This window comes from Streptomyces sp. NPDC005820 (genome assembly GCF_040630255.1).
In the GTDB taxonomy this organism is placed as follows: Bacteria; Actinomycetota; Actinomycetes; order Streptomycetales; family Streptomycetaceae; genus Streptomyces.
This window is the reverse complement of record NZ_JBEXXE010000019.1, coordinates 54291-107946: the sequence shown is the minus strand read 5'-3', so window position 1 is coordinate 107946 and position 53656 is coordinate 54291. Positions and strand designations below refer to the sequence as shown.

Below are 53656 nucleotides of genomic sequence, written 5' to 3'. Positions count from 1 at the left end.
CGAGGTCTGCGGGATCACGCGCAGGTTCGGCAAGAGAGGCTGCGTGACCTGAATGCCGTGCGCGCCGGTCACGCCGAGGAACGGCAGCTGCGGCAGCAGCCGGGCAACGCCCCGCCACGTGTAGACGCCCTTGTCGGAACTGAGGTTGACCAGGGTCACCCGGTCGCCCGTGGCCGGCGCGCGATGCTCTTCGGGGACCACAGGCGGGTGCACGATCAGGGATGGCGTCCGGTCGACCTCCAGATAGCGGGTCGCGAGCGACGCGCGCACCCACTCGGTGTTGTAGACGATGAGGTCAGGCCCGGACTGCATCGATCGGGCCGCGTAGTCGTAGTCGGAGTGCATCAGCAGCACCGACCGCGCCCCGATCTCCTTCGCCAGGCCGACAGCGCGGTCCGCATAGTTGTGGTGCGTCACCATCACCTGCGGGCGCATCGACCTGAACAGCAACTCGGCCGCGAGTGGCCCGAGGTGGATGTAGGGGACGCCGTCCACCTCCCATGACGGCGGCGCCTCCGGCATCGAGGAGCACACCACCAGCACGCCCACGCCCGTGTTACGGAGGGCGCGCATCATCGTCTGGAGCATCGTCTCGGAACCCGCGCGCCGATACGGCACCCCGAAGTGGATCCACGCCACTACCTTGGTCCGCTCCCCTGCGAGCGGGTCGCTCGGCACCGTGACACGGGCCTCCGCCTGCCGGTGGGCAGGAAGCCGCCGGATGCACGCCTCCTCGAACTCGCCGAAGTCCGCGTCGGTGTCCGGCAACACGAGCTGCGGCGTACGCCGCAGGTTGGGCATGAGGCGCTCAGCCTGTCGGTCGCCGGCCACTGTTACGAGGACATCGGGCTGGGACGCCTGCTTGGCCCGCCACCAGTAGCCGAGAGGCCACACCTGCACGCCGTCCACCTCGCGTGGACTCTCCCGCCGACGGACGGTCGTGACGACGTGTACCTCATGCCCGGCCGCCGCCATGGCGCGAAGGTACGCAGGGGGCTCGTGCGTCGGCAGGAACGACAGGATGCGCATGGGGGCCTTTCGGGGGTCAGGGGGTGGCCGTAGGGGCGCTGCCACGGGTACCGGACGTCAGGCCCCCGAGGCGTGAGGGTCGGGCGATGCGGGACCAGCACGGCGTGGCGCGTCGCCAGCCCGGCCCTTTACGAGAGCTTCCTCCACACGAGCAGGTTCGGAGACGAGCCGCCGTTGTTCTGGATGTGGTGCTGAACGTTCGCGGTCGTCGAGGCCGCACCGTTGCCCGTGCCGCGTATGCCGCGGATCCGGAACGTCGTCGGGCCGGCCACGGTGACGAGGCCACGGCAGGTGACGTTCTCCCAGACGGAGGCGAGACCGACGAGGCCGACGTTTCCGCCCGGGTCGTCGTGGACCCACCAGCGGCTGGAGTTGGTCACGATCGCGTTCGCGTCGACGTTGAACCACTGAGCCCAGAATCGACGCGATGTGGCGGCCGGTGAAGTTCCACGTAGCGATGAACAGCAGGTCGGCCGTCAGCTCGTACGTGCCGGCCTCGGGCACGGTGATGTCGCTGTTCGGCAGAGCGAGGGGCGTGCTCTGTGCGGCGGTGGTCAGGTCGAGGCTGCCAGCGGAGCGCTGCCCCGAGGGGAGGCGCGGGGTGTACGACGCATCGGTTCCGTTCACGAGGCTCCGTCTCCCTGCGGTGCGACCCAGTGGGCGGTGATGGAGGTGCGGCCGTCCCCGTTGCTGGCGATGCTGGCGGTGGCGCCTGCCGCCGTGCCGAGGCGGTAGGCGCCGAGTTGGACGGTGTCCCCTGCGTTGAAGGAGTGCATGAACTGCCGGGAGCCGGTTGCCTGCATCTGGCCGCCTTGGTCACCGGCGCTCTGGGTGTAGTAGACCGCCAGGACTTCCGTGCCTGGCACCAGGGTGCCGTTCTTGTAGATGCCCGCGATGACGCCTGAATCGATGTTGGCCGCGCCGGGCGCCGGGAGGACCGCGACGCCCCGCACCTGGAAGTTGACCTCCCACGTGCCCGCGCGTGGGATGGTCAGCTTCGGTACCTCGGTGACGACCTCCCACGCCCGGCTCGCGCCCGTGAGGTTGTGGCCGAAGGAGAGCGTGCCGGTGTCCACCCATGCCGAGTCGACGCCGATCCGCCATATCTGCGGACAGTCGCCGTCAGCGGGGGGTGTGACGGTCAGACCGGGGTCCACCTGGATCAGCGTCTCGGGTACGAGGAGCCCGGCCGCTGTCGCATGGAGGGCGTTGCAGGGGGCGGGATCGACCGGCGCGAAGCCAGTGGTGAGGCCAGCAGTGCTCATAGGGGTTCTCCGTCTCGTCGTGTTCGCGCGTGGCTGCGGGGATGGCTCAAGGTGCTCGGGCTCAGTCGGCGATCTTCTTGAACCGGAAGTTCTGCGCCCACATGGCTTCGCCGGCCAGGGTTCCGCTGTCGACGTGCTTCAGGCCCTCGACGCGAATCGTTGTCGGGCCTGCCACCTGGTAGAGCGCCGACGCTGAGGCGGTGGCTTGGATGGTGTGCGTGACTCCTACGGCGGGCGTAGCGGAGAAGAAGACCACGGTCCGCGCGGTGAGCAGGACCATGGCGCCGGCAGTGACGTCGAAGAGCCGGGTTTGCATGTACGCGTTGTTGACGGTCCCGACCGTGATCAGACCTGCTTGGACGTCAGCGATCACTTCGTAGACGCCCGCCTCCGGAAGCGTCAACTGCGCCCCGGTCACGGCAGTCCATACGTCGAAGGCGGCCGTGTGAAGGCCCACGGATCCCGATATCTGCCCGAAGACGGGCGTGAGCCGGGCTCCGACCGTCCACGTCTCTGGGCACGCCCCATCGGCGGGCGGGGTGATGTCGATGTCGACTGACCGCCCCTGGCCGACGTTCCCGCCCGGAGCGATGGCCTCGACTTCGGTGTGCGGCACGAGCAGGCCGGCCGCGGTCGTCCTGATGGCGTTGCAGGTGGCGGGATCGACCGGGGCAATGCCCGTGACCTGGCCGGCAGTGCTCATCGGTTCTCCGTCTCGTCGTGTGCGGTGTGGTGTGGGGGGCGAGGACGGGTATCAATCGCTGTCCATATGCACGGTCTCGGTCCAGTTCACGAGGAAGTCCGAGGTCGCGGCGACGCCGTTGAAGATGAGCGAGCCGTCGAGCTGGGCGTGGCTGTCGTTGGCGACGCCCCAGGTGAGGACTGTCCCGGTCGGGACCTGGAAGTCGTCCACCCATGCCGTCGGCCCCGAGGTGGCCGTCGCGCCGGACCCGGCGGTCCGAACGCGCACGGGGCCGGTGAGCACGCGCAGCGTGAGCGTCTGCACGTTGTTCTCGTCGTCGAAGTCCGGGGAGGCCACTGCGCCGGTGTAGCGATGGAGACGCGGGCGGAGCCGCTGGGTGGGCACTGGCCGGGCGACGGGAGTGATCTCCGCAGTGCACGGGATGAGACGGTTCTGATCGGGTGCCGGGACGACCGCCCCTGACTCATCGGTCCACCGTTCCGACGTAGACCCGTCGCAGTTGACGCTCACGATGCGCCGGAAATACGTGTCCGGCACGACGCTCTGCACTGGGGCGAAAGTCAGTGTCTCCCCGGTGTCGATGTCCGTCGCGGTGAGCGTGCCGTACTCGATGCCCGTTGGCGGCAGGGCCCGGGATCGCACGAAGTAGGCGCAGGTGTCGCTCGCGACGACGGACCAGTTCCCCGCGAAGGGGTCCCACGTGTTCAGGGTCGTCGCGAAGTCGTTCAGGAATGGCACGGCGCAGTTGTCCCAGCCGTCGGTGAGAGGCTCGGGGAGCACGTTGCGCCCGTTGATCAGCCAGGACGTGATGCGCACGTTCGGCCTGCCACAGATCCCGGCGACGGTGCCGTTGATCGAGGAGGTGCCGCAAGGGGTTGCCGCCGAGTTGTCGTAGGACGCGTATCGGTACCCGGGGATCTTGAAGCACTCGACTGCGATATCGCTTGGGCAGTCGAACGTGACCGTACCGGCGGTTCCACCCATCTGGGGCTCCGTCTCATGGGGTTCGGCGGGGATGTGGGGCGGGGGCTCCCGGCTGTGCTGCTCGTCAGGCGACGCGCCGGTATCGCAGGGTGGTGCGGGCGTTGTCGTCGGAACTCAGACCGGCGTAATCCGTGGTGCCGGACGAGTTGATGTCGTGCCGAGCGGCTTCCAGGCGGATCGTCCGCGGGGAGGTGATCGCGTACTCGATGCTGATCGCGCCAGAACTGTTCCAGCCCAGGCCCGTTGCCGCCGTACCGGGATACTCGGCTATCTGCACGACGATGGCTCCGCTGTCGGGGACGACGGCCCCCGCTGAGACGTCGAACAGGCGGGCGCCGACGAAGGCGTTCTCCCCCTGCGTCATCCACCCGATGGTTCCGCGCACCACGGCGTCGAGGTGGTAGGTACCGGCGGCCGGAAGCACCAGCGAAAGCCCGGTGTCCACGAATACCCCTGAAGCGGCGGGCATGAGGTTCACAGGAGCCGGGAGGACGGCAAACCCGCTGCCTCGGATCTCGATACTGCCAGCGGTTCCGTTCATCGGTTCTCCGTCTTACGTCGCAGGTGAGGCACGCGTCGGCCTCCCGCGGGGACCACAGGAGCGGTCGCCCGCGGGAGGCTGCGGCTGCTTACGGGTTCGTGGTCCAGAGGACCTGCCACGTCGCCCCAGGCGCGGCGCCGTCGATGGTGAGCGTGCCGGTGAGCCCGGAGTCGACCGCGTCGCCGTCAACGCCCCACGTGAGCGTGGCGCCGGCCGGGACGGTGAGGGTGCCCTCGGCGGTCGTCACGGTGACCGAGCCGGAGTAGACGAGCAGGGTCACGGACTGGGTGCCCGCGTTGGCGGCCAGGTCCCAGTCGGTGTTCTGTGTGCCGTGCGGGGTCACGGTCTTCTGCGGGGTGGTGACGGGGCACTGGCCGACGGTGCCGGCCGGGGTGTAGGCGGTCGTGCCGTCCAGGGCGGTGTCCGTGACGGTGACTGTGCCGTCCTCGGCGATCGCCAGGCGGCGCAGGAACGGGGTCGCCGTGCCGTCCGCCGCGACGTCGCACAGCTCGATGACCTCGTAGTCGGTGACCGACTCGGGGCACACGCCGACCGTGCCGGTCGGGGTGTAGGCGGTCGTGCCGTCCAGGGCGGTGTCCGTGACGGTCGTGTTGCCCGAGCCGTCGACGGAGACGCGCCGCAGGAACGGCGTGACCGTCCCGTCGGCCGCGACGTCACAGAAGACCTCGTACTCGCGATCCGGGGCACTGGTCGAGATCGATCCACCGGTTCCAGACATGGGGGCTCCTCACAGGGTTGGTGAAGCAGGGCGGTTGGGAGGGGTGGTCAGGGGCGTTCGGTCCACGACACGGCGACGACGTCCCCGGCAGTGGTCGTCACGGACAGCGGGCCGGTGAGCTCGTCCGACCCGGCCGCGACGTCGGGCAGCGCGGACCAGGTGACGGACTCGCCGCCGTAGAGGCGGGAGGTCCCCGAGGCGGTCGTCACCGAGGGGCCCGCAGTGCCGGTGGAGATGACGGTCACGGTGACCGACTCGACGGTGCCGGTCGCGGCCCCGAACACGTCGAACGTGCCCGCGGTGCTGAGGACCTGCCGGTGCGTCGAAGCCGTCTGCATCGTGACCGGCTGAGTGCTCGTGCTGCCCGAGCAGACACCGACGGTGCCCGCCGGGGTGTAGGCCGTACGGCCGTCGAGCGCCAGGTCCACCGTGCTGGACAGGGTGCCGTCCTGCGCGTGCGTGAAGCGGCGGAGGAAGGCGGTGGCGGTGCCGTCGGCGGCGACGTCGCACAGGGTCACGTACTCGACGTCCGTGATCGGGTCGGTGTTGCCGGTTCCGGTGCCGCTGCTGGTGAGGATCGGCCCGCAGCATCCGCTCATAGCTGGACTCCCAGGGTGTAGGTGACGGAGAGGGTTCCGGTGTCCGCGCGGATGGTGAGCGGCCCGGTGAGCGAGGCGTCGGAGTCCCGGATGACGCTCCAGGTGGCGACCTCGCCGTCGTGCAAGGTGCTGACGCCATCTGCGGTGGTGATCGTGCCGGTGCCGCCGAACGCGGTAGCGGTGACGGCTTGCAGCGTCGGGAAGCGGTCGGCAGACCAGGTGTCGCCCGGGTTGAGCTGGGCGCGGCGGGCCTGCACACCGAACGCGGGGTCAGCGCCCTCGTCGTCTCCGGCGTCGCAGTCGACGGGCGAGACCGGCGTGTACGGAGCGCCGAGGTCGTCGGTGTAGGTGCCGATGGTGGTGACCGTGCCGGTGCAGTCGACGGCGAGGAGCTCCACGTACCCGACGTCGGGGGTGCCGTCGCCGTTGGTGTCGTCGCACCGGCACTCCTGGAGCACCGACTGCACCGGGCAGTCGGGGGTGGGCCCGCACACGCCGACGGTGCCGGTCAGGGTGTACGGCTGGCCGTCGAGGGTGTAGTCGCTGTGTCCGGTGATCTTCCCGGCCGCGTCGCGTTGGTAGTCCCGTACGAACTCGGTGACCGTGCCGTCGGCGGCGGTGTCGCACAGGACTGTCAGGTCGTGGCCCGGCGTCGCGGTCACGCTGGTGTCGCCGGCGCACGCGCCGACGGTGCCCGTGACGGTGTGCGGGGTCAGTCCGTCCAGCGCGAGGTCTTCCACGATGTGCTGTCCGGCGCCAATGGTGATCCGGCGCAGGAACGCCCCGGAGGCGTCGCACAGCATGTACGTCTGTGTCTCGACGCACCCGTACTCGCAGTCCACGGGCGAGACGGGCCCATACGGCTGCGAGGGGTCGCCCTGGTAGGTCAGGATCAGCTCGGTCGTGCCGTCGGCGTGGACGCACCACAGCTCGTTGTACGTCGTGTCGGCCTTGCCGTCGCCGTCGGTGTCGTCGCAGCGCTGCACGCAGATGGTGTCGACACAGCTCGTCGTGTCCGGGCTGTCCCCGCAGACCCGGACCGTGCCCACGATGGTGTGCGGGGTGAGCCCGTCCAGTTCGAGGTTCTCGACGATGTGCTGGCCGGCGCCGATGGTGATGCGGCGCAGGAAGCCGCCGCTGTCGTCGCACAGCACGTACGTCTGCGTCTCGACGCACCTGTACTCGCAGTCCACGGGCGAGACGGGCCCGTACGGCTGCGAGGGGTCGCCCTGGTAGGTGAGGACGAGTTCCGTGCTGCCGTCGAGGCGGACGCACCACAGCTCGTTGTACGTCGTGTCGGCCTTGCCGTCCCCGTCGACGTCGTCACACCGCTGGACGCAGATGGTGTCGGCACAGCCCGTGTCGCAGGGGCCTGCGTCGGCCGGGGACGCGCCCGGGGTGAAGACGCCGGTGGCTGGGTCGATCCAGCCGACGACTTCCGGGTCCTGCGCTGTCTCACCGCACTCGACGCACCCGGACCGGACGACGAGGAGGATCGTGCTGCCGTCCTCGCGGCACAGGGCTGCCGAGGCGATCGAGGGCGCGCAGCACGTGGTGACGTTGACCTCAACCGGGGTGCTGTCGCCTCCGGGTGCGCACGGAATGGGCTCAACGGCCATCGGTCATGCCTCCGGGTGTGCCTGGCGGCGGTGGGTGTCCCTGCCGCGCGGAGTGCCGAAGGGGCGCCCGCAGACGTCGCAGGTGATGGCCGCGCCCTCCCCCTCCAAGGGCGCGGCCCCGGCCGGCTGCTCGTGGTTGGTGGCCGCGAGGTCGGCGGCGACCAGGACGGCCGTCATCGCGGCGTCCGCAGTTGCCGGGCTCGTGGTGGCCAACTGCCGTTCCTGCTCAGGCAGGGGGACCGCGCCCGGCGGGTACGCGAAGTCGGGTACGGGCGGCAGGGGCTCGCCGGGGATGGTCGTGAGCGGCTCCGGTGTCTCGTCCCCGGCCGGGGAGACGTACGGGTGTCCGTCAACAACCGAGCCGACGAGGAGCCGTTCCGGCATGTGCGTGAACAGCTGCGGGGGCACCGCGAATTCGGACGTGGAGCAGGTCCGGACCTTCGGGGTCTGAGCGACCGCCCAGCGAGCGAAGTCGACGCGGAGGTCCCGCACCGGCTGAACCTTGATCGTGTTCACGGGCACAGCACCACCCGGATCGCTGCGGCCTCGCAGCAGGCGACCTCGACGACGAACGACCGCTCGGCCAGCACGAAGCGGTCGTTGGTCGTGATGCGGAAGCTCTCGGCGTCGGTGTCCGGGACGACGACGGGGGCTTCGCGGCGGACCCGTATCGGGCCGGTGATGTAGAGCCAGGCTTCACCGGCGGGGGCCTGGGTGCAGTCGGGCGGGCCGACGTTCACGGCGTAGCCGCTGCCTATGACCACGCAGTTGCCCATGAGGGTGCGCGGGACGCCGTCCTCCAGGTGGACGACGTTGCAGCAGCCCAGCAGCGCGGCGGCTCCGGCGGGGACGTGCAGGATGCCCTGTCCGCCGTACGTCTCAGCGAGCCACCCTTCGAGTGCGGCGACGCCCTGGGCGATGGACACGGCGCCGGCCGCGGGGGTGAGGTCGGAGGCCATGGGACACAGCACGTCCCGGGCGAACCATTCCTCCAGGGCGCGCTGTTCGCCCATGCGGAGGGTTTCGCGGGCGTGCTGGACGGCCTCCTCGTACGGCCAGCCGATGGTGCCGCAGGTGGCCCCGGCGTAGATCGTGATCGGCGAGGCGGAGCATACGCCGGGCCGTTCGAAGATCTTGCTGGTCGGGCCGGGGGTGGTGCTGTCCTCGGGGCACCAGTCCCAGTCGTGTGCGGCGGCGCACGAGAGCGGCATCCATTCGGTGCCGAGGAGTTCGTGGACGTCCTCTACGTCGATGATGTCGACGCAGCCGCCGAGGATGCCGTGCGGCAACGGCGTACCGGGGATGGCCTCAACGCGCCGAGCGAGTCCGGCTGCTGGCATCTGCCTCACCTCCTCTCATCCGGGCAGCCCCGGCCGGGCAGTGGGCCAGGGCTACGCGTCGGGTGAAGGGGGTCAGCTGCTGCCTGCGGCGCAGACGAGTTCCAGCTGCGCGCCGGTGGCGCCGTCCGGGCAGACCGGGACGGTGACGATGCGGGTGTCCACGGAGCGGTCGACCAGTGCGACGCACTCCTCCGCGAAGAGGGCGGTGTAGTCGTTGGTCACGAACTTCGTTGAATCGTGAACCACACCGAGGTTGACTTCCTCGCCGCGCCCGATCTGGAGGGAGCCCGACGGGTAGACGAGGAACTGGACCGTGGCCGGCCACTCGGTGGCCGCGTTGGCGCCGCCGATGTCCGCCGGGACGGCCGGGGACAGGCCGCGAGCGAACTGCACCCGCACACCGAGCGTCGAGAACACGTCCTGAATGCAGGTCGGGGACAGGTCGCAGATGTTGACGCCGTTCTGGCGGGCCAGGTCACCCAGGAACAGGTTGCGGCTCCACCACGGGAACACGACCTCCAGCGCGACCGTGTCACACAGGCTGTGCCGCTCGATCATGTCCGCAGCCTGGAGCGCCACGGCGTTGTAGATCGCCGACAGGGCGCCGAAGCTCGGCGCGAGCACGACCGGAGTCGCGGTGTTGAGGGCCTGCTGGAACAGGACCTGCTTGAGGCGGATCTCGTGCGCCACCATGCTGTTACGCAGGTACCAGGCCACCAGCTCCGGGAAGTGCCGCTGAGTCAGGATGCCTGCCTCCAGGCAGACACCGACGGCGTCACAGCGGACCTCCACCGGGTCCGGGCAGGGGATCTTGAAGCACGGCTTCGTCGCACCGGAGATGTCGTCTGCTTCGGTGTGGACCCACGTGAGGCTGCCGACGTCCAGGGACAGCGGCTTGTAGTAGCGCAGGCCACCGCGCGCGAGCTGGATCTCCGGGGCGTCCCACAGCATGTCCGGGCAGGCCACGCCGGTGATGTCGTACAGCGTCTCCGAGGGCGCACACCAGCCACCGGAGGCGACGAGGTCACCCTGCGGGAGCCGCCCCTGGTTCTGCGCGGCGATCGCCACCGTGGTGCCCTCCGGCGCACTGCTGGAGTCGGTGACGATCAGCTCCTGCTGGAACGGGTGCCGGTAGCTGATGACCTGGCCCGTGCCGCCGCCGGCCGTCTTGAGGGCGTTGGCGCGGCTGATGATGCCGGTGACGACCTGCCCGAAGTCGAGCGGGGCGCCCGGGGTGTAGCCGGGGACGTCCACGGCCGCGGTGATGTGCGTGCCCGGGGCGGGCGGCTCGGGCAGGACGCGCGGCTGGGAGGCGCGCACCGAGGCCAGGTTGAGAACCGGCCGCTTCACCAGCGTCGAGGACGCGGATACCTGCGGCTCGGGCTGCGGGACGGTCTCCGGCTCGGCCGCCGCAGTCTCCTGCGCCGGGGGCTCTTCCACCTCGGGGGCCGTCGCGGACGGGTCGTCGCCACGAACCTGCGCGGCGAGCTGCTCGATCTCCGCTGCGGCCTGCTTGGCGGCGTCGATGCGGTCCTGCTGCTCCTTGCGCATGGACTCGACGCCGGAGGCCAGGGAGCGCAGGTCCTCGATGTCGGTGGGGGTGACGAGGCTGGACTTGGCCTTGGCGTCGAAGGCCTGGACGGCGCCGGCAAGGGCGTCGGCAAGCTGCTCGTCGTCCAGGGCGCTGAAGTCGTCTGGGAGCTCGAACGGCTCGGGCATGAACGGGACTCCTGATGCTTCGCAGGAGTCCGGCCCTAAACCAGCGACTGAAAAAGCATCCTAGCTGCACAAGCGGCTGACACCGAGCTGTTGACCGACCTAGAGCTAGCGACACGCCGGGAGTGAGTGCATCCCTTAGTCATCCTCAGCGTCCGGGATCGCGTCGAGCAGGAAGTGAGCGTCCTCCTCAACCGACCCCCCGCCCATAGCCACATCCATTTTGACGGCGTACAACTCGGGCAGCTTGAGGAATTCCAGCTGCTCTCGCGTGTACGGTCCATCGATCTCACCGAACGCCTCCAGCAGCCTGGCAGAGTACTGCGCCACCTCGACCTCTGCCGCACGCTTGTCGCACAGGGCTTGCACCATCTGCTCGATGATCGGCAAGTCCTCTTCGCGAACGCCTTCCAGCATCGCGAGGAGCGACCGCAGGTGCTCGGGCACGTTGTCGTCCGGCCGCACCCCGCACCACTGCTCAGCAACCATTTCCGCAACCCGGCGCTCTGGCACCTGAAGGGCCTTGGCCAAGTGCGGGTACAACTTGGGTTCCGGAGGAATTTCGATCTCCTCCCACCGCATCTTGTTCCACCAGGTCACCGACCGCTCGAAGCCGCAGTCGGCAGCCATCTCCTGGTACGTCTTGCCCGCCTTGGTGTTGAGCCTGGCCACCCGCCGGCTGAATACGTTGCCCACGACAAGAGCATCATCTAAAAAATACAAGCTGTCAACTCTCGATTATGAATCGCTGTCGCGCCGCCGTTGAGCCCCAGGCCCGCGGCCGTCGGGGCCGTTAGCCGACGGACGACAAGATCACAGCCTGAGTCCAGAAAAGAGCATCAAGGACAGTCAACTGTCCAGCGTGTGGGTTCGGACCCCGACGCCCGACCCCTTCGCATCAAGTGCGGCCCCTGAACAGCAGGTTGGTGTTTCCACCCGAACGGTACGAAAATCATCGGCCATGTCGGAAACAGTGTGGGTCGCGATCGGATCCCTGGGCACCGCCGCCGCCTTCTGCGTGATCGCCTACCAGTCGGCCCTGATGCGTAAGACCGTCAAGGTCTCGCAGGACGCGCTCCAAGTGGCACAGAACGCGCTCGTCGCCTCCGAAACGGTGGCGATCGACGCAGCCCGTACACGCCTGGACGCCGAGGCGCCCGTGGTGAACGTACGGTTCACCGAGGTTGAGTGGCCGCCGTACGCCTGGACGCCTTCCGGGATGCCTGTCGGCCACTGGCCCAACGGCCACGAATGGCACTTCCCGGAGAAGGAGAACGACCGCATCGTTCTCCAGGCCCGCGTCGTGGTCGAGAACCAAGGAGACCGCTACGTCAACGTCGAGTACGACGGTGACCTCGTCAAGGAAGTCGAACGCCGCGACCGGCCCGCGACCCCTCACGCCCTGTGGCCGCGCTCGGGGAATGGCGTGAACTCGAACCTGTTCCTTCAGAAGGAATTCACGATCAAGGAGCTGTCCGAGAACTACGAGGCCCGCCAGGCGGGACGCCAGCTCCCCCACCGTGTGACAGGCACCATCACCGTGCACGACAGCCGTGACAACGGCGTCACCGACACGTGGGAGCTCGAGCTGACCGGGTGCCCGGTCCGGCCCATCGAGAGCCGTGCGGGCATCTGGGTCATCGACACAGACACCGGTTCCGATGCCTGGGAGTACGTGTCACACCCGCCGTACGAGCGTACGTACTGGATTTCGCGGCGGCGCGGGCATCGGCTTCCCGACCCGGCGTACGACCTCGGAAACGGGAGCAGCAACCCGAGCCTGCCGCCTTCGTCGCCCCCGCAGCTGCCGTAGGTGACGCAGGCACGGGCGGCCGACCTTGGCCGGCCGCCCGTGCAGTGGCTCACGCCTCCGCAGGTGCGATGTCGGTGGCGCCGAGCGGACGTACAACGCTTCCGGGGTAGTTCCCCGATACCTTGTCTGCGAGGGGCTTGTTGCTGGTCGTGAAGGCGACGCGACCCTTCCCGCCGTCCAGAACGACCTCATAGGTCATCCTGCTCGGGCGGGCGGCGTTCTGTATGCCGATGGTCCGCTTGCGGTTGCCGCCGCAGCCACATCCCACAGGAGCCTCCTTCTACTTCTTGGCGACTTCGCGGACGGTGCGGCCCTCGCCGCGCGCGGCCATGGCGTCCGCCGTGGTCTTGTACGGGGTGGGCCCGAAGACGCGCTTGCCTCCGGCGTCGACGACCTCGTACTGCGTCTTGTTCTTCTGGCAGGCGCACGGCATGGTCAGTTCCCTTCTTGCTGCGGGGCAGCGCTTGCGGCGAGCTCGGCGCGGACGGGCGCGAGCCGGGCGGTGAGTTCGGCGAGTTCGGCCCGTGCGGCGGCGGTGCGCGCCTCTTCGCGGGCCTTGAGGGCGTCGGCGAACTGGTCGAGGAATCCGGGCTCCAGGAGTGCGGCGGTCACCTGGTCGACGACGCTGGCGGCCGGGGCCACGCCGGCGCTGCGGACGTGTTCGGGCTCGGGTTCGCCGGCCGGGGGCTCGCTGGCGGTGACGGTGACCTCGTCGATGGCGGCTGCGGCGGCGGTGAGCGCGAGGTTCGACCGGTCGATGACCGCGGCGGCGGTGAGCGGGGAAGAGTGCCCGGGTACCGGCACGGAGAGCACGGCGCGGAGCTGCCAGCGCCCGTCGGAGCCCTGCGTCATGTGATACGAGGGCTGGCACGCCTGGAACACGGTGCGGTCCCAGGGGGACAGCCAGGGCGCGGCGGCACCGGAGAACCAGAGGCCGCCTTCGTTCATGCCGACCGTGACCACGGCGGCGACGGTGCGGGTGTCGTCGAACTGGCAGACCGACGTTTCGCACTCGTAGCCGTCGCGGTGGTGGCCGACGTTCATCGTCATCGCGCCCGCGCGAACCTCGCTGCCGTCGTCGAGACGGAACCTGCTCCGAAGGAAGTGGGACAGGTCCAGGCCGCGCTTGGCGAGCTTGTCGATGGTGACCTTCCGGCCGTGCGCGGCGTGCGGTACACCGCGCTGCGCCACCCAGCCGTAGGCGCGGCCGTCGACGATGTGGACGCCGCCGCTGCCCGGGGGCAGTTCCTCGGGGGTGGGCTCACGGAACCATGCGGCGGGCATCGGCTTCTCGGACTGCATCACCTGCCAGGCGGAGGCGACGAGTTCGGCGCCGCGCTCGTCGTACAGGGCGTCGAGGGCGGCGGCGGCCGTCGCCTCGTCCGACCAGGGCGGCGCGGCGATCTCGCCCTCGGGGAGGGTGGACGCGCCGACGTACAGGCCTCGGGCGATCCGTACGACGCTGCCCGCCTCCAGGGCGCGGCTGAGGTGGGTGTGGACCTGGTCGAGGCTCATGCCGAGCTTCTGGGACAGGTGGCGCGGGCCGACCGGCGTCGGTGAGGTGCGCACATAGGTGACGACCCGCTCATGGCCGTCGCCCGAGGACGCCACCACCACGGGGGCGGACGCGGTCTGCTCGTCGGGCGGGTCGAGGACGATGCGGGCCTTGTCGTAGGCGGGCATCGACACGAGTGTCGCGCCGCGCAGCCGGGCCCGGGTGATCCGTACGAGGTAGTCGCCGGACTTCTCCTCGTGGAAGACGACGCCCTCGCCGGGATCGGAGTCGCCGGCGGCCGCGCTGATCTGGTCGGCGAAGACGCGGCGGGCGGTCGCGGCGGAGATCCGGCCGCCGGGGCTGGTGAACAGCATCACCGAGCGGGCACTGTGTGCCATCTCCACGCCGGAGGCGGTCCACTCGGCGCGGCTGCGGCCGGTGATCATCCACGTGCCGTCGTCGAGGCGCATGACGCTGGCGGACGCGAACGACGCCTCCAGGAACGGGACGTCGGGTTCCTCGTCGGGGCTGGCGGTGGTGTCGACGAGCTGCACGTCGACGTCGTCCAGGTCGACGGACACGCCGAGCGGTGCTTCCTGTTCGAGGAGCAGGCAGGCGTCGTAGCCTGCGGGCTGCGTCAGGTACAGGACGCCGCTGCCGGTGATGCGGTTGCCTTCCCGGCCGAGGCCCCGGATGGCGCCTGCGAGTTCGGCGCCGTGGTGGCCCTCCCCCATGGCTTCGGCGTACTGGAGCGGCCACGGCCCGGAGCCGTCCCAGTAGAGGGCGCTGGGCGCGAACACGCGGCCGTCGCCGGTCTGCTCGTTCTCGAAGGCGAGCGCGGCACGGTCGGGGGTGGACCAGGTTCGGACGGGCGGCGGCGGTGGCGCTTCCTCCGCCTGCGTGGGTGTGGCCATGGGGGGCTCCTCCTCTACGGGGCCGAGCGGGATGTTGTGGTGGTCGCCGGCGAACGCGACGCGGATGCGGTCGAAGGTGATCGCGCCGAGCCGCTCACACATCGGGTCGAACGGCCACGTGTCGGCGGCGTAGGCGCCGGTGACGTGGGCGACCCAGGGAGAGTGCTGGGCGGGCGTGTCGGGGCGGTCGTGGGTGTCCTCCAGCGCCCAGAAGGCCAGGGAGCGGGCGTCGAGGAGGCCGGGCCCGTCGGCGTCGCGGTCGTCGCCGACAGGCCACACCCAGGCCGGGTTCTCGGAGTCGGGGTTCCAGTGGTTCACGCCGAACGCGCGGGCGGTGATGGGTCCGGGCAGTTCGGCGGCGCGGGCGCGGACGTTGGCGACGAGCTCCTGGCGCTGGTCTTCTGTCCACTGGGCGGCCTCGTCGCCGAGGAACCACAGCGTGCAGTGCAGCTCGCCGGGTTCCTCGCCGTCCGGGAGGGCAAGGAACCGTGCGTCTTCGTCGCGCGGCAGAAGCGCGATCATGCCGCCCATGAGGTGACTCCCATCCGCTGCGGCCGTCTCTTCCTGGGATTCGAAGACCTCAGAGCGCGGTCCTCCTTTCGATTCGTAGGCTGCCGCCTGCTGTTCGGGCGCCAAGCGCAGGACGCACCGGCAGTTGACGGTGAGCTCGGGCGGCGCAGCCGGGTCGCCGGGGTAGGCCATGGCCACACCGGCGACCGTGAACGCCTCGTTGAGGAGCCGGAGCTGCCCGTCGACGTCGTCATGGGCGTCACGCACCCGTGTGTCGCGGCGGGTCTGCCACTGCTTTACGAGCGGGCGGCCCTCGCCGGTGAGGTCTTCGGCGGCGGCCAGGGTGGCGGCGTTCCACGCCCGGGTGGACTCGGTGCGGGCGATGCGTTCCTCGCGGGTCTCGCCGAGCTGGACACCGTCCTGGGAGAACAGGACGCGCAGCCGGGCGCGGAGCTGGGCGATGTCCTCGCCCGCGTCGAGGCCTGCCGCGAGCTCGGCGACGGCGGCCTGGGTGAGCCGGTCCCCGACCGCGCGCAGCAGGTGCTCGGTGTCGGTGACGTACGAGCCGAGCGAGGCGGGCAGGTCTTCCCCGTGGTCGTGGCGGCCGGGGAGGTCGTCCCAGCCGTCGGGGAATTCGGCGTCCACGTCGCCAGCGGCCTGGCCGGCGGCGGTCTCGGCGACGCCGAGGAGACGGCGCACGATGCGGGGCACACGCTGCGTCCACATGCGGCCGATGCGGGCGAGGGAGAACCGGGCGGCGACGATCTCTGTCGCGTCGGCGAGTTCGCCCGCTATCTCTGCGGCGACGTCGTCCAGGACGGCGCGCATCTCTTCGGCGACGGTCTGTTCGGCCGCGGTGAGCGCGTCGAGCGGGTCAGCCACGGTTCACCTCCGGGTCGTCGGGGTCGTCGCAGATCTCGCAGACGGCGACGGTGGTCACGTAGGTCACGCCGGTCGGGAAGAGCGCGTGCACGTCGACGGCGAGGCCTGTGTTCGCCTTGCAGCCGGGGCACCACTTGTGCCGGGGCTGGCTGGTGGCCACGGCGACGGTGAGGCGCGCTTCCCGGCTGGTCACGCGGCCTCTGCGATGCACGGGGCGCGCAGCACGCGCGCGGTGTCCTCGTACGTGTGCGGGTGCCGGGCGGCGATCAGGGCCCGCGCGTAGTCGTCGAGGATCCCGGTGAGGCATTCCGGGTTGAGGCCGTAGCGGCGGGCGATCTCGGGGACGCGGGCCCAGGCGCCGTCGAGGAGGTGCCAGGCGTCGATCATGTCCTGCTCGACGGGGAACACGGTATGGAGCTCGGCGGGCACGATCTCGCGGGCGCGGGCACGCTCGGAGCGGGGGCAGGCGGGCTTGTTCCGCAGCCGTTCACCAGCGGCTTGGAGGGCGGCCCAGATCAGGCCGTCGACGGCCGCGAGGACGCGTTCCGGCAGGGCGGCAGAGGCGGGCAGGGTGTCGGGGATGCTGGTCGTCTCGCTTACGGGCAGGGTCGTCACGTTGCTCGGCGTCTCCTCGTCTTCGGTGGCGGCCTGGTCCGCGGTGTTCTGGGCTTTCTCGGCCGCTGTGGGGGCGTCGGACTCGTCGAAGCCGGTCTCGCGACGGGCGGCGGCACCAGAGATCAGGCCGGCCTGGTACGCCTCAAGGGCGGTCTGGGCGCGGTTGGCCTGGACGCGGAGCTGGCTGGTGTCGTACCAGACGAGCCACTCGTCGGCGTCTTCCACGCCTTCGTCCTCCAGGAGGGGGCGCAGCCACTGGGTGGTGAGCGCGTACGCAACGAGCGCGAGACGCGGTTCCACACCGAGGCGTACCGCTTCGGCGGAGATCGCCCACGCCGACCAGTGGTTCGCGTCCGACAGGCCGAGGAGGATCTCGGCCGGGACTTCGAGACCGTTCGCGAAGCGGCGGATCGCCTCGTCGCGGAGCTTCAGCGCGAGCTCGTCGAAGTTCGACTCGAACGACAGCCACTTGATGTCGCTGATCACGTCGGCGGGAACTTCGAGGATGATCGGCACTGTCGCCGCCGCGGAGTCCGGTTCGCGGATGGCGGTGGAGGAGACCTCGAGGAACACTTCCAGCAGATCATCCTCAGCGTCACCGGCCGTGCCGGGCGCGGTCGGGAACCTCGTGCCCTTGGGGACGAGGAGCACGCCACGGCCGGTGATGCGGGAACGGGCGATGGCGGCGACGGCCGCGTTGAGCAGCTGGAGTTCTTCCAGCAGGACGAGGCTGGAGCGGACCGGGCTGTCGGCTTCGATGTGCCGGTCGGGGGACGGCTTCCACACGCGTATCGCGATCGGCGCCATGGGGTCCGCGGGGGCGTCCGGGTCGTACGGCGGGATCGGTATGTCTTCGCCGTCGATCTCGGCGGTCAGCTTCCCGCCGCCCTGCTGCTTCACCTCGCGGGTGGACAGGACCCGCCAGTCGTAGCCGTCGACGGTGTTCGTCTTGTCGGCGGTGGGCCGGACGACGATCCAGCCCTCGCCGGCGACGACCAGGTGCGGGCCGAAGTCGCCGAGGAGGTTGGACTGCCCATCGGGGCCGCCTGCGATCTCGCGGACGATCTCGGCCGCGGGGTGGTTGTCGGGGGCGCGTTCGATCGTGCCGTCGTCGGCGCGCCGCCCGGCGTACAGGGTGGCGCCGCCCATGGCGTTGCCGACCCACGTCCCGGCGAACCGCACTTCGGGGACTTCCTTGAAGAACCGCCACGCCTCTTGCTGCCACGAGCTGTCGGTGCGGCTGGCCCTGCTGTTGGTGGTCTTGACGCTGTAGCGGGAGGCGGCTGCGGTGAGCTGGCGGGCCACAGGTCACCCGCTGTACGTGTCGTCGCGGCGGTTAAGGAGAGCCTGCACGCCGGCCACCGCGAACCACTCGATGCCGTGGACGATCCACGGGGCGGCGCCCCAGCTGTCGGTGGCGAGGAGGTACACGAGAAGCGTCACGCCGGACAGCCACCAGCCGAGGCAGTAGATGCAGCTGATCAGCTGGATCAGGAAGGCACGCGCTTTGGAGTCGAGGTTGTTCGCCTGCCAGGCGGCGAGGCGCTCCCGGGCGGGGTCGAGGATCGAGTCATGGACGCCGAGCTGGGTCGCCCGATACGCGGCGACACCGAGCACTGCGAGCACGGGCAGAGAGATCACAGGCCGCCTCCATCAAGATCCCCAGGTCAGGAACGGCGGCAAGGATACTGCGCGCGCACTGACGCAAAGTGCGCGCACAGTACATGTGTGGTCGTGTTGCCAGAGCAGGGCGATCGCCTCGATGCCGTCGGCGTCTTCCGGGTCCTCGGCTGTGAAGCCCAGTTGCCGGGCCGGGATCGGCAACTCCAGGCTGGCCTAGCTTGGCGCGCGAGCTGCCCCTCGGGGTCGCGTTGGTGTGGAACGTCACCTGGCGGGACACCCTGCGTTCCGGTGCTGCGGACGGCGGCAGCGATAGGGCAACACGGATAGGCGGTTCATCCGGTTGGGGCCGCTGAGCACTGCGTTCCTGCCGTGCGAGCTGCCGCGCGTCCTGTTCATCGACGGGTTAGACAAGGGCGACGTCGACCTGCGCAATGACCTGCGTGATGACCTGCACGAAGACTGCCCAGTTCGCTGGCCGCGAACGCGATCAAGCGATCGTTCTGGGCAACTCACCAGGCTGCCCAGCGGCTGCCCTCCAATGCAAACGCGAGGAACGATCAGTTGGCAGGTGAAATCCGTCCTGCCGCACCGTCCAAGTCGGCGCTCAGCCTCCCCGGTTGTCGGCGTCACCAGACACAATGTCCATGGCGGCCTTTCGGTGCCGCCGCCAACACGGCGGCGGCCCCCTGCTCGCAACAGGAGGCCACCGATTTCGACAGCAAGAACCGCCAACCCAAGGAGGCCAGAATTCCTACCGACAACGAGCCTACGGGCTCCCACTGTCAAAGCAACCCTGACCAGCACCTTGAGGGGCCCCCGCTCGGCGAGAAGCCGCAGACCAGGCTGATCCCCTCCCGGATGCGGGCGCGTCGGCTGCTGGACACCGCGAGCGACGAACTCGTGCGCCTTGCCGTGAAGGCGTCCGCGACCGGCGTGTACCTGTGGTTCGTCCACTGGATCGAGCGCCGCTGAACTGGCCCGCCTGGGAGTGCCCGAGGTGCTCCCAGGCGGTCATCCCTGCCAGGGAAGCTGCGAGATGGGCTACGTCGCTGACGACGAGGTCGACATCTTTCCGCTTCTCCAGTTCGAGGTCGTCAAGGACAACTACGTCGGGAACGACTGAACGCCTGCGCGGACGGCGACGCGGGCAGCATGCGAAACCGGGTGCCGGCGATCACAGAGCCTGAAACCCTGACCACACCACCCAGCCATGCGTGAGACGGAGCCGCTCGCCTTGATCATCCTGGACACGAACATCTTGACGAAGTCCGGCATCAACAGCGCCACCACGGATCTGGTCAAGATCATCAGGGCGTCCGGGATCGAGCGCGTGGCCGTGCCGTGGGTGGTGCTGGAGGAGTTGACGGCACATCGGGCGGTGCCGTACCGCCGGAAGTACGAGGTGGCTGAAGCGGCCCTGCGCAGCCTCACGGAAGGAACGCCATGGCCGATCAGCGTGCCGCTGCCGCAGATGGATCTACAGCGTTTCCAGGACGAGTGGCGTGAGAAGTGGCTCGGCGTAGTCGATGTCGTCCCGACGAGCGAGGCCGCGCTCAAGCAGGCATTGATCCGGGAGGCGAACCTCCTGCCGCCGTGCAAGCAGGTCACCGTCAACGAGGGCGGCGACACGGCGAAGATCGGCGGGCGGGACGCCGCGATCTGGCTCACGGCCGTCGAGTACGCGCGGGAGAACCCTGACGAGACGGTCTACTTCGTCAGCAAGAACACGTCGGACTTCGGCGACGGGGCTGCCTTCCCGTACCCGATGAACGAGGATCTCGCCGACATCGAGGATCGGTTCGTGCTCCTCACCACCTGGCACGCCCTCGTGGAGAAGTTCGCACAGCAGACCGACGACGTCGACGAGGCCGCGGTGCGTTCGATCCTCCAGGCACCGGAAAGCCTCAGCGCGATCGAGGCTGAGGTCATTCGTCTGATGCTCGTGCCGCCGGGCCTAGAAGGGCCGGGCTTCGAGGGCACGATGGGCTTCTTCGTCGAGGGCGAGGGCACGCTGCTTGATACCGACACCGTGCGGGTGCTGGGCTGGGCTGTACCCCCGTTCGTCACATTCGATCAAGCAACCGATCTGAAGGCCTACCGCATCGGGGATCATGTCTGGTGCATGGCTACCGTGCGGTGGGTCCTGAGCGGGCCCGCCGCCCTGAGAGACACCCTCCGAATTCAGGGCATCGGGTGCGTGTGGGAGACCCGCGTCCTCATGAGCACGACGAACGCTGACGCCCGGCTCACTGTCCTGCGAAGTCAGGGCACTCGCGCGCTGTCCGCGGGACAGTTCTCCGTGCTGTCCCCAGAACTCGCTGAATACACCAACCTCATCAGCCACGAGCGCAGGTGGATGGAAGTTCAACGCCTCCAGCTCTCTGGCCGCCGCACTGTGGAGAGGCTCATCGCGGAAGGCCGTCTGGACGTCCCTCTTCCTCCCCTGCGCTGAGCCTGGCCGGGTCGGAGTTGTCGCCCTGGCGCGGCCGTTCCCCTGCTCACTAGCCGATCTTGCGCCCGTACGCGACGCTGCCTCGCCGGGTCGGCCGCCCATCTGCGACGCCGTGGGGCGCAAGGCGTGGAGGATGGAGGGCCGCGGCTCTCCAGGAGCTCCAGCACAAGCAGCAGGCTCCCGTGCTCCGCTAGGAATCGGGAGCCTGCCATGCGTCTGCCTAGTCCTCGCCGGTCGGGGCTCCCTCGGCCAGCTCAATCCCTCGAACTCGCTGGAGCCAGCGAACAAGAGCGAACATCGCCACACCGCAACCGCCGACCCAGCCCCACCCTTCCGTGAGGAGGGTGTGAAGTCCATCGTGCTTCGCGATGTAGAGCACGAGCAGGGCAGGCGGCACTCCAATGAACGCTTCCCGGCGGTTCCGCGTGGCCAGCATCCAGTCGACGGGACGCCACAGGTGGCCAAGGGCATCTCGGAGAAAGAATCGGACAGCGGCCACGAGGAACCCAAGCGCATACCGTCTCTGCTGCCAGGCCGTGAGGGAGCCACCGTCCTCAGACTGGCCCTGAAGGTCGGCCAGCCAGGCAGCGCGCATGTCGCGGCGGTCGCCGGCGATCCTGGCTGCCAGGGAGGTCCATCGTTCTGCTCGCGGTTCTCGACGTGGCCGCTCACGAACCAGGTGACCGCGGCGATACCGATAGCCGGGCGGCGCGTCCTCACGACTCGGCCCGGCTTGCGCCTCTACGAAGATGTTCTTGAGGCGCCTCTGAACGTCGACTTCGGCCTTGCACTTCGCGCATGTCGCGATGTGCGCGAGTACGCGATCTCGGGTGTCTGCCCCGAGTTCTCCGTCAACCAGCTTGCTCAGGCGTTCACCGAGGTGGCCGTCACCACCGTCTTCAGGCAGCGGGTGCGCATAACTTCCCGACGTCGTCACGCTGCACCACCCGTCGGACGGAGGCTGAACCGGGCACGGCGCGCGGCGCGGGCTTCCAGCGCCTCCAGCGCCTGGGCGCGCCCAGAGCCCGTGAACTCGTAGAACCGTCGGGCTGGGCGCCCGGGATGAGCCTCGCTTTCGTCCCAGCTCCTGAGCCAGCCGCGCTCAAGGAGACGGTCGAGAATCGGGTAGACGGTGCCGGGGCCGAGGTCGGCGTTGCGGCAGATACTCAGACCCCACGCAGGAGCGTCGGGCTTCGCATCGAGGAGCACCTCCAAGACCGCCATGGTCGGCTTGGTGAGCCTGATACTGGTCATGCCTCCAATGAAAGCATGTATCGAGTACGAGCAACAAGCGGGTATCAACTAGCCGATCCTGCGCCCGTACACCGACGCCGCGCCACCCGCCCGGCCACTGGGCTGTGGCGCCGTCGGGAGCGGGGCGTGGACGATGGCGCCCTGGTTCGCCTCCGGGATCAGGCCGTACACGAGGATGCAAGAGGCGTCAATCCGGCCCGGCGAGTCCGGGTCGGTGGACTGCCACGTCGACCACTCGCGTTCCATGTCCGGGAACAAGCCCCGGAAGCGGACCTTGTCCTGAACCATCTGCTGGGCGATCGGCTCCGCGCGGAGCAGCTTGCCTTGCTTCGCGCGTACGGGGGCGATGGCCGGCATCAGCTTGTTCTTCGGTATCTCCCCGTCGTTCTGGAGCTTCTCCCACGACGTCTGGATGGCGAGGACGCACATGTCGCGGCCGAAGTTCCATTCGACGTACATGATCGCCGCGTTCGTTCGGTGCGCCAGGCGGCACGCCGCGGTGGACCACTCAGCCGACGACATGGCGGCGGAGACGTCGTCGGTGATCCATACGCGGCCGTCGTCGCCGAGGAAGCCGCCGATGACGCCGGCAACGTCCCGGCCGCCACCCGAGGGGTCGATGGCGACGGCGATCTTCTGCGGCTCCACGGGGGTGGTGGTGTCCCGCAGCAGGCGCAGCAGTTCCTCCGACACGAGCGCTCCTTCTGCAGGCTGCGGGTCGCCCTGGTAGAGGGCGTGCCAGTCCCGGACGATCGACGTCGCCTTCTTCTGCACCCACCACGCCTTCAACCGGGCGACGGCGCGGGTAGGGATCTTCGGGTGGGGCAGCGGCTCGCCACGTTCGCGGCCGAGCGGATCGTCACCGAACTTGGGGTCGGCGACCGCGGGGAGGTGGATCACCTTCCACCGGCCGCCGTCCTCGATCCGGCCCTCTTCCTGGATACGGCGGCCCGCGAAGTCGTCCGGGTGCCAGCGCGTCTGGATCGCCACCACGGCACTGCGGTCGGGCTGGAGGCGGGACAGGGCGGCCGACGAGTACCAGTCGTGCAGCGCCCGGCGGGAAGCCTCGGACTCGGCGTCGGCGCGGTCCTTGTGCGGGTCGTCGATGATCAGCAGGTTCACGTCGAAACCGGTCAGGCCCTTGCCGACGGACACCGAGCGGCAGCCGCCGCCCTTGGTGACCTCCCAGTCCTGCATCGCCCCGGAGCCGGCTTTCATCCGCAGCTCCCACTCGTCGCCGAACTCTTCGACGTAGCCGCGGATCCTCTTGCCGCGCCGCAGCGCCAGGTCGTCACCGTACGAGGTCACGGCGACCTTGTCGCCCGGGTACGTGCACAGCCACCAGAACGGGAACCACTCCGCGACCGTGGTGGACTTCCCGACCTGGGGCGGGGTCAGGATCAGCAGCCGGTCCACCTCACCCCGGCCAACCTCTGCGAGGGCGTCGCCGATGAGCTTCAGATGCGGGCGCATCCGGAACCGGCGGTCGAGGCCGCGGGCGAGCGTCACGGGATCCCGCAGCAGGTCGGCGCTCATCGCCCGGCGTGCCGCCTCCAGCTGCCGGTAGACCTCTGCGTCGTCCAGGTGCTCCAGCTCGTCCACGGCCACCGTCACGGGCTTATGCCTCCTCGTCCTCGTCCTCGCTGCCGTCGACGGCCTTGATCCGCTGGTTCACCGACGCGGCCAGGTCGGCGAGGCGTGCCCGCCGCTGCTCGGGCGGCATCTCCGCGAACTCGGCGAACTGCTGCGCCAGGGGGCTGGAGCCGTCGCCGGTGACGGCGATCGTCTCGGTGGGGTCGCCGAACAGCACGCGGCGGTGGCGCATGGCGACGTCCATCAGCCGGATGAAGTCGCCGACGCTCATCTCGGCCGGGTTGATCGTGGTCAGGCGCTGCGCGAGCTTGCCGATCGCCGCGCCGAGGATCTTCGCGTCGGTCTCGGCTGCCTTCCGGCGCTCTTGCAGCCACATCGCCTCGTACTGCCGGTCCAGGTGCTGGTCGTACGCCTCGACCCGCTCACGCCACCGGTACTGGGCGGCCAGGTTCCTCACGTGCCCGTACGCGAGTGTCAGTCTCTGCGCGGCTTCGGTCAGGGTGCGGGTCCTGCCGATGTCCCGGTAGGTGGCGAACTGGCCGTGTTTGTGGGGGGTCTCGCTGGGCTGACGTTCCCATGGGTCTAGGTCCGGGGCGAGGGTGATGGGTGGGCGGGTGCTCATGCCGCTTCACTGGGGACGTGGTTGGGGCCGGAGAGGTACTCACCTGCCAGGCGTTCGAGGAGGCGCCAGCCCTGCCCTTGCTCGATCTCTCCGCGTCCTTCTGCGGCTGCGATGGCCTTGTTGATGGTGATGGCGGCTGGTGCGGGGAGGGTGCGGGTGCCGAGGACGGTCTCGAGTCCGACGTGTCCGATGTGGAGGTGGGTGCCGTCGGGGGCGGTGTAGCCCTCGGCGAGTTCGTCGAGGTGGCGTTCGACGATGGCGAGGATGGCGTGGAGGGCGGTGGCGACGTTGCCAACTTTGTGGGCGGCGTGGGTGGAGGCGAGCGTGTCGAGGGTCTGGTTGTAGTCGGCGCGTGCGGCGAGCCAGCTTTCGTTCTGGCCGAGGCGGGCCTGGTTGAAGGCTTCGCGGGCGGCTTCGAGCTCGGCGGGCAGGAAGATCAGCGAGACGGTGGCGAAGTCGAGGTTCGCTTCGGAGAGGCCTTCGGGGCTGACTTCGGCGAGGAGCTGGAGCTGTGCGTCGTCGAGGCCGGAGTAGGCCCGCCAGTCCACGTCTTCGATCTGGTCGTAGAGCTGCTGGAGGGTGGCCGGGTCGTCCTTGCCAGTGATGGCGTTGTGCGACAGCTGCCGGGCGATGAGCTGGTCTTTCTCCTGCGGGTCATCGATGAGCAGGCAGGTGATCTCTTCGAGGCCGGCTTCCACGGCCGCGTCGCAGCGGTGGTTGCCGGAGACGATGAGCTCGGCGTCCTCCGCGTATTCGCCGGCCCCGTAGATGAGGGGGACGCTGGTGAGGCAGCCGTCCTCCCGGATGTTCGCTACGAGCCGGTCGTACTCCTCCTTGGTCTGGTAGTGCGCGTTGACGGCGAGGCGGGTGAGGGTGCGGGGGTCGCGCTGGACGAGGCGGGGCCGGATGCGGCGGTCGCTGGTGGGGGTGGTCATCGCATGTCCTTGCCGTGCTTGGTCTTCCACAGGTTCAGGGCTTCGTTCAGGTCGTAGGCGCCGAGGGGTCCGCCGTACTGGAGCTGGTAGCGGTGGATGCCGTCGCCGGGGTCCTTGCTGCTGGCCTCGGTGCGCTTCTGGAGCTTCACGCCGGGGATGCCGCGCCCGTACTTCGCGCTGTTGGGCCGGTCGGTGAACGCGGTGGTGGCCCAGCCGTCGATCCGCTTGGACAGCGAGCGCTGGATGAGGAGCTGCGCCTCCTTCGTGGAGGCGGCCATGACGATGAGCTTGGCGAGGCGCCGGTAGCGGGTCCAGGACACCGGGAAGTCCGACATCAGGTAGGCGGTGTTCGGGTCGAACTTCGGCGGCAGGTAGGCGAAGGCGCCGATGAGTTTGCCGTCGACGGCGACCCCGCACGCGAGGAGGGGACTGCCGGGCTTGATGGTCTTCGACATGAACTGGGAGCGGATGCCCGCGAACTGGCCGCCGGTGAGCATGTGGATCGTCATGCGGTCGCCGAGTTCCTCGTCCTGGCCGATCTTCGGCATGGGGATCGGCTCGACGGGCTGGCGGGGGCGGACGATGCGGCGCGGGCCGGCCGCCGCGTACACGTAGATGGGGAGGCCGCGGTTCGCGGTCTGGACGACACCGGCGAGCTTGTCGCGGAGTTCGGGGCGTTCGATGTGCAGGCCGAGGACCCAGTTGGGCCGGTCCTGGACCTGCTCGATGATGCGTTCCTTGCCGTCTTCGGTGAGCTCGTCGAATACCGGCTCGGGCCAGTGGAAGGCGGCGTCGATGCTCGCGAACTGGGCCTGGTAGTCCTTCGCGTAGAACGGGGGGAACATCACCACGGGGGCGTCGGCGGGCACCTCCTGGTCGAGGTAGTCGCGGACGTCTCCGGCGAAGAACGAGCCCAGGCGAGTCTGGAGGGCGCGGAGCTTGGTGGCGGTCTTGTCGTGCATCCGCTCCCACTGGTCGCGGGTCGCGTCCATCATCCGCCGGTAGTAGGCGCCGTCCTTGCCGACGTACTGCAGGAAGCGGGTGCCGAGCATCAGGGTGGCGAGGAGGTCCGTACGGTCCTCCAGGTAGGGCTTGAGCCAGCCCAGGGACTCCTCGTACTCCTCGCGCAGGGTGTAGTTGAGCTCGTCCCCGGCGAGGTACCAGCCGAGGGCGCAGGAGTACGCCTGGATGTCATTGCCGTGGACGCGCCGGGAGTCACCGAACCGGGCGTGCAGCACGCGTTCAATCGTGAAGTTCCCCGAGCAGCCGACGTAGACGTCTTCGCCGGGCCAGGTCCCGGCGTGCTCGTGGATGATCGAGCGCAGGGGCCCGGGTATCGATCCGTGGAACATGGGGCCGCTCCTTGATCCGTCTGAGGCGGGCGGAGATGTTAGCCGACCTGCGGCTTTCTCCCGGGACCAAGAATCGGCAGGCATGCGGAAGGCCCCCGCCCTGGGGTGGGCGGGGGCCTTCGACAATGGAGCGCCGGCCACGACTTGAACGTGGTCCTGCCCCCTGGAAGGGGGCCGTGCGGCGGTTACACCTCCGGCGCCTGCCGGTCGTCGCTGCTCATGGCGAGCGAACCGGCAGTGATCTTACCTCTCGGTCTTCACCCCCGTTGGCGCCTGGGGTTGTTCTGATGCTGGCGCTCGATCAAGACGTTGTGAGCACGTACTAGGTCGTCTCCCGTGAAGTCTTGGGGATTCTCAAGAACTCGTTGCGCCCATCGGTCGACGGTCCTCTGCATCCTGATGCGGGGAGCGGCGAGGACGAGGCCAAGAGCGAACTGCAACTGCTGGAAGAAGGTAATCCCGCCCTCGTTGTCGTACGTGTCGAGGTCGAAGATCCAGCGCCATTCCTCCCAGAACCTCTCGCGATCCTGCCTACGCGTCGTGTACTTGGCCATCGACAAGACGGCGAGCAGTAGGCGGGACCTCCACGACACGCCCAGCTTGGGCCACTCACTGCGGCGGACCTTCTCCAGCTTGTGCTTGGACTGGTACCGGACCGCGAACCAGATGGTGACCAAGGTGACCAGGACCGAGAAGACGGTGACCATGAGGATGGTCGTCGGGAACCTCTCGTACGCCGCGACTTCGCCCGAACCACTCATGTGATCGAGCGCAGCGATACCGGCTGCCAGCTCCGCCGAAGACAAGGCGACCGCGACCGCCGTGGCGACACCGGTCCTCTTGGCAGTTCGGATACCGCGCCCGCGGCCCTCACGGGCAGGGCCGGGCCGCGGCCCGCCGGACCCCGTGCCGCCACCGGGCGAGCCGCCGTCCGGTGATCCGCTGTCGGGCCTTTCCTCGCCCTTTTCCTCGGGTGGGCGTCCGGCCTCCTTCATGGCAGCTTCGTAGAGTTCGTACCACTCGTCACGCGTGGGGAACGCCCGGAGATCACCACGGCCCTTGTGTTGTTTCCGCAGGTAGACCGACAGTGGTTCTAGGGTTGCCCAGGAGGGCAGTTGCTGAGCACGGACGATCCTCGAAACCGTCGCGGTGGTGCAGTGTCCCTCTTTGCCGATCGTCGCAAGCGTCTGCTCCGGCGGCAGGAAGGTCGCCACAGTTTCGGCCAGGCGGGCGGCAGCGGGGGGTGTGCCCTCAGGAATACGCAGTCGCGGACGCCCCGGCCTGGACGGCTGCGTGGCAAGCGGTGAAACCGCCATCTGCGGGATCTCCTTCGGTTCCGGCGCGGCACTCATACGAGCCCCAGGCCGCGGGCGATGCCGAGAGCGACGAGCACGGCCGTGAGATGGAGGGCGAAGACCACGAAGGGGTTCGTGAGGTCCAGCGCCGTCTTCAGCTTGGGGATCACGATGCGGGGCAGGCTGCGCCGCAGCGCCTTGATGAGCCTGACGACCTGGTCGGCGAAGAAGGCCAGGAGCAGGGCGAAGAGGAGGTGCACGTAGAGCTCGGGCACCTTCGGGATGGCTTCGATCAGCTGATCGATCATGACTCTCCGTGTTCGCACTTCGGTGAGCCGGTAACCCATACGCCCGAAGGCGTGCATTCGGGTGGGGAGAAGTGCGAGACTGCGTGTGCGGGCGGGGGCCTGCGCTGTTCCGTCTTCCCAAACAGTCAGCGCAGGGCCCCCGCTGATCTGGCCGAGGACCGGCTCCCCAGCAAGGACAGCTTGGACGCTACCAAGACCCGAGGCCCGAAACCCCGTTCACGGGCCGTTCACGCGAACGGCGCAAAAATGCCCCGCCCTTCGGGCGGGGCATTCTCGTCTGTAGTCGCAGGTCAGATGACGTCGGCCGTCGGTCCTCGAAGATGGATGCCGCAGCGGGGCGGTACCCGGAGAGGCGTGGATCCGTCTGTGACTGCCTCGCTGCTGGGGTCGGAGGTAGTTGGAGGACTTGGGCAGTTGAGCGGCTTAGACGGGCACGAGGCTCGGAGTCAGGTAGTCGGCGGCCGTGGGGCACGGTCAGGCCGTCGTGCAGGCGCGGCACTTCCAGCCGTCGCGGGAAGGTTGGCGTCGGGGAGGCGGAAGGGGCGCATCTGGGTCCTCGCTCTGGGTACAGCTGAGGCCCGGGACAGGGTGTCCCGGGCCTCGTCGGCGTCGACTGCTGGTTAGTCCAGGGGAACGAGGTCGCACGGCCAGCACGCGCTCAGGCCGTGCTCGGCGTAGATGAGGGCGCCCGGCTCGTTCTCGAAGCGGGCGGCCCCCTCGGGGTCGTGGCCGCAGCGGCTGTGGAGGACGCCGATCGTGGTGGTGCGCAGGGTGACCCCGTCGTCGTCACGTATCACGTACGGGTCTCCGCCCTCGATGTCGAAGACGTGGTAGAGGTCGGGGCCGTCGTCTTCGACGCGTTCGATGCGGTGGAGGACGGCGATCGCCCCGGGGGCGATGACGAGGGTGACGCTGCCGGTGATCTCCACCGCGTACGGCGGGGCGGGTTCCAAGCCGGCGGCCTTGCGCTTGGCGGCGACGTCGGCGGCCTCGATGCGGCGCTTGCGGGCGATCTCCAGGAAGGCGAGGCCGATCGCTTCGCGTCGGCTGCCGCCGGTGCCCCACACACGCCGCTCGCCGTCAACGTCGCGGACTTCCCACTCGTCCCCGTCGTCCGTGGTGCGGTAGACGGCCATCTCCCAGTCGGTGACGTTGGTGTGGGCCGGGGTGTCCTCCGGGAAGTCGCCGGGGACGGTGAACAGGTAGCCGTACTCGCCGAACGGTGAGGGCTTGGAGAAGTGGTCCGAGTCGTAGATCGCGAGGTGGGCGTCGGGCGGGTTGTCGTTCACGGGTGCCTCTCTGGGGCTGGTTGGATGGGGTGTTGAGGCCGGGGAGCGCTGCCTGCTCCCCGGCCTCACGTGCGGGGTCAGGTCTGCGGCTGGGCCGTCTTCGTCGCGGCGAGGACGTGGACGGCGGAGCTGGTGCCTCCCGGCCGGGGGCCGGAGCAGAGGTACTCGCCCCACTCGTCGTTCACACGCCGGCCGGTCCCGTCCCAGATCAGCAGTCGGTGGCACTGGGCGCAGTTCCCAGCGTCCTCCCCCGGTGTACCGTTCGGCCGGTCGGCGGCGGCCGGGGCGGCGTCTTGCTGCCGGTCGGGGTCTTCGGGCAGGGCGACGCGCAGGGTGCCGGTCATCTCGTTCGCCTGCTTCCAGTCGGCCGCGAGCAGGGAGGCCGTGCTGTGGAAGCTGAGCGTGTCGAGGAGCGTGTCCCGGATGTGCCGCCGGGTCGGGTCGCTGAGCTTGCCGCGGGTCTCGTCGCTGAGCTGCCAGATGACCTCCGTGTCGTCGTGGACGGCGGTGAGGACAGAGCCGTTGACGCTGATGGCGGTAGCGGTGGGCAGTTCCTTGCGGATCAGGTGGGCGACGAGGAGGAGCGCGCGGTCGAGGACTTCACGCCGCGCCTTGGCGGCGTCGCGGTAGGCGTCCTCGAAGTACTCGGTCCAGAAGGCTGTGCTGGGCATACGGTCGGGTCCCTCCGTGGGTGTGGGTGATCGGGGTGGCGGGCCGGGGAGCGCTGCCTGCTCCCCGGCCCGGGAATTGGTCAGGAGCGGGCGGAGTCGAAGCCCTGGAGGACCTTCACGGCCTGGTCGACGCTGTCCACGCTGTAGACGCTGATGCCGGCGACGTCGAAGTCGCTCATGTTGGCGTCGGGCACGAGGACGGTCGTGCAGCCGCTGGCGATGGCCGCGCGGGCGGCATCGTTGACGTCGGCGACGGGCCGCACGCGCCCGTCGAGGCCCAGCTCGCCGACGAACGCGACCTCGTTCATGGCGGTCGGGCTGTAGTGCCCGGCCGCGCCGAGGATCGCGCAGGCGAGGGCGAGGTCGTGCGTGGCGTCCAGCGGGCGGCCGACGACGGTCTCGACCGAGACCGTGACGCGGCCCTCGGGCCAGCTGTAGCCGCCGTTGAGGATGGCCACGCGGACGCGGTCCATGGTTTCCCGCTCGTAGCTGACGCCGCTGATGGTGAACCAGTTCGGGCGGGGGCTGACCGTCGCGTGGATGACGGCGGCGGACGCGCCGGCGGCACGCACTTGGGCGCGGCCCTGGCCCGGCATGTCCTGCACGGCAGGCCAGGCGACGCCGAGTCCGCGCTGGTCGGCGTCGACGACCAGGCCGGTGCGGTACAGGGCGTCGCCCACCACGTAGTTCGGGGTGGTGACCTCCTCGAGGACGTCGCCGGGCCGGTCGGTGAGGACGGCGTACTTCAGGTTGAACGGGTTGCCGTCCTCGGTGAGGACGCCGTTGCTGATGACGCCGATGCGGGTGGGGCGGGCGATGCTGGCCATTCCGATGCTCCTTCGTGGTGGGTGGCTGGCCGGGCGGCCCGGGAAGCGCTGCCTGCTCCCCGGCCTCCAGGGGTGGGTCAGCTGGCGGCGGGCCGGACCGCGACGACCTTCAGGGAGTTCAGGCACGCGTAGTCCGGGCGCCCGATGACGTGCCAGGGGTAGAAGTCGGGGTGGTTGTTGGCGGGGTCCTTGCGGGGGGCGTACTCGACGGCCTCGCCCGCGTACTCGGTCTTCGGACCGGCCTCGATGCGCTCCCCGGCCTCCAAGGCGGCGAGCAGCTCGGTCGTGTTCAGGTAGGCGCGCATGACGTTCTCCTTGGGGGTTGATGAGGGGTCGGCTGTTCCTGGGCGGGCGGCGCGTACCGGGCTCGGGGCTCGTTCACGCCGCCTGCTCAGGGGGCGGCCTGCTGGCCGCCCGGCCGGTCAGTTGCCGAACTCGCAGTACTCGCAGAACACCGCCCGGACCTCGCCGTTGTTGCCGGTGAGCGCGGTCAGGTCGCTCTTGCAGTCGTCGCAGATGCCGAGGTCCGCGGTGGGGAGGGGGGTCGCCATGCGCGCCGCGGTGGGCAGGTCGGACGTGGTGGTGGCCTCCGCCTTGACGACGCTCGCGGTGGGGGTGAGGCGGATGTTCAGCATGGCTCGCGCCCTTCTGATCAGGTTGGTATGTTTTTGAACTACTTTCATTCTGCCCGAATCGACTTGCCCTAGCCAGTTTAGACAAATTGACTAGGTAAAAGGACTTCTAAGAAAACCGCAGGTCAGGCGGCGATCTGCTCCCCGTGGATGATGGCCCGCAGCCGGGCCGCGATCCACGTTCCGACCGCCGGGGAGACCGCGTTCCCGAACCCGTCCACCTGGTTCCTCGCGCTGCCCCAGACCTTGAAGGTCCCCTTGCGACCAGCGAAGTCGACGTCAAAGCCGCAGCCCACGCCAACCTCGTTGGCCTTCATCATCCGGAAGAAGCACTCTTCCAACGGCAGGTCCGCCAGCGATGCCTGCCACTCGGCGACCAGCAGCCCGGTCGTGTCCCGTGCGGTGAGCGTGCCGAGCGGATCGGTCAGCGGGTGCGGCGCGGTCTCGGCCCCCGTGGGCCCGTTCTGCTTGAACCACCCGGCCGCGGTGAGCAGGCCCGGGATCTGCTCCGAGGTGACCGTCGGCATCGCCTCCGCGTGCACCGTAGGCGTCGTGTTCTTCCGGAACGGGATGATCCCGGAGGACACCACCGCGAGCGTCTCCGAACCCACCTGGGTCGGGAGCGAGATGTGCGCGCCGCGCGGGCCGCCCTGGTAATTGTCGACCGCGAGGAACACCGCCTTCTCGTGCGTCGCGGTCACCGTGTCCATCGGCCGCAGGATGTGCTGCCCCTCGCCGTTGTGCCGGTGCGCGGCCACGATCGCACCGGTCGTCAGGATCGCGGTCTCCTGCTGGCTGGTCTGTGTCGACAGCGGCTGCCACGGGTGGCGTTCGGTGCCGTGTACGCCCTTCGCCGGCAGGAGGACGGCCGGGAACTGGGCGAAGCGCTGGCGGCAGCGTTCAGCGCGGGCCATCGTGCTCTCGGCGAGCGGCGTGTCCCGGTCACCGATCTTGGTGCCCAGGTCGGACAGGTCGAGGGCGAACAGCGAGGGTGTCATCGGCGGGATGACCTCGCGGCGGCAGCTCGGGCACCGGTAGTTGTACTGCTTGCCGTAGCAGACCAGCCCCGACGCCGGGACTCCCGTCTTCCACGACCACACGGCTTCCACCTGCTTGTCGCAGTGACCGCACCAGGACACCGGCCGGTGGTCGAGGTCGGGCGTGGGCAGCGAGGCGTCCCAGAAGCAGATGTAGAGCCGGTCCCGGCTCTGGGGGACGCCGAAGAACTGCGAGTTCAGGTACAGCACCCGGTAGCGGTAGCCGAGCTTCTCGAACTGGGCGAGCCACCAGCGGTACGTGCTGCCGTCGCCGATCTTCGGCTTGTTGGGGAGCGCCTTCCCCCACGACTGGAGGCCGGTGGTGCACTCGACGAGGATCAGCCGCGGGTGATGCTGACCGGCGTACTGGAGCACGCACGTCGCCGTCGCCCGGTCCCGCTCGGATCTCGTGACCCGGGCCTCGAACTCCGGGTCCTCCAGCTCGAACAGGGTGAGGCCCTGTTCGTACGCCCTCTCCGTGTTCGCCTGGCTGTGGTTCACGCAGGACACGCCGGCGGTGAGGAGGTCGGCGGCGGGCAGGTCTCTGGCCGAGTGGTAGTCGGACGCTTCCGGATCGACGAGGTCGGCGATCCAGTGCTCGGCGGTCGGATGGTTCGTCTCGTGGACCTGCACTTTGTACTCGTTGTGGTTCGCGGCCATGATCGTGTCGAATCCGGCGTCCTCGATGCCCTTGGTGAGACCGCCGAGCCGCTGAACAGATCACACGCCGTGAGGCTGTCGTGCCGGAAGCGTCGCTGCCTCCTGGCCGGCCGGTGGGCTGCGATGCGGAACTTCTTCTTCTTGGACGCGGTGGGCACGTCGTTCTCTCCTTGCGGTCATGCCGAGCGCCGCCCCGGCCGGGGCGGCGCTGGCGGTGCTGGGTGGGATTGATCTCATTCTTTCCGAATCAGATTGCCCTAGCCAGTTTGGACAACTCGATTAGGCAAAAGAACTTCTAAGAAAACCGCAGGTCAGAGGGTCGCAGGCTGGAACGGGATCAGCGGGTGAAGGTCGTCCGAGAGCACGTACCAGCACCAGTCATGGCCGCCGACCGCGTACCGGCCGACCGCGTTCGGCTGGAGAATCTCGGTCGCCTTCTCGTGCCGTTCGCCTCCGAGGTACATCCAGGAGATGACCAGCACGACAGCGTGCGCCGTGTTGTCGACCGTGCCGTCCAGGACGTGCACCGTGTCGGCCGAGCCGTGCCCGTAGCGGGCGGCTTCGGCTTGGGTGTCTGCCGCGATCCACCGGACGGTGTCGAGGTCGAACCAGGGCCGCACGTGCCCGTCGCGCTGGTCGGCGGGGTCCACCTTGGCCGGGTAGTGGTCGCGTTCGTTCGCGCACACCATGACGTCGACCATGGCGCTCAGCGGGCGGGCCGCTGGGGTGGGCTCGGCGAGGGGCAGAGCCGCCGCCCGGATGAGGTCGAGGCGGTAGGACGACCGCCCCTTTCGGTCGGGCAGGTCGTCGCACAGCGGGTGCCAGGCGTCCCGCGTGCTGTCGTCCAGGTACGCCGTCCACTCGCTCATGCCGTGGATGCCGTTCCCGGCCTCCGTCAGGCCGACGGCCTCGACGAACGTGCGCTCTCCGCCGTCCGCCGTCCAGTACCGGCCGGTCGGGAACAGCGAGCCGTTCTCTCCTTCGACCAGCTCGACGCCAGTTGCGTCGAACGGGGCGTCAGGCTCGTGGCCGGTCAGGATGTCTCGGACCGCCGCGGCGGTCACGACGACCATCGCGCGGCCGAGCTGGTCGCGAGTGGTGTGGGCGGCGTCCAGCGCGGCGTGCGCCACGGCGCCGAGGTTGGCGGGGATCTCGTAGGCGGGGCGGGAGGGGCTCTGGCCGGTCATGTGACGTCCTCGTTTTTTCTGGGGAGGTTGGTGGTCGGGTGGCGGGCCACTAGCGGGCGTCCGGGAAGGTGATCCGGTAGACGTGGGCGGACGACTCGTCCGGGAGGTGCTCCCAGTCGGACGCGGCCAGGTCAGCGGGGGCGGCCTCGTCGAGTGCCTTGCGGAGGATCTCGTCGGCCGCGCCGAGCGTCTCGGTGTCGTACGGGCCGGTGTCGTCGGCCGTGTCGATCTCGGTGTCGCCGGCGTAGACCGCGCAGATGTGGCCGAGGCTGGTCAGGTCGACGAGGGCCGAGGTCGCCTCGGGGGCGAGGGTGCGCAGGGTCTGACCGGCCTTCACGGTCGCGATGTCCAGCAGTGTCTTCGGCTCACTGTCGCGGGTCAGACCGCACAGGCAGTCGGTCTCGTGCCAGTCCGGGGTGTAGCCGCATGCACAGTCCCAGGTGACCTCGCACCACGGCCACTCCCCACCGCCGATGGGGTAGTAGCCGTCGTCGAGCGGCTCGATGACGTCGAGGGCGCCCGAGCCCTCGTCGCCGACCCACTGCCAGCGGACGCAGATGACGACCGCGCGGGCGGCACCCCGGCTGGCCGTCCTGTTCTTCGTCTCGCGGGCGGCCCTGCGGACCTGCGGGGTGACGGTGATGGGCGTGGCGGTCGGGGTCTTGCCGCGCCAGCGGACGCGTACGGCGACGGCGCGGGCGGCGCGGTCGCCGTCCTCGTTGACCTCGTAGGTCTCGCCGCTGTCGAAGACGTGGACCGTGTCCGGGCCGCCCTCGCGGCCGTCGATGACGTGGATGGTCTCCATGCAGCTGAAGCCGTAGCTGTCGGCCATCTCCAGCGTCCCGGCCGATACCTGCCGGGTGGCGTCAAGGTTGAAGCGGTAAGACCAGCCGGTCCCCTTGCAGTCGTATGGGCCGACGCAGTTGTCGAGAGTGACGCGCGTGTCGATCATGGCGATTCCCTTCGGATGTGGGTCCGGCCGGGACCCCGTGGGGTCCCGGCCGGATGGTCGTGCTGAGCTGGGCTGTCTCAGTCGCTGTCCTGCGACGGGTTGATGGCGGTCGTGTGGTCGTGCCCGGTCTGCGCGCGGTCGTGTTCCATGCCGTCGGAGCAGGTGGCGAGGTGCCCGCCCCATCCCACTTGGGGGCCGTCGGGGATGATGCGGTAGACGAAGCAGCGGTGACCGCAGAACTTGCAGTAGGCGCCAGCCATGGCGTCCTCCTTGCCGTGCTGGGCGGTCAGAAGAGGGCGGGCGGCGGGGCCGCTGGCGTGGCGCCGAGCTCGGGGATTTCCTCGCCGGTCTGCTCCAGCCACCACTTCGCGAAGTGCAAGCGGTGGCACCAGGCGTCTCCGGGGCGCAGTTTGTCGAGGCGGTCGAAGCACAGCAGGACCAGGCGGGCGCCGCCGTGCCGTACGGCGAGGCCGGCGAGCTCGGCGTGGATGCGGTCGATGCCGTGGGCGTTCAGGATGCGCCGGTAGCTGAACTCGTACGCGTCCTCGGGCAGGTTCTGGGCGAGCAGCTCCCGGGTCGGCGTGATGAGCGTGGCGTGTCCGGCCAGCTGGTAGCCGAGCTGGAAGCGCGGGTGGCCCGCGGTGGTGCGGATCGGAGCGCCCATGTCGGGCGTGAACTCCTGGTAGGTGCAGGTGGCGAGATCCATTCCCGTCCTTTCCGGGTGTGGGTTGGTGAGCGGGGGGCCGTCTTGGCGGCCCCCCGGTGGGGTGTCAGCCGTGGCAGATGCAGGTCTCACGGGTGAAGGGCTCGGTGCCGTAGACCTCGTTCGCGGTCCTCATGATCTTGGCCATGACCTGGCAGAGTTCCGAGTTTTCGTCCTTCCTGTCCTGGGCGGTGAGGGTTCCGCGGAGCCAGGGGAGGATGAGGGCCATGTCCTCTCGGGTGAGGACGAAGAGGTCCCCGTTGTTGATCTTCTTGACGATGTCCTCGTTTTCCATGGCCCTTGCCTTCCTGGTGGTGGTTTGTGGTGCTCCTCTCTTTCTTTCCAAATCGGCTCGCCCTACCCAGTTTGAACAAATTGATTCGGTAAAGATACGGCAAAGAAACGCAGGTCAGGCGAGGGCGAAGAGGTCGAGCTGGCGGGGCTGCCGCTGATGCCAGCCGTGTGTCGGCAGCGGCCCGCCGGCCTCGGAGGCCACAACCAGGAGGACCGTGCGCACGTTCGTCCCGGACGGCGCGAACGACTCGTCGGGCAGCGGGATGAACTCGCCCTCGGCGAGAGTGATCAGCTCGCGGAACTCGACCGTCGCGCGGTCGCTGTGCCACATCACCGACTCGGGCAGGACTGCGATCAGCACGCCATCGTCGTCGAGGAAGCCCATCGCGTGCTTCACGTGCTGCACGGCCGCCGCGAACGGCGGGTTCATCAGCACCCTGCGGTAGCCGTGGGGGCAGTCGAGCGGGTCCAGGTCGAGGAAGTCCGCCTCGACCACGCGGCGGGCGGCGCCCTGCTCGCGGAGAACGCGCACGCGCCGCTCGTCGATCTCCACGCAGTCGACGACCGCGCCCCGTCCGGCCGCCGGCCCCGTGATCGAGCCGGTACCGGCCGAGGGCTCGAGAACGCTCATGCCCTCTCTGATCCCCGCGTGCTCCAGGATGTCGTGGACCACGCGCGGCGGCGTCGGGTACCAGCCCTGCTCGAACCGGCTGGGGAACTCGCGGGTGGCGAGGCACGCCCGCATGAACTCCTCCACGGGGAACGGGAAGACGTGGGCGCGCACCGCGTTGCGGCCGTCCCACCGTCCGCCGATCTCCTTCAGGATCTTGTTCACCTGCTCGTACGTGGGCCGGTCCAGCTCGAACGGGATCTGCACCCTGTCGCCGGAGATGGCCGTTCGGGTGTCGGTGAGGACGTCGTAGACGCCGCTTGGAATCTCCATCGTGGTCCTCCTGGAGGGGGTAGGGGTCTGGCTGCGTGAACGGGGCTTAGATCGGAAGAGGGGGCGCCAATACGTCACCGGTGCCCCGCCCGCTGCCTGGGCGGGGCACCGGTGGGTGATCAGGCGGCGGCCTCGGCGTCGGGGTTGACGGTCAGGCCGCTGGCGCGGACCTCGGCGACCATCTCGGCCTTGCGGAGGTTCGCCATCGCCTTGGTCGCGATGTCCTGGAGGTGCTTGATGCGGAGGCGGTGACCGCCGATGCCGCCGGGCGTACCGGCGAGCAGCAGGGCCAGCTCCTCGGGGTCGCTGGCCGCGAGGAGCGAGAGGATCTCTCCGGCCTGGCCCAGCTTGTCGATCTTCCCGACGAGCTTCTTGCGGTCCTCGGTAATCCGCTCGCGCTCCTCCTCGGGGACATCGAGGGTGCCCGGCAGGGCGTCCTGTCCGTTCTCCTTGCGTGCGGCTTCCGCTTCCTCGGAGAGGACGAAGAACGATCCCTGCTCCTCCTGTCGCTTCTCCTCGGTGTGGAGGGCCTGCGCGAAGGCCTCGGCGTCGCGGGCGCTCTTGAAGTCGCCGCGCACCCAGCGTGCGAGGAACCGCACCTGGTTGTGGTTGGAGAGCTTGCCGACGAACCAGGCGAGGCCGACCGGCAGCTGTCCCTTCACCAGGGCTTCCTGCGCCTCCGGGCACAGGCGCAGCAGGTCGATGCGCCACTGGACGTACGCGGGGCTCTTGCCGACCAGCTCGGCGACCTCGTCCACCTCGTAACCGGCGTCAACCAGCTTGTGGAAGGCCTTCGCCTCCTCGACCGGGGTCATGTCGGCGCGGCCCACGTTCTCGGCGACGGCCATCGCGAAGGTCTCGCGGCCCTCGCCGACGCCGTGCATGACGACGGCCTTCATCTGGGGCAGCTCGGCGATCTGGGCGGCCCGCCACCGGCGCTCGCCCATGATCAGCGTGTACCGCTTCGTCTCCTCGACGTACCGGACGGTGATCGGCTGGAGCTGGCCGAGCTTCGCCATGGACTTGGCCAGTTCCTGAAGCGCGGCCTCGTCGAAGTGCTCGCGGGGCTGGCCCGGGTCGCGGTCGATCTTGCTGGTCGGGATCGTGCGGAGCTGCGTCCGCTGACCGTCGCCGGCCTGCTGGGCGGTCGCCTTCTTCGCCGGGGCCGCCTTGGTCGCCGCGGTGGCCTTTCTGACGGGCTTCTTCGTGGCCGGAGCCTTCTTCGCGGTCGGGGCCTTCTTCGCGGTCGGGGCCTTCTTCGCGGGGGCTGCGGTGGCGGTCGCCAGCGCCTTCAGCTCGGATGCGATGCGCTCAAAGGCGGCCCGGTCGGGAGTGCCTTCCTCGACGCATTCGTCGGTGCGGATCATGTCGCCGAGGGGCGAACTGCCCGGGGCCTGTCGGCATTCGGCCCACAGCCGCGCAAGGGTGTCGGGCTCGGGGGTCAGCGCGCTCAACTCGGCCGCGATGCGCTCGAAAGCGGCCATGGTCGGCTGGCCTTCCGCGTCGCATTCGTCACCGAGGATCATGTCGCGGAGAGGCGAGCAGATCGGGGCCCGCCAGTCCTCGGCCCACAGTCGCGCAAGGGTGTTGGGGTCGATCGGCTGCGCCTCGGCGGTGGTGGCGGTGGCGGTGGCGGTCACGTCGTATCCCTTCGTGGGGTGGTGGGGTGTTTTGAACTACTTTCATTCTTTCCAAATCGGCTCACCCTAGCCAGTTTTAACAAGCTGATTTGGCAAAAGAACTTCTAAGAAAACCGCAGGTCAGCAGCCGCATTCGCCGTTCGCGGCGGGCACCTGGAAGCACTTCGCGCAGGTCTTCGCGCGGACGGCGGCGGCCTGCGCCTTGTTGTGGGCGCGACCGCGCTCGCGGTTCACGAACTCGACCTGCGCATTGCAGTCGCTCACGCGCTCCTCGAACCGCTGCTGCGCGACCCACTGCTGGGCGCTGCGCTCGCGCCGCTCGGCGCGCGGCATCGCAGCGTCGGCCGCCAGGAAGGCACGCAGGCCGGCCTCCATGTCGACGAGCCGGTCGGCGAACAGGCCCCAGTCGACCGTCGGCTTCATGGCTTCGGCGATGCGGCCCGCGACCGCGCGGAGCACGTTCCGGTCGAGCACATCGCGAGTCACGGCCCGGCGGACGTCGATCGCCCAGGCGGTCTGCTCGTCGCCGATCAGCCGCTTCGAGAGGTCGAGCGCGTCTTCGGCCTCGCCGATCTCGGCGATCAGCTCGATCTCCTCGATGATGCTGGCTGCCTTCATTGCGCTCTCCTCTGACCGTGCAGGTTGGTGTGTTTTGAACTACTTTCATTCTTTCCGAAACGACTTACCCTAGCCAGTTTTGACAAGCCGTTTCGGTAAAGAATCGCCAAGGAAACGTGCAGGTCAGGCGGCTTCGGCGGCTCCGGAGACGAGGCGCTCGACCTGGTGCACGGCGCGGGCGATCGCCATAGCAGCCGCGGCGTCGTCCCGCGCCTTCACCAGCATCCGCCGGTGCTCCACGGCCCGCTGCCACATGTTGCCCTCGGCGAGCGTGTCGCCGCAGGCCACCATGGCGTTCGGGCCCATGCCCCACACGATCATGTTGACGGCGCAGCCCGCTGCCGCGAGCGGGTCGAGCTCCTGCGCGAACCACGTCATGCGGGCCGGGTCGATGCCCATGCTCCGCACGTGGTTGACCGCCGACCGGAACATTCCGCCGGTGCCCGCGCACGGGTCGAGGACCGAGTAGCCCTCCCGGATCTGCGCGGGGTCGTTCCCGAGGATCTGGGCGGCCATCATGTCGCACACCTCCGGGGGCGTGTGGTACTCGCCGAGGCCGGACCGCGCGGACTTGTGCCGCAGGGTGGTGACCGCCCACGACATCAGGTCGATCTCCGCGTTCCACGCCGGGTCTTCGCGTCCGGTGTGGTCGAGCGCGTTCGCGTTCAGTGCCGCGTGGAACGTAGCCCGGATGGCGGCCAGCTCGTTCTTCGTGAACTTCTCCTCCTCCGCCCAGCGGAACACCACCGAGGCGGTGTCGATGAGGTCGGGGCGCCGCATCCACCAGTAGGCGGCGACCTCCCGGACAGAGGCGATGAGCTGCTCGGCGTCCAGGCCCCGCAGGAACTCGGCCAGGATCCGCGGGTGCCCCTTCTGCGGCCACAGCGCCAGGGTGGCGACGATGCCCACCGGGATCTCCATGCGGTTCCCGCCGTGCGAGCCGTGCCAGGCGTCCGCGACCGCCTCGCCGAAGGTGGGGCCGTCGGCGGGGCGGATGGCGAACTCCAGGCGGCGCCGGGCCGGGGCCGGGCCTGCCTCCGGGATGAGAGCCGGCTGCTGCGGCTTCGGCTGCGGGGGTCTCGCGACGGCGGTCGCGTACTGCCCGGCGGTCGGCTTCGGCAGGGTGATCGTCGTCTCGGGCTTGGGGGGTTCCGGCTCGCTGAGTTCGGCGAACAGGTCGAGTTGCTCCATGGCTGCCTCCGTGCGCGCATGAGGAAGCCCGGCACGTTCAGGTGCCGGGCTAAGTGGTGAGGGGGTCAGAGGGAGGCCGGCCCGGCGGGTGCCGGGCCGGTGGGCGGCTCAGTTGTCGGCGTGACGATGAAGCGCGGCGTGCGGCCCGCGACCTGGACCCAGACGTGCTCCTCGCCCTTGCGGATGTCGGCCGCCGGGACGTCCACCGTCCAGCGGAGGACCGACTTGCGGTTGCCGCGCTCGGTGATCTCGGAGGTGACGACCTCGGCCTCCCAGTCGGTACCGATGCCGCAGACCTTGGTGCCGGTCGCGAGGGGGTTCAGGGTGGCGGCCATTGCGTCCTCCGTGGTGGGGGTTGGTGTGTTTTGAACTACTTTCATTCTTTCCGAAACTGCTCACCTTAGCCAGTTTTAACAATTCGATTAGGTAAAAGAACGGCAAAGGAACGCAGGTCGGGCGCCTACCCCTGCCAGGCCCGCGCCGAACAGGTCGAGCTGCTCGGGGGCCTCCGCGTCCGCCTCCAGCGGCGGCGGCTCCTCCCGCTCCCGGTAGAACCGCATGGGCGGCAGTTCCGGCTTCGGCTCCGGCGCCTCCGCGTTCGCCCGCAGCTCTGCCACCACGCCCGGGTCAAGACAGTACTCGGCGATCTGCTCCTCCGTGGGCACCCAGCCCTGCGGCAGCCGCAGCAGGTAGGCGTACCTCATCCCGTTCACCGTCGCCCAGGCCTCCAGCATCCGGTCGTGCCGCTCCTCCCACGCGTACAGCCGGTCGCGAGTTTCGCTGTAGACCTCCCACTCGGCCCGCCGCTGCTCCTCCTCTTCGGCCAGCCGACGGCGGCGTCGCGCTTCCTCCTGGCCCCGCAGTAGCGGCCGGAGCTGCTCCCGCTCCTGGGCGCGGTTCTTCTCGACCGGCTTGGTCCGCCACCGTCTCCACACCGTGGCCGCGCGGCGGCCGTCGGTGGTGACCCGGATGGGCCGCCGCTCGACCAGGTCCGGCTCGCCGATGGTGAGGAACCCGGCCTTGACGAGCGGGACCAGGCGGCCGTCGGCAACGATGCGGCCGGGGCCGCCGGGGAGATCCTGGCGGCGAAGCGAGCCGTCGAAATTCCGGTAGAGCAACCCGGCCTCAGCGGCAAAGACGAGGTCCGCCTGCCCGGCCGACCAGTCGAGCGTGGCGGCCTGCTCGTGCTGGAGGCGCAGGTCCTGCGGGTCCTCGACCGGTGGCGCGGGCTCGGTGACCGGCTTGCTGGCCTCAACCGGCTCAGGCTCGCCGGCTGGTTCCGGCTGCGCCGCTTCCTCGAGGGCCGCCGCGGTGGCGGGCGGCTGGTCACGGACGCGCTCGCCGGGGCCATTCGAGACGTGCGTGAAGGGCCGGGGCTTGCCGTCGACATACCGGACGGACACATGGAACACCCAGCCGCCATCTTCACTGACCCAGCGCTCGATGTCGTCGGCGTGGGCCGCGATCACCTCATCCGCGTGCCGGGTGAGGGTCACGACGTAGGTGCAGATGCGCTCGCGGTTGCGGTACTCGCCGGTGACGCGGAAGTCGCCGCCCTTGCCCTGGGTGAGGCCGAGGCGGCGGAGGACTCGCGCGATGGCGACGGAGGGAGTTCGGGATGGTGTGGTGGTGGCCATGGAGGGCCTCCCTTCAAGGGTGGGGGTCAGTGGCCGGTCTCGTCGCCGTTGCGGATGGTGGTCCAGACGTCGATGTCCCAGCCGGGGGCGGGGCCCAGGGTGCGGACGAGGAGCGTCCAGTCGCCGCCGGAGGTCCACGCGTACTGGAAGTAGTGGGGCACACCGTTGATGTCGCGCATGTGGCTGCCTTGCCCTCCTCCGCCGATGCTGTGGTCGCCGCGGATGACGTCGTAGCGGGGGCCGGTCTTGGCCTGGTGGGTGGCCATGGGTGTTCTCCCTTCGAGAGGTCACGGAACCGGCGGGGCCGGAGCCCCGCCGGGTGGTGTTCAGATGCGGGCGGCGGCCATGGCGGCGTCGACGACGCCCATCGTCTGACCCCAGTTGGCTTCGACGTCGGCGAACTCGGTGCCGCCGAACCCGTGGTGGCCGGTGATTCGCGCCTTGCTCGGCGTGGCCTCGCCGGCCTCGTCGGTACCCATGCCGGGCAGGAGGACCGTCCAGGTCTGGCCCTCGTGGTTGACCTCGGTGACCTTGCCGAGGTTCGTCTGGATCCACGTGGTGGAGGAGGCGGCTGCTGCGAACACAGCGGTGAAGGTGGCGGCGTCCATGGCGGGCTCCCGTTCTCTGCTGGTTGGTGTGTTTTGAACTACTTTCATTCTTTCCGAAACGGCTTGCCCTAGCCAGTTTTAACAATCTGCTTAGGCAAAGAAACTTCTAAGAAGCCCCAGGTCAGAGAGCTGTCAGGCGCGGCGCTTCCAGACGATGTCCGGCCAGCGGAGTTCCTCGCCGACCTCCTCGACGCTCGGCCCTCCGCTCCAGGCGAGGGACGCCTTCGCACCCGGCGGTTCCCGCAGTACCCACTCGGCGTCCGGCCAGATGAACCGCACGCGGTGCAGGATCGAGCTGATCGCGACCGGCTCTTTGCCGCCCAGCGCAGGCGCCACCGAGCGGTCCAGGGCTCCCCCGGCCTCGGTCCCCAGCTCGGGGGTGTCCTTGAGCAGGTCGGCCGCTTCCTGCAACGTGTCCAGCGTGACCGCCGGGAGTCGCCGGCCGTCCTCCACGGGCGCGACCGCAGCGGTGATTGCTGCCAACTCCAGCAGCCCGGCCAGCCGCTTGGCCTGCGGGTGGCGGCCGTGGCGGCGCACGACGGCGGCGAGCGCGGCCAGGCGGAGGGCGACGACGTCCGTCACCGTCACCTCCTCGCCGTGGACCGGCTCAGCCGTCTCGGGGGTCTGGATGTCCTTGCTCATGTCCTCTTCCTGTCCTGTCGAGTGGGGACCGCCCCGGGTGCGGGGCGTGGGGCTCTGTCTGGGTGGCACTGCTACCAGCCGGGCGGGACGGGCTCCTCGTACGGCGACGGGGCTTCCGGCCCGGTCTCGTACCGGTCGTCCTCGTAGTGCTCGCACCACGGCTTGCAGGGCTCGTCCTCGTGGGCCTCGCAGCCGTCGCACTGGAGGCACTCGCCGCCGGTGGAGCAGATCGGGCAGCGCTTCTTGGGCATGGTCGTCTTTCCTTTCCGTGTCGAGGCTGGTCAGTGGTCTGCGAGGTGCGTGCGGAGCGCTTCGCCGGCCGCCTGTACGCGTTCGGTGGTCCATCCGGAGCCGGTCAGCGTGAGCCGGGCCCGCTCGTCCCGCAGGCCTTCGACGGCTTTGATCTGCACGCTCATGTTGTGGACGTCCACGAAGAAGCGGATGCCGCCGGCGGGCTGCGGCGTCAGCTCCAGGCTCTGGAACCAGCGGACCGATACGCGCTCTTCGTCGGCGCCGTCCGGGCCGGGGCAGGCGTGGGAGATCGCGTTCAGCAGCTCCTCGCCGTGCGCGCACTCGTCGTAGTGGTGCAGGAGCGCCACCCGGGTCTTGTTCACCCGGAACGCGTGCCGGGCGAAGGACGGCCACGTGCGGGTTGTGATGGCGCAGCCCCACGCAGGGACGCGCGTCGTGCGCTCCAGCCAGAAGCCATCACCGTGCTCGTCGACGTACGGGCGGCCGAGGTCCCACCCGTTCACGCGGGCGGCCTCTTCCCAGACCCACGGCCGCCGATTGCGGTAGTCGCGGTCGTCGGGACCGGTCGTGACCCACAGACGCCAGCCGGCCGGTCCGGCGTTGAACACGACGTCGTCCCCCGCGTGGATCTCCTCGACGCGGACCAGGACCCGGGGGGCGTTCACCTCAACGGTGGTGGGCTGCTCGTTGATCGCCTTCCGCAGGGTGCATGCCTCGCAGTCGCCGCGGTTGGTGCAGACGCCGAATCCGCCCCAGCGGGCCCGCCGCGTGTCCTGGGACTCCAGGAGTGCGCCCCATCGTCGGGGCCGCAGTGCGCACTGAGCCAGGAAGCCGCCGTGGGCGTTGAGGCTGAGCCTGTTCCAGCCTTTCCCGTCCGGCCCGCCGGCCGGGGCCGCGGGTGCTTTGAGGTAGATCGGCATGTCAGTTGCCCGCCTCTTCGCTGCCCTGCTCGGCGTGCTCGCCGCCGTGCTCCTCGATGAGCGCACGGACGTCCTCGACGGGCACCTCGTAGAACAGGCGGCCCTTGTCGGGCGTCCCGCTGGGGGCGGTCAGCCACAGCTCGGTCGAGTCCTCTTCGTCCCAGCCGTCGCCGTTGCCGGGCTCGATGCCCTCGCCCAGGTACACCTCCAGGTGGGTGTACGGGCCCGCGTAGTCGCTGGGGACGCTGTGCGGTCCCGTGCCCCCGTTCGGGTACGGGAGGCATTGGGCGCCTGGTCCGGCCTGGACGGTGATCCTCTGGCCGTCGGCGAGGCGGATTCCGGCGAAGGTCGGGCCGGTGCCGTGGGCGGCGAAGTGGTCGAGGCGAGTGGTGCTCATGGTGATCGCTCCGTTTCGTTCTCTTCGGGCAGGAGGGAGGCCCGGCTGCGTGTGGGGCCGGGCGTGGTCGGAGGTCAGTGGGGGAGGCGGCCGAACATCACGTCGGTCACCGAGTGGGGCTGGCTGCTTCCGCCGCTGCCGGGGAGGCGGCCGTAGACGACGCCTTCGCGGGGCCGCGGTCGTGTTGCGGCTCGGGGGTGATCCCGGCCGTCACGAACGAGGTGCGCAGGCCGGCCAGCTCGTAGCTGCGGAGTCTGCGCAGGACCCGAGCGGTCACCTCGATGTGGTCGGTGCACGAGCCGAGGCCGAGGCCGCTGCTCGCGGAGACGACGCTGTTGGCCTGGCCGTCGTCGCCGGTGATCTCGCAGGCGATGCACGGCATCTGGAAGAAGCTCGGCAGCTGGTCGACGCGTGTCGCGAACTCGATGGACATGGGTGCTCCTGTTCTGGCTGGGGGGGTGGTCAGTGGGCGAGGTGGGCGGGGGCCTTGCCGCGGTTGCAGGGCCGGTCGTTGTCGACGGCGACGGCGGCGGCCAGGCGCTCGTGCTGGCGGTGCAGGGCGACCAGGCCGGTGAGGGCCGCATTCAGGACCTCCTCGTCGCGCGAGTTGAGGTGGCCGTGCTCGACGAGGGCGAACCGGCGGGCGCGGAGGTCGACGTCCTGGCGTGCGAGCCGGATACTGACGGCCTGGAGCGGCTCCATCTGCGGCATCTCGCCGGTGACCGGCGCGGTTGCGTAGCCGATGATCGCGGCCGGGATCATGAAGTCGTTCTGGGTGAGCAGGTCGGTGGCCTCGCGCAGGGCGTCGGTCGCGCCCTGGGGGAGCTGGCCGGGCTCGTCGACCGGGAACGTCTGGATGGCGATCGCGGCGTCCTCGATGGCCCCGGCGAGCGTCTCGATCATGTAGCGCTGCGGGTGGTGGGCCCGGCCGCGTACGACGGCGGCGAGGTGGTTCAGACGGCGGACGGTGGCGAGGTAGGCGGACATTGGGGTGTCTCCTTCGTGATCAGGCGGCGGCCACGTACTGGGCGGCCACGGCGTGGTAGCAGCGGACGGAGCGCAGGCCGGCCGGGCAGTTGCACTGGCCGGTGGCGGCGGTCCGGTAGACCTCCGTGCCGTCGTCGGCGACGACGAGGAAGATCCGGTTCTGGCGGAGCGGGATGACAGCGCCGAGCTCCAGGAGTTCGAGGGCCTTGGCGACCTGCCACTTCGGGCTGGCCGTGTCCTGCCGCGCGTTGCGGCGGACCTTCAGGCGGCACTTGGGGCCGTAGCCGTCGGAGGAGGGCTTACGGAGCGGGCGTCGGCACTTCAGGCACCTGCCGTGCTCGGTGGCCTTGGTTCCGCGCATGTCCCGCTCCTGTCGGCTGGTTGTTGTTTGAACTACTTTCATTCTTTCCAAATAGACTTGCCCTAGCCAGTTTTAACAAGCCGATTCAGTAAATGAAAAAAGAAAAACCGCAGGTCACAGGCCTGCGGCTCCCTCTCCTACTGATAGGCGGGCCGGGTGCAGTGGTCGTGCCGGTCGCAATTGCATTTCCCGCAGGCGACGCACATCTGGTCGGCTTCCAGCCCGCAGGCCCCGCACCCTCCCGTCAGCTCCAGTTCGAGGTCGTCGAGGAGGATCAGCCGGTCGATCGCGGCTTCCCGCTGGGGCGTGCGGCGAAAGCGGCGGACCACGGACCAGAACTCGTCCGGCGCGTTCGTGTGCTGGTCCTCGGCGAGGCAGGAGGCGGCGGCGTTCACGTCACACCACTCGTGCGGGTCGACCCCGCACGCGGACAACGCCCGCTCGATCTCACCCTTGAAGGTCTCCAAGCTCTGCGTCACGTTCAGCACCGTCCTTTCGTGTGGTCTGTTCTGGTCAGGCGGTCGGGGCCGGAAGGACTCGCTCTACGGTCACGACGTCCCAGGCGGCGGTCGCAACGGGCACGGCGAAGGCCCACTGGCCGCGGTAGGTGCGCCGCTGGCCCTCCTCGGTGGCGCCCTCGACGAGCGCCCACCACTCGCCCTGGCCGGTGGCCGGGTCGATCCGCACGCCGGTGTCGATGACGTTGAGGCGGGCACCGAAGGCATGCAGGACGTCGGCGGGCTCGACGAGCATGCGCGGGGTCTCGAAGGCGATGGGCAGGCCGGCGGAGATCCGGGCCGTCTGGGCGGCGGCCGGGTCGGCGAGCTTGTAGCCCAGGTCGATGGCCACCTGCTCGGCCAGGTCGACGCTGCGGGTGTAGGCGCCCTTGCAGTATTCACGGGCCGGCTTCCCGAGCTTGCTGTACGCGTGGAAGGCGCCGTACTGCTCGGTGATCGCGACGGCCCAGACGACGGCGACGAAGCCGACGACCTGCTCGGACTCGACGACTACCACGTCCCCGTCGGCCACCTGCTCCTGGTCGGCGGCGGCGCGGACGTCGGCGGTGCTGGCGAAGTGCCACACCTTCGGCTTGGCCTCCTCGGCGGCGGCGCGCGCCGTGTCGACGGCTTCGATGATCTGGCCGAGCTGGAAGGCGGCGGCGGCCTGCACGTTTCCCTGGGCCAGGCGCTCCGCGTAGGTCTCGCTCATGGTCGGGTCCTCTCTGTCTGTCTGGGGCGGTTTGTGGTGCTACTTTCATTCTTTCCAAATCGACTTGCCCTAGCCAGTTTTCACAATCACATTCGGTAAAGTGACCGCAAAGGTTCGACGTCGCCGCTGACGTTCAGTCGGTTTGGTCAAACCGCCTCGTGAAAGACTGGAGCCATGCCCAAGCCCTATTTCGGCAAGCAACCGCTGCCCGAGTACCAGCCCAGTGACGCCGCCCGCGAGGCCCTCGCCGCGTGGAAAAAGGCCCTGGAGGACGAGGAGAAGACCCGCCATGCAGCCCGCAAGGCGCTGGCCGAGGAGCTGAAGGCTGACACGGATCTCCCCTACGCGGCCGTGGCCGCGCACCCGCTCGTGCCGTGGACCGAGGCGACTCTCCGCATCATCGGCACCGAGTACAAGGTCCCGCCCCGTCAGCCCAACAAGGCCAAGAAGGACTAGCCCCGACAACGCGAAGGGCCGCACCGTCCGGTGCGGCCCTTCTGCGTGTCTGCGTCAGCCAGCCTTGATGAGGACGCCGACGAGGATGACCAGGGCGACGACGACGGTCGCGATCTTCTGCTCGCGCGGCAGGTCGACGAACCTCATCCGCTCGGGTTCGAGGATCTCCTCCCCGTCGGGGATGTGTCCGCCGTGGAAGTCGCGCCGGTGGGTGTCGCGCTCAGCCCTGGCTTCCGCCTTGGTGGGGACCTCGGGCGACGTCGTGCGGCACTGCGGGCACCGGTAGGCGTACCCGTCCACGGTGGACCTCCTCATGAGCGCGTCATTCTTGCTCATGATGCGCGATGCGGTGCCCGACCGGTCCATGGTTTCCCTCATTTCACGATTCGAAGGTGCCGTTCGATTACTCGTCGGGGAGGCGCTCGATCACCCAGGCGGCCGGGCCGCGGTCTGGGTCGTTTACCCACCGGTAGCCGCGTGCGAGGTCCTCTTCCGTCCAACCGTCTGGCGCTCTCCGGACGCTCTCCGGGGCCTCTCCGCTGCTCTCCGGTCCCGGAGATTTCAGCAGGTCAGGACCACTCTCCGCCCCGGAGGTCTCCGGGGAGCGCGATCCTGGGCCGTCCCCAGGGAAGGGGAAGGGGGGAAGCTGATCGCGGTGGATACCGGCCCGCCCGGCGACACCCCCCGCGCGGAACGTACGGGAGGGGTCCCAGCCGGCCGCGACGAGCACCTCCCGCAGCTCCTGATCGGTGGCCTCCGCCAGGCCCGGGAGGCGCTCCCGCATGGACGGTCGGAGGGTGCTCAGGTGGACCCCGTTGTCGGCCCCGATCAGCTCCCGGACGAGAGCCATCAGCGGGGGCTCGGTCACGGCCTCGCCGGCGTCCTCGTCGAGGCCCTCGGCGGGGACCGCCGCAGGGTCCTTCGAGAGCTTGACCTGCGCCTTCTTCTTCGCGCCTTTCTTCGGCTTCTGCCCGCCCTTCTTCGCCCCCTTCGACTTGGCGGCCTTCTTCAGCAGCTGGTCGAACGCGCCGCGGGTGGCGGAGATCGAGGCCAGGCACCAGAGCCAGATGACGGCGATCACCGTCTGGGCGGGCCACATGCCGACGGTCCGGGCGAGCAGGTACAGCAGCACCGCCACTCCCCCGAACCTCGCCAGGACCGAGCCGCCCTTGCCGTACGCGCCCGTCAGCCAGCCAGCGAACAGGCGGCCCAAGATCCGGCTACCGGCGAGGATCATCAGGCCGAACTTGGCGAGCCCGGTGAGCAGGCGGCGGCCGAGGCTCACGGCGGGCTTCCGGCCCGCCCTGGCGCTGCGGCGGGCGAGGTCGACAACGGCCTTCGGGTCGGCGTACGGGCGCAGGTCCGGGATCACGAAGGCGGGAATCCGCTCGGGCTCCTCCCGCGGCTCATCGTCGCCGAGCTCGTCGACGCCAGGCTCAGGCTCACCGGGCTCATGAGCCTGAGCCGCTGTGAGCCCACCGGGGTCGGCGGCGAGCTCACGCACCTTGAGCCCCTCGTCGGGGCTCGGCGTCTGGTGGGTGGCGGCGGTCATCCGGCGAGCCCCATCGCGATCTCGTGGATCCGCTCGGCGGCGATGCCGTACCCGGCGCCCGCGCCCGACGCGACGTAGAAGAACGCGATCGAGGTCATGGCGACCTGCTGCCGGGTCATCTTCTTCCACAGCAGCAGCGCGATCAGCGTCAGCGCGATCCCCGGCATCGAGTAGCCGGGGAACGCCTTGCCGAACATGCGGATGCCGTCGTTGACGAGGTCGGACACGAACGAGAACGGCGGACCGGCGGCCTTGAAGGAGGCACCGGCGAGCAGGCTCAGGAAGACGATCCAGCCCCACCCGAGGGGCTTGAGCTTTCCGCCCTCGTTGTCCTTCGTGCCGAACCACAGGATCACGCTCAGGACGCCGGCCACGCCGACTATGCCGAGCGCTCCCAGGAAGCTGTTCACGGGTGTTCTGTCCGTTCTCTTCAGTGCGGTATGGGGTTGCCGTGGAGGGCAGCGCCGATGACGGCCGACGTCGTCAGGCCGCGTGCGGCCCAGTGGACGACCAGCGACCAGCGGCGCGTCGCGCGGTCGAGGGCCAGGAGGAGGACGGCGCCGACTCCCCAGAAGTAGGCGTCGGGGTTGTCGCGCAGGGCGAGCGGCGAGTCTGCGATGCTGCGGATCACGTCGTGCGCGTACTGCGGGATGCCGAAGAAGAAGCCGGCCCCGAGGCCGGTCCCGTGGTAGATCAGGAACTTCGCCTCGGGCGACATCTCGCGTGCGGCCTGGACGAGCGACTTCCGCTCTTTCGCCTGGCCTGTGGCGGGCGTGAACACGGGCGTCGCGAACGGCGGCCGGGAGGAGCCACCGCCCGAGGGCCGCCACCTGCGGGCGCGCTTCGCGGGCTGCCCCTCCCCCGCGTCCTCGTCGTCGTCGCCGGGCTCCTCTTCGTCCTCTTCGCCCAGGTCATCGGGGTCGCCGTCATCGTCGGCGCGGGAGCGCTTCAGGACCTTCTGCAGGCGGGGGCGGCGGCGCCTCTCGGCCTGCTCGGTGGGCTCCTCGCCCTCCTCCTGGTCGTCGGCGTCGTCGGGCTCGCCGGGGGCAGGCTTCTCCTCGTCGTCGTGCCCCGTCGCGGCTGGCTCGTCGCCGACGAGTGCGAGCTGCGGCTTGCGCTCCTCCCACCACCCCGGCATGCGGGGCGCGCTCGCCCGACGCGGGGCGGGCACCTTGGCCGTCGGCTCGTAGTCGGGCTTCGGCGGGACGGCAACGGTGGCGGGCTGCTGCTCGGCCTCGTCGTCAGGGGCGTGACCGGCGGGGCGGACGCCGAGGCGGAGCAGGGCGGTGCGGACGGCGGTCTCGTCGTCGTCGGGCTCAATGTGCTCAGTCATGCGTAGAACCCCGTCCCTTCTCCGTTGAGCTGTCGGGCCTCGATGAGCCTCAGTTCTGCGGTCTTCTCATCGACGCCGAGCAGTGGCGCCACCGACGCGGGCGTGAGTCGATCACCGGCCTTGAGCCGCCCGGCGAGCTTGACGACCCGGTGAGCCTGGGTCAGGCGCCGCTGCGCGGTGGCTGGGCTCACGCCGAGCAGCGGCGCGGCCGTCTTCTTCGTGATCTGCTCGCCGCTCTGGAGCTTGGTCGCGAGTTCGATGATCTGGCGCATTTCGGTACTGGCTGCGGGCGCGGGCTCGCGCTGGTCGTCCTGCTCGCGCCCCTGCTCACGGGCGGGCTCACGATCGCCCTGAGCCCGGCTCGCGCCCGCGTCGCCGGTCCCCTGCTCGCCAGTGGGCGGGGCCGGTACCTTCGTCAGCGGCTGGTGGGGCGGCGTCGGCCTCTCGTGTCGGGGCTCAGGCTCACCCCACTCGGGCTCAGGCTCACCCCAGTCAGGCTCAGGCTCATCCCACTCACGCTCGGGCTCATCCCACTCAGGCTCAGGCTCATCCCGGCTGCTCTCGCCGAGCTCACTGGGCTCCGGCACGGGCAGGGGAGCCAACTCGATCCGCTCAGGCGACTCAGCGGCGGTGAGTCCGGCAGCCTGCGGGCTCACGGCAAGCATGTCGCCGAGTGCGAGGCCCGCGCCTTCGGTGAGCGTGACCCGCTGGACGCGGATCAGCTCGACGCCGAGCTCGGCATCGCCCTCTCCCGCGCGACGTAGCAGCCACCAGGCCGCGAGCTCCGACCAGTTCTGCACCCACTTCCACGGGTGCCGGTCGGCACGCGCACGGTGGTACGCGATCCGCCGCATGATCTGCGCGTTGCGGCGCTGCGCCTCAACGTCGAGGTTCGTCCGGTAGACGACGAGTCGCCGGGCGACCAGGCCGAGGCCTTCGGCCGCGACGCACATAGCCATGGGCGTGATCCCGTAGACCACGGATTCGGTGAGGGTGTCAGCGACGACCACGCCGGTCGCTGCCGCGGCGGCGGGCGCCGACCACAGACCGGCTCGGACAGGCCAGGGTGCGGCCTGCCCGAGCATGGTCAGCAGGACCATGACCAGGGCGAGGACGAGCGTCGCGCCCTCACCGGCCGCAACGACGCCGAGCGCCGTCGCCTGCCGGTCCGGCCCGAACTCGCTCACGACGTTCGTGAACGTGCCCCAGCCGCCGAGGCCGCCGAAGCCGATCATCGGGACCGTCGCGGAGATCAGTACGGCGCGCTGCCCTCCGGTGAGCTTGCGCGTCTCGGTCATGGGTCTGCCCTTCGCGTGTGGTCGGGACGTGTCGCAGGGAAGCCGGGCCCTGCCCCTGCGGGAGGGGACGGGCGAGGGCCCGGCGGTCATTCGGCGGTCAGGAGCGGCGGCGGAACAGGCCCGGCTTCTCCTCAAAGCCGAACTTCGTGCCGTCGGACCCGCCGCGCGCGACGGTCTCGCGGTGTCGTCGGCGGCGGCCCGCCGCGAGGTCGAGCTCACGGCCGCGACGCCGGGTGTTCTTGTCCTGGTCGCGGGTCGCGGCGTACGGGCCGACGGCGGGCGTGTAGCGCGGGCCGCCCGTCATCGCTTCGCGGATGCGGTCGAAGCGCTCGCCCATCAGCGGACACCGCCCCACCGCTCGGCCCCGGCCTTGGCGTTCCACTTCGTCGTCTCCGACTGCGCGAGCGCATCCTCTGCCCGAGCAGCCCGTTCCTGCGGCGTGCCTCGGTCCTGGCGGCAGGCAGGCACCGTCGCGGGCTGGGCGACGGTCTGGTTCGGCGTCTTCGTGCTGATCTGGCGGACGGTCATCGGCGCACCTTGCGCAGCTGCTTGTCCGCGCTGTCCGGGCGATTCCCCGGGCGCGCGTTAGTACCCTGTGGCATGCGTCAGCTCCATCTGACGTGGCCCCCGGTCGGCGTTTCCTAGGCCCCGACCGGGGGCCGACTTTTAGGCGCAACATCGCGTTGCTTGCCCGACTGTATGGGACTCCCATACAGTCGGGCAAGCGGCCATGGCAGATAGGAACCGGATGGCCGAGGAACAGACAGGCGGCAGAGGGGAGGCGCAGCGCGTGTTCGACGCCCTGGAAGCCCTCAAGGCAATCGAGGACGAGGCAGCCAGAGCCCGGGAGATCAGCGTGTTCCTCCGGGCGTACGGCCCGAAGATCAAGGAACTAAGCGATCTTCGCCGGGAGTTCGTCCTCGACCAGCGGCAACAACAGGGGGTCTCTGTCAGGAAGCTCGCAGCAAGGCTCGACGTCTCCCCGTCGACCATTCAGGACATCGAACGCGGCTACTCCGGGTCCGGCAAGACCCGGCCGCGAAAGGCGAAGGATGATGCCGATGCAGGCGACCGCGACGACCACGCCAGCGGCTGAAACAGCCCGGGGCGTGATCGTCCACCCAGCAGGACCTGACGATGTGGCGGTCTACCGTCTGCACGG

At 69.6% G+C, this 53656-nt stretch carries 64 protein-coding genes and 2 pseudogenes (1 of these 66 running past the window's edge); 5 read left to right on the top strand and 61 right to left on the bottom strand.

Going from position 1 to position 53656, the window contains the following annotated elements:
- The 13 genes from ABZ464_RS23910 to ABZ464_RS23850 form a co-directional block, all read right to left on the bottom strand.
- On the bottom strand, positions 1-1029 hold the 5' portion of the coding sequence (locus tag ABZ464_RS23910) for a glycosyltransferase family 4 protein (RefSeq protein ID WP_359279664.1). Its footprint begins 381 nt before the window's first position; 1029 of the gene's 1410 nt are visible here — the first part of the coding sequence; it begins with the start codon at positions 1027-1029; its stop codon lies beyond the left edge, outside the window.
- Between the two features lie 128 nt (positions 1030-1157).
- Positions 1158-1409: a hypothetical protein gene (locus tag ABZ464_RS23905; RefSeq protein ID WP_359279663.1), complete on the bottom strand. Its 252-nt coding sequence runs from the start codon at positions 1407-1409 to the stop codon at positions 1158-1160.
- A gap of 243 nt (positions 1410-1652) precedes the next feature.
- Positions 1653-2294: a hypothetical protein gene (locus ABZ464_RS23900; RefSeq protein ID WP_359279662.1), complete on the bottom strand. Its 642-nt coding sequence runs from the start codon at positions 2292-2294 to the stop codon at positions 1653-1655.
- 61 nt (positions 2295-2355) lie between these two features.
- Positions 2356-2997, bottom strand: coding sequence for a hypothetical protein (locus ABZ464_RS23895; protein WP_359279661.1), 642 nt, complete (start codon positions 2995-2997; stop codon positions 2356-2358).
- 51 nt (positions 2998-3048) lie between these two features.
- On the bottom strand, positions 3049-3981 hold the full coding sequence (locus ABZ464_RS23890; protein ID WP_359279660.1) for a hypothetical protein: 933 nt from the start codon (positions 3979-3981) through the stop codon (positions 3049-3051).
- Positions 3982-4045: 64 nt separating this feature from the next.
- Positions 4046-4426, bottom strand: a complete 381-nt coding sequence (locus ABZ464_RS23885) for a hypothetical protein (RefSeq protein ID WP_359279659.1) — start codon at positions 4424-4426, stop codon at positions 4046-4048.
- Positions 4427-4610: 184 nt separating this feature from the next.
- Entirely contained in the window at positions 4611-5261 is a 651-nt protein-coding gene (locus ABZ464_RS23880; protein WP_359279658.1) for a hypothetical protein, read from the bottom strand.
- Positions 5262-5308: 47 nt separating this feature from the next.
- On the bottom strand, positions 5309-5860 hold the full coding sequence (locus ABZ464_RS23875) for a hypothetical protein (protein ID WP_359279657.1): 552 nt from the start codon (positions 5858-5860) through the stop codon (positions 5309-5311).
- Positions 5857-7479: a hypothetical protein gene (locus tag ABZ464_RS23870; protein WP_359279656.1), complete on the bottom strand. Its 1623-nt coding sequence runs from the start codon at positions 7477-7479 to the stop codon at positions 5857-5859. Before ABZ464_RS23870 ends, ABZ464_RS23875 begins: the two co-directional genes overlap by 4 nt.
- Positions 7480-7482: 3 nt before the next feature.
- The gene (locus ABZ464_RS23865) at positions 7483-7995 is read right to left on the bottom strand and encodes a hypothetical protein (protein ID WP_359279655.1); all 513 of its coding nucleotides are present in this window, start codon (positions 7993-7995) and stop codon (positions 7483-7485) included.
- A complete protein-coding gene (locus ABZ464_RS23860) occupies positions 7992-8819 on the bottom strand; it encodes a cupin (RefSeq protein ID WP_359279654.1) in 828 nt (275 codons plus the stop codon). The genes ABZ464_RS23865 and ABZ464_RS23860 overlap by 4 nt, the downstream gene beginning before the upstream one ends.
- A 72-nt stretch (positions 8820-8891) precedes the next feature.
- Positions 8892-10538: a major capsid protein gene (locus ABZ464_RS23855; RefSeq protein WP_359279653.1), complete on the bottom strand. Its 1647-nt coding sequence runs from the start codon at positions 10536-10538 to the stop codon at positions 8892-8894.
- Between the two features lie 135 nt (positions 10539-10673).
- Positions 10674-11231, bottom strand: a complete 558-nt coding sequence (locus ABZ464_RS23850; protein WP_359279652.1) for a hypothetical protein — start codon at positions 11229-11231, stop codon at positions 10674-10676.
- 265 nt (positions 11232-11496) lie between these two features.
- Between ABZ464_RS23850 and ABZ464_RS23845 the strand changes: the two genes are divergently transcribed.
- Entirely contained in the window at positions 11497-12348 is an 852-nt protein-coding gene (locus ABZ464_RS23845) for a hypothetical protein (protein WP_359279651.1), read from the top strand.
- Positions 12349-12628: 280 nt separating this feature from the next.
- Here ABZ464_RS23845 and ABZ464_RS23840 read toward each other — a convergent pair whose 3' ends face one another.
- Genes ABZ464_RS23840 through ABZ464_RS23820 form a run of 5 tightly spaced genes read right to left on the bottom strand, consistent with a single transcriptional unit; the run spans position 12629 to position 18405 of the window.
- The gene (locus ABZ464_RS23840; RefSeq protein ID WP_166663374.1) at positions 12629-12781 is read right to left on the bottom strand and encodes a hypothetical protein; all 153 of its coding nucleotides are present in this window, start codon (positions 12779-12781) and stop codon (positions 12629-12631) included.
- 2 nt (positions 12782-12783) lie between these two features.
- Positions 12784-16149 carry a phage minor head protein gene (locus ABZ464_RS23835; RefSeq protein WP_359279650.1) on the bottom strand — a complete coding sequence of 1122 codons (3366 nt, stop codon included), beginning with the start codon at positions 16147-16149 and terminating at the stop codon, positions 12784-12786.
- The gene (locus ABZ464_RS23830) at positions 16142-16342 is read right to left on the bottom strand and encodes a hypothetical protein (protein WP_359279649.1); all 201 of its coding nucleotides are present in this window, start codon (positions 16340-16342) and stop codon (positions 16142-16144) included. The genes ABZ464_RS23835 and ABZ464_RS23830 overlap by 8 nt, the downstream gene beginning before the upstream one ends.
- Positions 16339-18069: a hypothetical protein gene (locus ABZ464_RS23825; protein WP_359279648.1), complete on the bottom strand. Its 1731-nt coding sequence runs from the start codon at positions 18067-18069 to the stop codon at positions 16339-16341. Before ABZ464_RS23825 ends, ABZ464_RS23830 begins: the two co-directional genes overlap by 4 nt.
- A gap of 3 nt (positions 18070-18072) precedes the next feature.
- The gene (locus ABZ464_RS23820; protein ID WP_133909643.1) at positions 18073-18405 is read right to left on the bottom strand and encodes a DUF1360 domain-containing protein; all 333 of its coding nucleotides are present in this window, start codon (positions 18403-18405) and stop codon (positions 18073-18075) included.
- 313 nt (positions 18406-18718) lie between these two features.
- Here ABZ464_RS23820 and ABZ464_RS23815 point away from each other — a divergent pair.
- Positions 18719-18844 (top strand): annotated as a pseudogene (locus ABZ464_RS23815) (MoxR family ATPase); the annotation flags it as partial.
- A 753-nt stretch (positions 18845-19597) separates the two neighbouring features.
- Entirely contained in the window at positions 19598-20839 is a 1242-nt protein-coding gene (locus tag ABZ464_RS23810) for a PIN domain-containing protein (protein WP_359279647.1), read from the top strand.
- Between the two features lie 736 nt (positions 20840-21575).
- Here the strand turns inward: ABZ464_RS23810 and ABZ464_RS23805 are convergent.
- The 36 genes and pseudogenes from ABZ464_RS23805 to ABZ464_RS23630 all read right to left on the bottom strand — a co-directional run.
- Positions 21576-21746: pseudogene (locus ABZ464_RS23805) on the bottom strand (zf-HC2 domain-containing protein); the annotation flags it as partial.
- Positions 21747-21772: 26 nt separating this feature from the next.
- The gene (locus tag ABZ464_RS23800; RefSeq protein ID WP_359279646.1) at positions 21773-22093 is read right to left on the bottom strand and encodes a PadR family transcriptional regulator; all 321 of its coding nucleotides are present in this window, start codon (positions 22091-22093) and stop codon (positions 21773-21775) included.
- 48 nt (positions 22094-22141) lie between these two features.
- Positions 22142-23707: a terminase family protein gene (locus ABZ464_RS23795; RefSeq protein WP_359279645.1), complete on the bottom strand. Its 1566-nt coding sequence runs from the start codon at positions 23705-23707 to the stop codon at positions 22142-22144.
- 4 nt (positions 23708-23711) lie between these two features.
- Positions 23712-24308, bottom strand: a complete 597-nt coding sequence (locus ABZ464_RS23790) for a hypothetical protein (protein ID WP_359279644.1) — start codon at positions 24306-24308, stop codon at positions 23712-23714.
- Positions 24305-25243, bottom strand: coding sequence for a ParB N-terminal domain-containing protein (locus ABZ464_RS23785; RefSeq protein WP_359279643.1), 939 nt, complete (start codon positions 25241-25243; stop codon positions 24305-24307). The genes ABZ464_RS23790 and ABZ464_RS23785 overlap by 4 nt, the downstream gene beginning before the upstream one ends.
- Positions 25240-26595, bottom strand: a complete 1356-nt coding sequence (locus ABZ464_RS23780; RefSeq protein WP_359279642.1) for a hypothetical protein — start codon at positions 26593-26595, stop codon at positions 25240-25242. The genes ABZ464_RS23785 and ABZ464_RS23780 overlap by 4 nt, the downstream gene beginning before the upstream one ends.
- A 257-nt stretch (positions 26596-26852) precedes the next feature.
- A complete protein-coding gene (locus ABZ464_RS23775) occupies positions 26853-27809 on the bottom strand; it encodes a hypothetical protein (RefSeq protein ID WP_359279641.1) in 957 nt (318 codons plus the stop codon).
- A 134-nt stretch (positions 27810-27943) separates the two neighbouring features.
- Positions 27944-28198, bottom strand: coding sequence for a hypothetical protein (locus tag ABZ464_RS23770; protein ID WP_359279640.1), 255 nt, complete (start codon positions 28196-28198; stop codon positions 27944-27946).
- Between the two features lie 620 nt (positions 28199-28818).
- Positions 28819-29487, bottom strand: a complete 669-nt coding sequence (locus ABZ464_RS23765) for a hypothetical protein (protein WP_359279639.1) — start codon at positions 29485-29487, stop codon at positions 28819-28821.
- A gap of 77 nt (positions 29488-29564) precedes the next feature.
- The gene (locus tag ABZ464_RS23760; protein WP_359279638.1) at positions 29565-30158 is read right to left on the bottom strand and encodes a hypothetical protein; all 594 of its coding nucleotides are present in this window, start codon (positions 30156-30158) and stop codon (positions 29565-29567) included.
- An 80-nt stretch (positions 30159-30238) separates the two neighbouring features.
- Positions 30239-30985: a magnesium chelatase domain-containing protein gene (locus ABZ464_RS23755; RefSeq protein ID WP_359279637.1), complete on the bottom strand. Its 747-nt coding sequence runs from the start codon at positions 30983-30985 to the stop codon at positions 30239-30241.
- Between the two features lie 77 nt (positions 30986-31062).
- Positions 31063-31290, bottom strand: coding sequence for a hypothetical protein (locus ABZ464_RS23750; protein WP_359279636.1), 228 nt, complete (start codon positions 31288-31290; stop codon positions 31063-31065).
- Positions 31291-31407: 117 nt separating this feature from the next.
- Entirely contained in the window at positions 31408-31620 is a 213-nt protein-coding gene (locus tag ABZ464_RS23745) for a hypothetical protein (protein WP_359279635.1), read from the bottom strand.
- Between the two features lie 122 nt (positions 31621-31742).
- Positions 31743-33314 (bottom strand): DNA cytosine methyltransferase, encoded by a 1572-nt coding sequence (locus ABZ464_RS23740; RefSeq protein ID WP_359279634.1) that lies wholly within the window; start codon positions 33312-33314, stop codon positions 31743-31745.
- Between the two features lie 311 nt (positions 33315-33625).
- The gene (locus ABZ464_RS23735; protein WP_359279633.1) at positions 33626-34501 is read right to left on the bottom strand and encodes a hypothetical protein; all 876 of its coding nucleotides are present in this window, start codon (positions 34499-34501) and stop codon (positions 33626-33628) included.
- A 49-nt stretch (positions 34502-34550) separates the two neighbouring features.
- Entirely contained in the window at positions 34551-35453 is a 903-nt protein-coding gene (locus tag ABZ464_RS23730) for a hypothetical protein (protein ID WP_359279632.1), read from the bottom strand.
- 77 nt (positions 35454-35530) lie between these two features.
- Complete coding sequence (locus ABZ464_RS23725) at positions 35531-35713, bottom strand: hypothetical protein (RefSeq protein ID WP_359279631.1); 183 nt, start codon at positions 35711-35713, stop codon at positions 35531-35533.
- A gap of 26 nt (positions 35714-35739) precedes the next feature.
- Entirely contained in the window at positions 35740-36159 is a 420-nt protein-coding gene (locus ABZ464_RS23720) for a hypothetical protein (protein ID WP_359279630.1), read from the bottom strand.
- 64 nt (positions 36160-36223) lie between these two features.
- On the bottom strand, positions 36224-36451 hold the full coding sequence (locus tag ABZ464_RS23715) for a hypothetical protein (protein ID WP_359279629.1): 228 nt from the start codon (positions 36449-36451) through the stop codon (positions 36224-36226).
- Between the two features lie 114 nt (positions 36452-36565).
- Entirely contained in the window at positions 36566-37393 is an 828-nt protein-coding gene (locus tag ABZ464_RS23710) for a class I SAM-dependent methyltransferase (protein ID WP_359279628.1), read from the bottom strand.
- Positions 37394-37512: 119 nt separating this feature from the next.
- Entirely contained in the window at positions 37513-39033 is a 1521-nt protein-coding gene (locus ABZ464_RS23705) for a ParB/RepB/Spo0J family partition protein (protein ID WP_359279627.1), read from the bottom strand.
- 120 nt (positions 39034-39153) lie between these two features.
- The gene (locus ABZ464_RS23700; RefSeq protein ID WP_359279626.1) at positions 39154-39651 is read right to left on the bottom strand and encodes a hypothetical protein; all 498 of its coding nucleotides are present in this window, start codon (positions 39649-39651) and stop codon (positions 39154-39156) included.
- Between the two features lie 123 nt (positions 39652-39774).
- Complete coding sequence (locus ABZ464_RS23695; protein ID WP_359279625.1) at positions 39775-40842, bottom strand: N-6 DNA methylase; 1068 nt, start codon at positions 40840-40842, stop codon at positions 39775-39777.
- Between the two features lie 65 nt (positions 40843-40907).
- A complete protein-coding gene (locus ABZ464_RS23690) occupies positions 40908-41177 on the bottom strand; it encodes a hypothetical protein (RefSeq protein ID WP_359279624.1) in 270 nt (89 codons plus the stop codon).
- 87 nt (positions 41178-41264) lie between these two features.
- On the bottom strand, positions 41265-42479 hold the full coding sequence (locus ABZ464_RS23685) for a hypothetical protein (protein ID WP_359279623.1): 1215 nt from the start codon (positions 42477-42479) through the stop codon (positions 41265-41267).
- 26 nt (positions 42480-42505) lie between these two features.
- Positions 42506-42745 (bottom strand): hypothetical protein, encoded by a 240-nt coding sequence (locus ABZ464_RS23680; protein WP_359279622.1) that lies wholly within the window; start codon positions 42743-42745, stop codon positions 42506-42508.
- 60 nt (positions 42746-42805) lie between these two features.
- Positions 42806-43087 carry a hypothetical protein gene (locus tag ABZ464_RS23675; RefSeq protein ID WP_359279621.1) on the bottom strand — a complete coding sequence of 94 codons (282 nt, stop codon included), beginning with the start codon at positions 43085-43087 and terminating at the stop codon, positions 42806-42808.
- Between the two features lie 132 nt (positions 43088-43219).
- Positions 43220-43729: a hypothetical protein gene (locus ABZ464_RS23670; protein WP_359279620.1), complete on the bottom strand. Its 510-nt coding sequence runs from the start codon at positions 43727-43729 to the stop codon at positions 43220-43222.
- Positions 43730-43800: 71 nt separating this feature from the next.
- Entirely contained in the window at positions 43801-43980 is a 180-nt protein-coding gene (locus tag ABZ464_RS23665) for a hypothetical protein (RefSeq protein WP_359279619.1), read from the bottom strand.
- A 30-nt stretch (positions 43981-44010) separates the two neighbouring features.
- Positions 44011-44901 carry a hypothetical protein gene (locus ABZ464_RS23660; RefSeq protein WP_359279618.1) on the bottom strand — a complete coding sequence of 297 codons (891 nt, stop codon included), beginning with the start codon at positions 44899-44901 and terminating at the stop codon, positions 44011-44013.
- Position 44902: 1 nt separating this feature from the next.
- A complete protein-coding gene (locus ABZ464_RS23655; RefSeq protein ID WP_359279617.1) occupies positions 44903-45298 on the bottom strand; it encodes a hypothetical protein in 396 nt (131 codons plus the stop codon).
- Positions 45299-45404: 106 nt separating this feature from the next.
- Positions 45405-45731 carry a hypothetical protein gene (locus ABZ464_RS23650; protein ID WP_359279616.1) on the bottom strand — a complete coding sequence of 109 codons (327 nt, stop codon included), beginning with the start codon at positions 45729-45731 and terminating at the stop codon, positions 45405-45407.
- 29 nt (positions 45732-45760) lie between these two features.
- Positions 45761-46285 (bottom strand): hypothetical protein, encoded by a 525-nt coding sequence (locus ABZ464_RS23645; RefSeq protein ID WP_359279615.1) that lies wholly within the window; start codon positions 46283-46285, stop codon positions 45761-45763.
- Between the two features lie 19 nt (positions 46286-46304).
- Positions 46305-46646, bottom strand: a complete 342-nt coding sequence (locus ABZ464_RS23640; protein WP_359279614.1) for a hypothetical protein — start codon at positions 46644-46646, stop codon at positions 46305-46307.
- A gap of 137 nt (positions 46647-46783) precedes the next feature.
- Entirely contained in the window at positions 46784-47125 is a 342-nt protein-coding gene (locus ABZ464_RS23635) for a hypothetical protein (protein ID WP_359279613.1), read from the bottom strand.
- Between the two features lie 34 nt (positions 47126-47159).
- Positions 47160-47855: a hypothetical protein gene (locus ABZ464_RS23630; protein ID WP_359279612.1), complete on the bottom strand. Its 696-nt coding sequence runs from the start codon at positions 47853-47855 to the stop codon at positions 47160-47162.
- 174 nt (positions 47856-48029) lie between these two features.
- Here ABZ464_RS23630 and ABZ464_RS23625 point away from each other — a divergent pair, with 174 nt between their 5' ends.
- Entirely contained in the window at positions 48030-48311 is a 282-nt protein-coding gene (locus ABZ464_RS23625; RefSeq protein WP_359279611.1) for a hypothetical protein, read from the top strand.
- A 54-nt stretch (positions 48312-48365) separates the two neighbouring features.
- On the opposite strand, the gene ABZ464_RS23620 is transcribed toward ABZ464_RS23625, so the two are convergent.
- The 7 genes from ABZ464_RS23620 to ABZ464_RS23590 form a co-directional block, all read right to left on the bottom strand.
- Positions 48366-48647 carry a hypothetical protein gene (locus tag ABZ464_RS23620; protein ID WP_359279610.1) on the bottom strand — a complete coding sequence of 94 codons (282 nt, stop codon included), beginning with the start codon at positions 48645-48647 and terminating at the stop codon, positions 48366-48368.
- 67 nt (positions 48648-48714) lie between these two features.
- Positions 48715-49863: a hypothetical protein gene (locus ABZ464_RS23615; RefSeq protein WP_359279609.1), complete on the bottom strand. Its 1149-nt coding sequence runs from the start codon at positions 49861-49863 to the stop codon at positions 48715-48717.
- Complete coding sequence (locus tag ABZ464_RS23610; RefSeq protein WP_359279608.1) at positions 49860-50273, bottom strand: hypothetical protein; 414 nt, start codon at positions 50271-50273, stop codon at positions 49860-49862. Before ABZ464_RS23610 ends, ABZ464_RS23615 begins: the two co-directional genes overlap by 4 nt.
- 20 nt (positions 50274-50293) lie before the next feature.
- Positions 50294-51196 carry a hypothetical protein gene (locus ABZ464_RS23605; protein WP_359279607.1) on the bottom strand — a complete coding sequence of 301 codons (903 nt, stop codon included), beginning with the start codon at positions 51194-51196 and terminating at the stop codon, positions 50294-50296.
- Entirely contained in the window at positions 51193-52494 is a 1302-nt protein-coding gene (locus ABZ464_RS23600; protein WP_359279606.1) for a hypothetical protein, read from the bottom strand. Before ABZ464_RS23600 ends, ABZ464_RS23605 begins: the two co-directional genes overlap by 4 nt.
- Before the next feature lie 97 nt (positions 52495-52591).
- Positions 52592-52831 (bottom strand): hypothetical protein, encoded by a 240-nt coding sequence (locus ABZ464_RS23595; protein WP_359279605.1) that lies wholly within the window; start codon positions 52829-52831, stop codon positions 52592-52594.
- Positions 52831-53022, bottom strand: coding sequence for a hypothetical protein (locus tag ABZ464_RS23590; protein WP_359279604.1), 192 nt, complete (start codon positions 53020-53022; stop codon positions 52831-52833). Before ABZ464_RS23590 ends, ABZ464_RS23595 begins: the two co-directional genes overlap by 1 nt.
- Before the next feature lie 220 nt (positions 53023-53242).
- On the opposite strand from ABZ464_RS23590, the gene ABZ464_RS23585 reads away from it, so the two are divergent.
- Positions 53243-53590, top strand: a complete 348-nt coding sequence (locus ABZ464_RS23585) for a helix-turn-helix transcriptional regulator (protein WP_359279603.1) — start codon at positions 53243-53245, stop codon at positions 53588-53590.
- Positions 53591-53656 lie beyond the last annotated feature (66 nt).

Excerpts from the sequence above, each read along its gene's own strand:
- ABZ464_RS23780 (WP_359279642.1), bottom strand. The coding sequence starts at position 26,595 with ATGTTCCACGGATCGATACCCGGGCCCCTGCGCTCGATCATCCACGAG.
- ABZ464_RS23660 (WP_359279618.1), bottom strand. The coding sequence starts at position 44,901 with ATGCCGATCTACCTCAAAGCACCCGCGGCCCCGGCCGGCGGGCCGGAC.
- ABZ464_RS23665 (WP_359279619.1), bottom strand. The coding sequence starts at position 43,980 with ATGCCCAAGAAGCGCTGCCCGATCTGCTCCACCGGCGGCGAGTGCCTC.
- ABZ464_RS23675 (WP_359279621.1), bottom strand. The coding sequence starts at position 43,087 with ATGGACGCCGCCACCTTCACCGCTGTGTTCGCAGCAGCCGCCTCCTCC.
- ABZ464_RS23615 (WP_359279609.1), bottom strand. The coding sequence starts at position 49,863 with ATGACCGCCGCCACCCACCAGACGCCGAGCCCCGACGAGGGGCTCAAG.
- ABZ464_RS23590 (WP_359279604.1), bottom strand. The coding sequence starts at position 53,022 with ATGACCGTCCGCCAGATCAGCACGAAGACGCCGAACCAGACCGTCGCC.
- ABZ464_RS23690 (WP_359279624.1), bottom strand. The coding sequence starts at position 41,177 with ATGGCCGCCACCCTGAACCCCCTCGCGACCGGCACCAAGGTCTGCGGC.
- ABZ464_RS23595 (WP_359279605.1), bottom strand. The coding sequence starts at position 52,831 with ATGGGCGAGCGCTTCGACCGCATCCGCGAAGCGATGACGGGCGGCCCG.
- ABZ464_RS23750 (WP_359279636.1), bottom strand. The coding sequence starts at position 31,290 with ATGCGCGCCTACCTGAACACGACCGAGCTGCTCGCCGCCTTGGAGGCC.
- ABZ464_RS23895 (WP_359279661.1), bottom strand. The coding sequence starts at position 2,997 with ATGAGCACTGCCGGCCAGGTCACGGGCATTGCCCCGGTCGATCCCGCC.
- ABZ464_RS23680 (WP_359279622.1), bottom strand. The coding sequence starts at position 42,745 with ATGGCCACCCACCAGGCCAAGACCGGCCCCCGCTACGACGTCATCCGC.
- ABZ464_RS23670 (WP_359279620.1), bottom strand. The coding sequence starts at position 43,729 with ATGAGCAAGGACATCCAGACCCCCGAGACGGCTGAGCCGGTCCACGGC.
- ABZ464_RS23810 (WP_359279647.1), top strand. The coding sequence starts at position 19,598 with ATGCGTGAGACGGAGCCGCTCGCCTTGATCATCCTGGACACGAACATC.
- ABZ464_RS23760 (WP_359279638.1), bottom strand. The coding sequence starts at position 30,158 with ATGCCCAGCACAGCCTTCTGGACCGAGTACTTCGAGGACGCCTACCGC.
- ABZ464_RS23600 (WP_359279606.1), bottom strand. The coding sequence starts at position 52,494 with ATGACCGAGACGCGCAAGCTCACCGGAGGGCAGCGCGCCGTACTGATC.
- ABZ464_RS23720 (WP_359279630.1), bottom strand. The coding sequence starts at position 36,159 with ATGGATCTCGCCACCTGCACCTACCAGGAGTTCACGCCCGACATGGGC.
- ABZ464_RS23715 (WP_359279629.1), bottom strand. The coding sequence starts at position 36,451 with ATGGAAAACGAGGACATCGTCAAGAAGATCAACAACGGGGACCTCTTC.
- ABZ464_RS23840 (WP_166663374.1), bottom strand. The coding sequence starts at position 12,781 with ATGCCGTGCGCCTGCCAGAAGAACAAGACGCAGTACGAGGTCGTCGAC.
- ABZ464_RS23855 (WP_359279653.1), bottom strand. The coding sequence starts at position 10,538 with ATGCCCGAGCCGTTCGAGCTCCCAGACGACTTCAGCGCCCTGGACGAC.
- ABZ464_RS23745 (WP_359279635.1), bottom strand. The coding sequence starts at position 31,620 with ATGCTGAACATCCGCCTCACCCCCACCGCGAGCGTCGTCAAGGCGGAG.
- ABZ464_RS23900 (WP_359279662.1), bottom strand. The coding sequence starts at position 2,294 with ATGAGCACTGCTGGCCTCACCACTGGCTTCGCGCCGGTCGATCCCGCC.
- ABZ464_RS23790 (WP_359279644.1), bottom strand. The coding sequence starts at position 24,308 with ATGAGCACCCGCCCACCCATCACCCTCGCCCCGGACCTAGACCCATGG.
- ABZ464_RS23585 (WP_359279603.1), top strand. The coding sequence starts at position 53,243 with ATGGCCGAGGAACAGACAGGCGGCAGAGGGGAGGCGCAGCGCGTGTTC.
- ABZ464_RS23625 (WP_359279611.1), top strand. The coding sequence starts at position 48,030 with ATGCCCAAGCCCTATTTCGGCAAGCAACCGCTGCCCGAGTACCAGCCC.
- ABZ464_RS23800 (WP_359279646.1), bottom strand. The coding sequence starts at position 22,093 with ATGACCAGTATCAGGCTCACCAAGCCGACCATGGCGGTCTTGGAGGTG.
- ABZ464_RS23735 (WP_359279633.1), bottom strand. The coding sequence starts at position 34,501 with ATGACCGGCCAGAGCCCCTCCCGCCCCGCCTACGAGATCCCCGCCAAC.
- ABZ464_RS23710 (WP_359279628.1), bottom strand. The coding sequence starts at position 37,393 with ATGGAGATTCCAAGCGGCGTCTACGACGTCCTCACCGACACCCGAACG.
- ABZ464_RS23605 (WP_359279607.1), bottom strand. The coding sequence starts at position 51,196 with ATGACTGAGCACATTGAGCCCGACGACGACGAGACCGCCGTCCGCACC.
- ABZ464_RS23740 (WP_359279634.1), bottom strand. The coding sequence starts at position 33,314 with ATGGCCGCGAACCACAACGAGTACAAAGTGCAGGTCCACGAGACGAAC.
- ABZ464_RS23640 (WP_359279614.1), bottom strand. The coding sequence starts at position 46,646 with ATGCGCGGAACCAAGGCCACCGAGCACGGCAGGTGCCTGAAGTGCCGA.
- ABZ464_RS23880 (WP_359279658.1), bottom strand. The coding sequence starts at position 5,261 with ATGTCTGGAACCGGTGGATCGATCTCGACCAGTGCCCCGGATCGCGAG.
- ABZ464_RS23700 (WP_359279626.1), bottom strand. The coding sequence starts at position 39,651 with ATGAAGGCAGCCAGCATCATCGAGGAGATCGAGCTGATCGCCGAGATC.
- ABZ464_RS23650 (WP_359279616.1), bottom strand. The coding sequence starts at position 45,731 with ATGTCCATCGAGTTCGCGACACGCGTCGACCAGCTGCCGAGCTTCTTC.
- ABZ464_RS23860 (WP_359279654.1), bottom strand. The coding sequence starts at position 8,819 with ATGCCAGCAGCCGGACTCGCTCGGCGCGTTGAGGCCATCCCCGGTACG.
- ABZ464_RS23645 (WP_359279615.1), bottom strand. The coding sequence starts at position 46,285 with ATGTCCGCCTACCTCGCCACCGTCCGCCGTCTGAACCACCTCGCCGCC.
- ABZ464_RS23695 (WP_359279625.1), bottom strand. The coding sequence starts at position 40,842 with ATGGAGCAACTCGACCTGTTCGCCGAACTCAGCGAGCCGGAACCCCCC.
- ABZ464_RS23630 (WP_359279612.1), bottom strand. The coding sequence starts at position 47,855 with ATGAGCGAGACCTACGCGGAGCGCCTGGCCCAGGGAAACGTGCAGGCC.
- ABZ464_RS23875 (WP_359279657.1), bottom strand. The coding sequence starts at position 5,860 with ATGAGCGGATGCTGCGGGCCGATCCTCACCAGCAGCGGCACCGGAACC.
- ABZ464_RS23685 (WP_359279623.1), bottom strand. The coding sequence starts at position 42,479 with ATGGCCACCACCACACCATCCCGAACTCCCTCCGTCGCCATCGCGCGA.
- ABZ464_RS23845 (WP_359279651.1), top strand. The coding sequence starts at position 11,497 with ATGTCGGAAACAGTGTGGGTCGCGATCGGATCCCTGGGCACCGCCGCC.
- ABZ464_RS23755 (WP_359279637.1), bottom strand. The coding sequence starts at position 30,985 with ATGGCCAGCATCGCCCGCCCCACCCGCATCGGCGTCATCAGCAACGGC.
- ABZ464_RS23730 (WP_359279632.1), bottom strand. The coding sequence starts at position 35,453 with ATGATCGACACGCGCGTCACTCTCGACAACTGCGTCGGCCCATACGAC.
- ABZ464_RS23770 (WP_359279640.1), bottom strand. The coding sequence starts at position 28,198 with ATGATCGATCAGCTGATCGAAGCCATCCCGAAGGTGCCCGAGCTCTAC.
- ABZ464_RS23785 (WP_359279643.1), bottom strand. The coding sequence starts at position 25,243 with ATGACCACCCCCACCAGCGACCGCCGCATCCGGCCCCGCCTCGTCCAG.
- ABZ464_RS23890 (WP_359279660.1), bottom strand. The coding sequence starts at position 3,981 with ATGGGTGGAACCGCCGGTACGGTCACGTTCGACTGCCCAAGCGATATC.
- ABZ464_RS23655 (WP_359279617.1), bottom strand. The coding sequence starts at position 45,298 with ATGAGCACCACTCGCCTCGACCACTTCGCCGCCCACGGCACCGGCCCG.
- ABZ464_RS23870 (WP_359279656.1), bottom strand. The coding sequence starts at position 7,479 with ATGGCCGTTGAGCCCATTCCGTGCGCACCCGGAGGCGACAGCACCCCG.
- ABZ464_RS23620 (WP_359279610.1), bottom strand. The coding sequence starts at position 48,647 with ATGAGCAAGAATGACGCGCTCATGAGGAGGTCCACCGTGGACGGGTAC.
- ABZ464_RS23725 (WP_359279631.1), bottom strand. The coding sequence starts at position 35,713 with ATGGCTGGCGCCTACTGCAAGTTCTGCGGTCACCGCTGCTTCGTCTAC.